Source organism: Cupriavidus sp. HE11, assembly GCF_056097175.1.
Genome location: NZ_CP184467.1, coordinates 57672 through 115071, shown reverse-complemented (window position 1 = coordinate 115071; position 57400 = coordinate 57672). Strand labels below are relative to the sequence as shown.

Annotated in this window: 54 protein-coding genes (1 of these 54 running past the window's edge); 34 read left to right on the top strand and 20 right to left on the bottom strand. The window is 64.5% G+C overall.

All coding sequences use genetic code 11. From position 1 onward, the window contains the following. Positions 1 to 610: 610 nt before the first annotated feature. The 14 genes from ACOABP_RS31700 to ACOABP_RS31635 all read left to right on the top strand — a co-directional run bounded on the left by ACOABP_RS31700 (position 611) and on the right by ACOABP_RS31635 (position 14358). Positions 611 to 1072, top strand: coding sequence for a DotD/TraH family lipoprotein (locus ACOABP_RS31700; protein WP_474231792.1), 462 nt, complete (start codon positions 611 to 613; stop codon positions 1070 to 1072). 6 nt (positions 1073 to 1078) lie between these two features. Beyond that, a complete protein-coding gene (locus ACOABP_RS31695) occupies positions 1079 to 1888 on the top strand; it encodes a type IV secretory system conjugative DNA transfer family protein (protein ID WP_474231791.1) in 810 nt (269 codons plus the stop codon). A 7-nt stretch (positions 1889 to 1895) separates the two neighbouring features. Beyond that, positions 1896 to 3068, top strand: coding sequence for a type IV pilus twitching motility protein PilT (locus ACOABP_RS31690; protein ID WP_474231790.1), 1173 nt, complete (start codon positions 1896 to 1898; stop codon positions 3066 to 3068). After that, positions 3058 to 3306 carry an IcmT/TraK family protein gene (gene icmT / locus ACOABP_RS31685; protein ID WP_474231789.1) on the top strand — a complete coding sequence of 83 codons (249 nt, stop codon included), beginning with the start codon at positions 3058 to 3060 and terminating at the stop codon, positions 3304 to 3306. The genes ACOABP_RS31690 and icmT overlap by 11 nt, the downstream gene beginning before the upstream one ends. Before the next feature lie 32 nt (positions 3307 to 3338). Next, positions 3339 to 4388, top strand: coding sequence for a plasmid segregation protein ParM domain-containing protein (gene parM, locus ACOABP_RS31680; protein WP_474231788.1), 1050 nt, complete (start codon positions 3339 to 3341; stop codon positions 4386 to 4388). Positions 4389 to 4393: 5 nt separating this feature from the next. Further along, on the top strand, positions 4394 to 4972 hold the full coding sequence (locus tag ACOABP_RS31675; RefSeq protein WP_474231787.1) for a hypothetical protein: 579 nt from the start codon (positions 4394 to 4396) through the stop codon (positions 4970 to 4972). A gap of 26 nt (positions 4973 to 4998) precedes the next feature. After that, a complete protein-coding gene (locus ACOABP_RS31670; protein WP_474231786.1) occupies positions 4999 to 5577 on the top strand; it encodes a toxin co-regulated pilus biosynthesis Q family protein in 579 nt (192 codons plus the stop codon). Next, positions 5577 to 7328 (top strand): hypothetical protein, encoded by a 1752-nt coding sequence (locus tag ACOABP_RS31665; RefSeq protein WP_474231785.1) that lies wholly within the window; start codon positions 5577 to 5579, stop codon positions 7326 to 7328. Before ACOABP_RS31670 ends, ACOABP_RS31665 begins: the two co-directional genes overlap by 1 nt. Before the next feature lie 21 nt (positions 7329 to 7349). After that, positions 7350 to 8717 carry a hypothetical protein gene (locus ACOABP_RS31660; protein ID WP_474231784.1) on the top strand — a complete coding sequence of 456 codons (1368 nt, stop codon included), beginning with the start codon at positions 7350 to 7352 and terminating at the stop codon, positions 8715 to 8717. Next, on the top strand, positions 8704 to 9300 hold the full coding sequence (locus tag ACOABP_RS31655; protein WP_474231783.1) for a hypothetical protein: 597 nt from the start codon (positions 8704 to 8706) through the stop codon (positions 9298 to 9300). The genes ACOABP_RS31660 and ACOABP_RS31655 overlap by 14 nt, the downstream gene beginning before the upstream one ends. 11 nt (positions 9301 to 9311) lie before the next feature. Beyond that, positions 9312 to 11168: a GspE/PulE family protein gene (locus ACOABP_RS31650; RefSeq protein ID WP_474231782.1), complete on the top strand. Its 1857-nt coding sequence runs from the start codon at positions 9312 to 9314 to the stop codon at positions 11166 to 11168. Next, on the top strand, positions 11156 to 12253 hold the full coding sequence (locus ACOABP_RS31645) for a hypothetical protein (protein WP_474231781.1): 1098 nt from the start codon (positions 11156 to 11158) through the stop codon (positions 12251 to 12253). Before ACOABP_RS31650 ends, ACOABP_RS31645 begins: the two co-directional genes overlap by 13 nt. A 48-nt stretch (positions 12254 to 12301) precedes the next feature. Beyond that, the gene (locus tag ACOABP_RS31640) at positions 12302 to 12883 is read left to right on the top strand and encodes a type 4 pilus major pilin (protein WP_474231780.1); all 582 of its coding nucleotides are present in this window, start codon (positions 12302 to 12304) and stop codon (positions 12881 to 12883) included. Between the two features lie 110 nt (positions 12884 to 12993). Further along, positions 12994 to 14358 carry a hypothetical protein gene (locus ACOABP_RS31635; RefSeq protein WP_474231779.1) on the top strand — a complete coding sequence of 455 codons (1365 nt, stop codon included), beginning with the start codon at positions 12994 to 12996 and terminating at the stop codon, positions 14356 to 14358. 258 nt (positions 14359 to 14616) lie between these two features. Here ACOABP_RS31635 and ACOABP_RS31630 read toward each other — a convergent pair whose 3' ends face one another. The 7 genes from ACOABP_RS31630 to ACOABP_RS31600 all read right to left on the bottom strand — a co-directional run bounded on the left by ACOABP_RS31630 (position 14617) and on the right by ACOABP_RS31600 (position 21085). After that, on the bottom strand, positions 14617 to 15714 hold the full coding sequence (locus ACOABP_RS31630) for a hypothetical protein (RefSeq protein WP_474231778.1): 1098 nt from the start codon (positions 15712 to 15714) through the stop codon (positions 14617 to 14619). Positions 15715 to 16016: 302 nt separating this feature from the next. Next, positions 16017 to 17528, bottom strand: coding sequence for a hypothetical protein (locus tag ACOABP_RS31625; RefSeq protein WP_474231777.1), 1512 nt, complete (start codon positions 17526 to 17528; stop codon positions 16017 to 16019). A 71-nt stretch (positions 17529 to 17599) separates the two neighbouring features. Further along, the gene (locus ACOABP_RS31620) at positions 17600 to 18106 is read right to left on the bottom strand and encodes a hypothetical protein (protein WP_474231776.1); all 507 of its coding nucleotides are present in this window, start codon (positions 18104 to 18106) and stop codon (positions 17600 to 17602) included. A gap of 13 nt (positions 18107 to 18119) precedes the next feature. Next, on the bottom strand, positions 18120 to 18986 hold the full coding sequence (locus tag ACOABP_RS31615) for a hypothetical protein (protein WP_474231775.1): 867 nt from the start codon (positions 18984 to 18986) through the stop codon (positions 18120 to 18122). Between the two features lie 25 nt (positions 18987 to 19011). Then, a complete protein-coding gene (locus ACOABP_RS31610) occupies positions 19012 to 19683 on the bottom strand; it encodes a hypothetical protein (protein WP_474231774.1) in 672 nt (223 codons plus the stop codon). Positions 19684 to 19697: 14 nt separating this feature from the next. Continuing rightward, positions 19698 to 20606 carry a hypothetical protein gene (locus ACOABP_RS31605; RefSeq protein WP_474231773.1) on the bottom strand — a complete coding sequence of 303 codons (909 nt, stop codon included), beginning with the start codon at positions 20604 to 20606 and terminating at the stop codon, positions 19698 to 19700. Beyond that, a complete protein-coding gene (locus ACOABP_RS31600) occupies positions 20603 to 21085 on the bottom strand; it encodes a hypothetical protein (protein WP_474231772.1) in 483 nt (160 codons plus the stop codon). Before ACOABP_RS31600 ends, ACOABP_RS31605 begins: the two co-directional genes overlap by 4 nt. A 178-nt stretch (positions 21086 to 21263) precedes the next feature. On the opposite strand from ACOABP_RS31600, the gene ACOABP_RS31595 reads away from it, so the two are divergent. Next, a complete protein-coding gene (locus ACOABP_RS31595) occupies positions 21264 to 23591 on the top strand; it encodes a DotA/TraY family protein (protein ID WP_474231771.1) in 2328 nt (775 codons plus the stop codon). 45 nt (positions 23592 to 23636) lie between these two features. Here the strand turns inward: ACOABP_RS31595 and ACOABP_RS31590 are convergent, their stop codons facing one another. The 11 genes from ACOABP_RS31590 to ACOABP_RS31540 form a co-directional block, all read right to left on the bottom strand. Further along, on the bottom strand, positions 23637 to 24074 hold the full coding sequence (locus ACOABP_RS31590) for a hypothetical protein (RefSeq protein WP_474231770.1): 438 nt from the start codon (positions 24072 to 24074) through the stop codon (positions 23637 to 23639). Between the two features lie 81 nt (positions 24075 to 24155). Then, positions 24156 to 24719, bottom strand: a complete 564-nt coding sequence (locus ACOABP_RS31585; protein WP_474231769.1) for a DUF6036 family nucleotidyltransferase — start codon at positions 24717 to 24719, stop codon at positions 24156 to 24158. Beyond that, positions 24664 to 25023 (bottom strand): hypothetical protein, encoded by a 360-nt coding sequence (locus ACOABP_RS31580; RefSeq protein ID WP_474231768.1) that lies wholly within the window; start codon positions 25021 to 25023, stop codon positions 24664 to 24666. The genes ACOABP_RS31585 and ACOABP_RS31580 overlap by 56 nt, the downstream gene beginning before the upstream one ends. A 67-nt stretch (positions 25024 to 25090) precedes the next feature. Beyond that, positions 25091 to 25390 carry a hypothetical protein gene (locus ACOABP_RS31575; RefSeq protein WP_474231767.1) on the bottom strand — a complete coding sequence of 100 codons (300 nt, stop codon included), beginning with the start codon at positions 25388 to 25390 and terminating at the stop codon, positions 25091 to 25093. A 46-nt stretch (positions 25391 to 25436) separates the two neighbouring features. After that, positions 25437 to 27140 (bottom strand): M30 family zinc metallopeptidase, encoded by a 1704-nt coding sequence (locus ACOABP_RS31570; protein ID WP_474231766.1) that lies wholly within the window; start codon positions 27138 to 27140, stop codon positions 25437 to 25439. 104 nt (positions 27141 to 27244) lie between these two features. Beyond that, positions 27245 to 28237, bottom strand: coding sequence for a hypothetical protein (locus ACOABP_RS31565; RefSeq protein WP_474231765.1), 993 nt, complete (start codon positions 28235 to 28237; stop codon positions 27245 to 27247). A 76-nt stretch (positions 28238 to 28313) separates the two neighbouring features. After that, a complete protein-coding gene (locus tag ACOABP_RS31560; RefSeq protein ID WP_474231764.1) occupies positions 28314 to 29843 on the bottom strand; it encodes a helicase HerA domain-containing protein in 1530 nt (509 codons plus the stop codon). A gap of 11 nt (positions 29844 to 29854) precedes the next feature. Beyond that, on the bottom strand, positions 29855 to 31816 hold the full coding sequence (locus ACOABP_RS31555) for an ankyrin repeat domain-containing protein (protein ID WP_474231763.1): 1962 nt from the start codon (positions 31814 to 31816) through the stop codon (positions 29855 to 29857). Positions 31817 to 31866: 50 nt separating this feature from the next. Then, positions 31867 to 32040 carry a hypothetical protein gene (locus ACOABP_RS31550; protein WP_474231762.1) on the bottom strand — a complete coding sequence of 58 codons (174 nt, stop codon included), beginning with the start codon at positions 32038 to 32040 and terminating at the stop codon, positions 31867 to 31869. A 2-nt stretch (positions 32041 to 32042) separates the two neighbouring features. Continuing rightward, positions 32043 to 32390 (bottom strand): hypothetical protein, encoded by a 348-nt coding sequence (locus ACOABP_RS31545; protein ID WP_474231761.1) that lies wholly within the window; start codon positions 32388 to 32390, stop codon positions 32043 to 32045. Positions 32391 to 32401: 11 nt separating this feature from the next. Next, positions 32402 to 33385: a hypothetical protein gene (locus ACOABP_RS31540; RefSeq protein ID WP_474231760.1), complete on the bottom strand. Its 984-nt coding sequence runs from the start codon at positions 33383 to 33385 to the stop codon at positions 32402 to 32404. Positions 33386 to 33476: 91 nt separating this feature from the next. Here ACOABP_RS31540 and ACOABP_RS31535 point away from each other — a divergent pair, with 91 nt between their 5' ends. The 19 genes from ACOABP_RS31535 to ACOABP_RS31445 all read left to right on the top strand — a co-directional run bounded on the left by ACOABP_RS31535 (position 33477) and on the right by ACOABP_RS31445 (position 55978). After that, a complete protein-coding gene (locus ACOABP_RS31535) occupies positions 33477 to 34001 on the top strand; it encodes a hypothetical protein (RefSeq protein WP_474231759.1) in 525 nt (174 codons plus the stop codon). A 60-nt stretch (positions 34002 to 34061) separates the two neighbouring features. Continuing rightward, a complete protein-coding gene (locus tag ACOABP_RS31530; protein ID WP_474231758.1) occupies positions 34062 to 34949 on the top strand; it encodes a hypothetical protein in 888 nt (295 codons plus the stop codon). A gap of 152 nt (positions 34950 to 35101) precedes the next feature. Beyond that, the gene (locus ACOABP_RS31525; protein ID WP_474231757.1) at positions 35102 to 35926 is read left to right on the top strand and encodes a hypothetical protein; all 825 of its coding nucleotides are present in this window, start codon (positions 35102 to 35104) and stop codon (positions 35924 to 35926) included. Position 35927: 1 nt separating this feature from the next. Further along, positions 35928 to 36428 carry a hypothetical protein gene (locus ACOABP_RS31520; RefSeq protein WP_474231756.1) on the top strand — a complete coding sequence of 167 codons (501 nt, stop codon included), beginning with the start codon at positions 35928 to 35930 and terminating at the stop codon, positions 36426 to 36428. Positions 36429 to 36497: 69 nt separating this feature from the next. Beyond that, positions 36498 to 37154 (top strand): YpsA SLOG family protein, encoded by a 657-nt coding sequence (locus ACOABP_RS31515; RefSeq protein WP_474231755.1) that lies wholly within the window; start codon positions 36498 to 36500, stop codon positions 37152 to 37154. 13 nt (positions 37155 to 37167) lie between these two features. Then, the gene (locus ACOABP_RS31510) at positions 37168 to 37605 is read left to right on the top strand and encodes a hypothetical protein (RefSeq protein WP_474231754.1); all 438 of its coding nucleotides are present in this window, start codon (positions 37168 to 37170) and stop codon (positions 37603 to 37605) included. Positions 37606 to 37719: 114 nt separating this feature from the next. Continuing rightward, the gene (locus ACOABP_RS31505) at positions 37720 to 37968 is read left to right on the top strand and encodes a hypothetical protein (RefSeq protein ID WP_474231753.1); all 249 of its coding nucleotides are present in this window, start codon (positions 37720 to 37722) and stop codon (positions 37966 to 37968) included. Next, entirely contained in the window at positions 37962 to 38777 is an 816-nt protein-coding gene (locus ACOABP_RS31500; protein ID WP_474231752.1) for a DUF6884 domain-containing protein, read from the top strand. Before ACOABP_RS31505 ends, ACOABP_RS31500 begins: the two co-directional genes overlap by 7 nt. 2 nt (positions 38778 to 38779) lie before the next feature. Next, positions 38780 to 39586 carry a hypothetical protein gene (locus tag ACOABP_RS31495; protein ID WP_474231751.1) on the top strand — a complete coding sequence of 269 codons (807 nt, stop codon included), beginning with the start codon at positions 38780 to 38782 and terminating at the stop codon, positions 39584 to 39586. Between the two features lie 20 nt (positions 39587 to 39606). Beyond that, entirely contained in the window at positions 39607 to 40725 is a 1119-nt protein-coding gene (locus tag ACOABP_RS31490) for a toxic anion resistance protein (protein WP_474231750.1), read from the top strand. Between the two features lie 5 nt (positions 40726 to 40730). Further along, positions 40731 to 41576 (top strand): hypothetical protein, encoded by an 846-nt coding sequence (locus ACOABP_RS31485; RefSeq protein ID WP_474231749.1) that lies wholly within the window; start codon positions 40731 to 40733, stop codon positions 41574 to 41576. A 35-nt stretch (positions 41577 to 41611) separates the two neighbouring features. Then, positions 41612 to 42679 carry a hypothetical protein gene (locus ACOABP_RS31480; RefSeq protein ID WP_474231748.1) on the top strand — a complete coding sequence of 356 codons (1068 nt, stop codon included), beginning with the start codon at positions 41612 to 41614 and terminating at the stop codon, positions 42677 to 42679. Between the two features lie 288 nt (positions 42680 to 42967). Beyond that, positions 42968 to 46066 (top strand): ADP-ribosyltransferase-containing protein, encoded by a 3099-nt coding sequence (locus ACOABP_RS31475; protein ID WP_474231747.1) that lies wholly within the window; start codon positions 42968 to 42970, stop codon positions 46064 to 46066. A 32-nt stretch (positions 46067 to 46098) separates the two neighbouring features. After that, positions 46099 to 46470, top strand: coding sequence for a hypothetical protein (locus tag ACOABP_RS31470; protein WP_474231746.1), 372 nt, complete (start codon positions 46099 to 46101; stop codon positions 46468 to 46470). Positions 46471 to 46479: 9 nt separating this feature from the next. Further along, positions 46480 to 46941 (top strand): hypothetical protein, encoded by a 462-nt coding sequence (locus ACOABP_RS31465; RefSeq protein WP_474231745.1) that lies wholly within the window; start codon positions 46480 to 46482, stop codon positions 46939 to 46941. Between the two features lie 10 nt (positions 46942 to 46951). Then, the gene (locus ACOABP_RS31460; protein WP_474231744.1) at positions 46952 to 48748 is read left to right on the top strand and encodes an ADP-ribosyltransferase-containing protein; all 1797 of its coding nucleotides are present in this window, start codon (positions 46952 to 46954) and stop codon (positions 48746 to 48748) included. A gap of 29 nt (positions 48749 to 48777) precedes the next feature. Then, a complete protein-coding gene (locus ACOABP_RS31455; RefSeq protein ID WP_474231743.1) occupies positions 48778 to 49848 on the top strand; it encodes an ADP-ribosyltransferase-containing protein in 1071 nt (356 codons plus the stop codon). Next, positions 49845 to 54401: an ADP-ribosyltransferase-containing protein gene (locus ACOABP_RS31450; protein WP_474231742.1), complete on the top strand. Its 4557-nt coding sequence runs from the start codon at positions 49845 to 49847 to the stop codon at positions 54399 to 54401. The genes ACOABP_RS31455 and ACOABP_RS31450 overlap by 4 nt, the downstream gene beginning before the upstream one ends. A gap of 80 nt (positions 54402 to 54481) precedes the next feature. Further along, entirely contained in the window at positions 54482 to 55978 is a 1497-nt protein-coding gene (locus ACOABP_RS31445) for a ParB N-terminal domain-containing protein (protein WP_474231741.1), read from the top strand. Positions 55979 to 56069: 91 nt separating this feature from the next. Here ACOABP_RS31445 and ACOABP_RS31440 read toward each other — a convergent pair whose 3' ends face one another. Further along, on the bottom strand, positions 56070 to 56414 hold the full coding sequence (locus ACOABP_RS31440; RefSeq protein WP_474231740.1) for an H-NS histone family protein: 345 nt from the start codon (positions 56412 to 56414) through the stop codon (positions 56070 to 56072). 240 nt (positions 56415 to 56654) lie between these two features. After that, positions 56655 to 57400 carry the 3' portion of a tyrosine-type recombinase/integrase gene (locus ACOABP_RS31435; RefSeq protein ID WP_474231739.1) on the bottom strand. Its footprint extends 466 nt past the window's final position, so 746 of the gene's 1212 nt are visible here — the last part of the coding sequence; its start codon lies off the right edge, out of view; its stop codon occupies positions 56655 to 56657.

Genomic DNA, 57400 nt, shown 5'->3' with positions numbered 1-57400 from the left:
CGTAATCCCGGAAAGGCCTTGTGGGACCGCGATGTTTTAAAGCCCTGTGCGGCGCACCGAGGGAATTTCGGTATTGGCGACCCCTAATTCCAATGAATTCAAATTCACGGCAATACGAAGGTATAGACAGGTGCTGGGGGAGGGCGCGATGCGGCGGTTAACTGTCGCGGTCACCGTATACGGCCCGCCGATCGGCACTGTCGTAAACGTCCAGCAGGGCCACCGTTAACGTACGTTTACGCAGAGAGACCCGTCCCGTATGAGCGGCGCCGGCGGAGATTCCGGATGTTGGGCCGGGTCGGTCGGCCCGCGCAGGAAAGATGCCGGGCACCGTCGAGGCGGTGGAGTCGATGCTCCAAAGACTGGTGGCAATGCCTGCCAAGACGTGGCGGCATGGCGAGCGGCCGGGACTGACGTGGGTGGCCCGGGGCCCGGTCGGAGGCCAAGCCCGGCGCGGGCGCGCCCCCGGGCGTAGCCCTATGTCCGCATTGTGTTTGGCGCAGACGCAACAGAAAAAAATAATTATTTTTGCATCCACAGAAGACGAGAAACCAAAAATCTGTGAGAATACGCCGCGTGAAAGACCTGACACATGCGTCGAAGGATTGCAATGCGCGAACTCGCAAGGAAGTCGGCCCTCTACATGGCCACGCTCGGACTGGTGGCCGGCTGCGCCCAGCCGGTCGCCCCGGAAGCCACTGACGAGCAGAAGACCGCTGTCGTCTATGACAAGCTGGTGGCGATGGCCAACGTCGCGGTCAACGCGCAGCGCGAGCTGGCCATGACGGCCGATGCCAAGCGTCAGACCGAGATGAGCCGCCGCCAGCGCCTGCTGACCGACGTGGTGAGCTATGACTCCTACGCCGACGTGGAAACGATCCTGCGCGACATCTCGAACAAGTACGGCTACAAGCTGGAAGTGTTTGGCAAGCGCCCGGCGGGTGGGGTGCCGGTCAACGTGTACGTACAGAACCGCCCGGTGCTCGATGTGCTGAAGTACATCGGCTACTCGACCCCCTTCTTCGACATCAAGCTCAATCCGGACGCGATCGAGCTGCACTACAAGGGGTAAGCGGCCATGCCGATGGACCTCACGACGCTCGAAGCGCTCCAGAACCTGAACCAGCCGGTCATCGAGCGCAAGGCTGGCGAGACCGGCGAAGGCGGCCGTGGCACGCGACTGGATGCGCTGCGCAACGCGGCGCTCAGCGTCGGCGCACGTGGCGCGCTGATCGCCCAAACCAAGCTCATCAACAAGGCGATCAAGCAGGCCGAGCGCACGCTTGATACCACCTACAACTTCCAGCCCCTCATGATCGAGGGCCGGATCATCCCGGCGGTACTGACCGAAACGCGGGACGTCTATACACAGGAAGGCGACAAGACCATCCTGTTGTCCGGCGTCAGCTACAAGATCGAAGCCAACCCGCGCTTTGCCTCGCGCGCGCCGACGTGGCGCGAATACCTCTATATGGAACCCGGCGAGCTTACGCCGGCGAGCCTGCAGCTGTTGCCCCGCGATGCCGGCGAGCAGGAGATCTGGCGTCGCGCCGTGGCCGAAGGCTGGCAGCAGGGCCTCAAGCAGGCCGACGACATCTTTGATGCCAACACCAAGCGGCTTGAACGGGACTACACCGGGATGATTCGGTACCACAAGCTGACAATGAACAACAAGATCTCGCTGCCGAGTCTTGCTCAATCGATGCTGCCGATCAATTCGAAGGGCGACACCATGACGGTGGACGAGCAGCTGCTGCGCATCACGCGGCTGCCGGCGTTCAATACCAATATGTCGCAGTGGGAAGCGCTGGGGCAGGAAGTGGGGCAGCTCCAACAACAGGGCGCGGCGCCCGAGCCGGCCCCGCGGAATCTGCCGGAGGTGCGCTGATATGTTCGTGACCAAGCAAGAGCCGATCCAGTATGTGTCGGACTGGCGCGAGCCCAACCAGTGGGGCGACAAGAGCGATCTCTCGTCAGCCTTGCTGGAAGCCGTGCAGCAGGGTGCGAGCGATATCTATTTCCACGCCGGCAATCCGTTGCTGTGCAAGATCGACGGCTATCTGCGGCATCTGACGACCCGCAGGCTGGTGCAGTCCGACGTCATGAATGTCCTGCAGTTCGCCTGCGGCAGCGGCACGCTGGCGAGCCAGCTGGAGCAGGGCAAGGAAGTCGCGACCAGCTACAGCGTCTTGCATCCCACCGAACGCGACCCTGCTGGGGAGCGCCTTCGGTACCGCTTCCGCGTGAACGCGGTGCGCGGGGAGCTTCGCAATACCCCCAACGCCCAGATCGTGCTGCGCTCGATCCGCAGCACCCCCTATAAGGCCCACGAGATCGGGTTAGAGCCGGAGCTGCTGGCGGCGATGACACCCGAGACCGGATGTGTATGGATCACGGGCGCTACCGGGTCGGGCAAGTCCTCCACGATCAGCGCCGTGATCGATGACATTCTCACCACGGACGATCCGATCGTCCACGGGAACATCCTGACGTTGGAGCGGCCGATCGAGTACGTGTTTGACAACGTGCAGAGCAAGCACAGCGTGATCCACCAAGTCGAGGTGGGTCGCGACATTCCCACGTTTGCCGACGGCATCAGCGCCTATATGCGGATGGACCCGTCGTACATCATGGTGGGCGAAACCCGCGAGGAAGCGACGGCGGCGGCCTGCCTGCAGGCGGCCAACACCGGTCACCCGACCGCCAGCACCCTGCACACCAACGAGTGCGCTTCGATCCCGACGCGACTGCTGTCGTTCTTCCCGCAGGAAGTCCGCAACACGATGATGTTCGAGATCATCGATACCGCCCGGGTGCTGGTGAACCAGCGTCTGGTGGGCCATGCGAGCGGCCGGGGCCGCGTTGCACTGCGCGAGTACCTGATCCTCAGCGAGGACATGCGCAACGACCTGATCCGCAAGAGCTCGCCGGAACGGCTGACGGCCGACCTGCGCGATCTGGTCCGCACTGCCGGACGCACCTTCATGCAATCGGCCGAGCTGGCGCACGCCGAGCAGCGCATCAGCACTCAGACTCTTGACGAATGCCGGAGGCAATATGGCCGCTGACCCGCACTGGCGCAATACCGCCAACGAAGTCCGCTTTCTCTGGCTCGACGCGCGCGCATTTTCCCCGTTTCCGTTGCTGATGGTCATCAAGAGTGTCACCATTTTGTACCTCGGATGCGGATTTATTGTTTTTTTTCTATTCGCCGAAAAGCATCTTGGGCTAAACTTCAGCAAATTCAAACGATTTATCAGAGTTCGGATCACCGGACCTGTGAAGACGGTCAGGCGCATGCGCTGAAACCGGATTTCAACACTCGATGGACGTAAAAAATGGCAAACAACAAACTCGCACTCGCAGCATCCCAACCTGACCTTCCGGTCGCCGACGTTGGCATCGACGATGGGCATTTCGGCATCAAGGCCATGACCGACGCCTTCGGCGAGCTTCGCAGCGTCTATGTGCCGTCGCGGATCGCCACCGGCACGATGGTGGACCTTGGTACCAACGCCGAGGACAACTGCTACCGCGACGCGGCGGGCAACAGCTATACGGTGTCGGCGCAACTCGCTTTCGCCGATACGCGACTAGGCACCTACGCGCTCAGTACCGAAAACCACGTGCTGATCCATCACGCCCTGATCCAGCTGGGTCTGGCCGGTCGCGACGTGCGGATTGCCACCGGCCTGCCGGTGAGCGACTTCTACCTCGACGACAAGACGAACGACGATTTCATTCAGCGCAAGATCCAAGCGCTGGCCAATGCCGATCTGCGCAATGCCAACGACAACGTGCCGCTGGCCCGCATCGTCGGTCACACCGTCTATTCCGAGGCGATCGCGGCCTTTTATGACTTCGCCATCGACGAGAGTGGCAACGAAGTAGGCGACATCATGGATCAGGCCGAGAACGGCCCGATTGCGGTGGTCGACATTGGCGGCGGCACCACCGATGTTGCGGTGATCCTCAACGCTGGCCGTAGCGTGGACACGAAGCGCTCGGGCAGCGCGCGCCTCGGCGGCCTGTCGCTGAACGCAGCGGTCGAGAACGGCATCAAGGCCGCCAAGGGCTGGAAGAGCCTGACGCCCAAGCAGGTCGATACCGCCATCGAAACCGGTTCCGTCCGGGCGTTGGGTACCGAGCATGACTTCAGTGAGCTCGTGCGCTACGAAAAGGAACAGCTGGCCAAGAAGATCATCGGCGAGCTGAACAAGCGCGTCGGAGATGGGGCCGATCTGGAGGCCGTCTACTTCGTCGGCGGCGGCACCAAACTGCTGCAGGAGCAGCTGAACGACCTCTACCCCCACGCTGTATTCGTGGCCAATCCGCAGTACGCCAACGGAAGTGGCCTGTGGAAAGCGGTGAAGTACCTGCAGGGCTGACGCTGATGAGCGAAGGACGACAAACGAAGCGCCTGAATGTCGTCCTTGATCGAGATCGCGAACGGGACCGCAAGGCCCTCGACGTCCTGAGCAAGATTCCGGACGGGACTCTGATGTATGTGGTCCGCACGGTGATGCTCAACGGACTCGCAGATCTGGATGAGGACGGCGTGAACGCATTGATTGCGCAGGCGACGCGCGATCAGGTGGGACGTGGACGCAAGCGCGGTCCGCGCACCGGCAGCAGAAAAAAGGTGGCGGTGCTACGCGACGACGCTCGGGAACCTCCCGAAGCTGCGCCGCCTGCGCCGCCGGTGACAACAACCCGGTCACCTGTCTTGGACGCACAAGACGGCGACCACCCGATCTCCCCTCCGCAGCAGGCGGTGGCAACGGCTGCGGTTCCTGAACCGGCTCTTGACCCACCGCCTGTGCCACCCGCTGCCGCTACGGCGGCAGCGGTGGCGCCGGAACGCCCGGGACCTGTGCCGAATCTGGCGCCGGAGATGCCGCCGCCGGTTGCCCCGGTCAGGCAGAGCCGTCTGGCGAATCTACGCGGGCAAGGGGTGAGCGGACCGCAATAAGCACTAGCGCAACGGAAAGAGGAATCATGCGAACAAGGATCTTTGCAGCGGCAGCCATGGCATTGGCCTGCGCGCCAATCGTGGCTCAGGCGGGCTTCGATATCGACCCCGCCATGGCGAAGGCCTTGGCGCCGAAGCCGGCCGAGCCGGCACCGCCGCCGGTAACAACGGTCGCGGCGATCGAGCCAAAGGCCGATCCGATTGCAAAGATTGCGGACACCGCAACTGCCTCGCCGGCTGCTGCCCAGACGGCGTCGGCGCCGCAACCGCCGGCCGCCGCAACACCGGCCAAGGTCACGGTAGGCGGGCCGATTGCGGATGCCCCGATTCCCATGCGCGAGTGGCAGATCCTGCCGAAGGATCTTACGATCTACGCCACGCTGCGCCGTTGGGCGAAGGAAGCAAACTGGCAAGTGTCGTGGGAGGTGTCCGTGGACTATCCCGCAACGCTCACCAGCACCTTCAAGGGATCCTTCGAGGACGCCACTGAGCAGGTCCTGAGCGCGTACAAGAACAGCGAGTTTCCGCTGCAGGGTTGCTTCTATCAGGACAATCAGGTGCTGCGCGTGACGCGGTACGTCGCCAACAGCCGGGACTGCCAGTAATGAAGAAGACGATCGTTACGCTGGCAGCGACGTCGCTGCTGGCCGGGTGCGCTGCGCCCATTCAGGATGTCAAGGACGCGCTCGCGCTGGCCGATGCCCGCGCACTGGCTGCGCAACAGGCGAGCAACGCCAATACGATCCGCGACACGTCGGTGGTGCACCGTGTCAAGGGCGCATGGCTGGGCGGCAAGCCCATCCCGGTGACGTCCGACGTCACGCTGCCGGACATTTTCAACCAGCCCTACGAATTCCGTGATCTGACGAACAACCGCAAGGTGAACCTTGCGGCCTTCGCACGCCTGTTCACGAACAGCACGGGTATTCCGGTGCGCATCGGTGACGTCTACGGCGTCAGCCGCAGCAATGGCGGTAGCGCCCCGCTGCCGCAGACGGGGGCACAGGGGATCCCCGGCGCCATCAACGTGCCACCGTCGCCGCTGGCGACTGGGGCGCCGATTCCGATTGCGGGCGGGTCTGCATTCAGCGCGCCGAATGCCCTGCAGCTCACCAATCCGAGTGATCCGACGCTGTCCGGCATCGATCTGATCTATACCAAGGCGACGCCCAAGCAGGTTCTCAACGACGCGATGTCGCAGTGGAACCTGAACTGGCAATGGCAGGATGGTGCGGTCGTCATCTCGAAGTACATCACGCGTAAGTTCGCCGTCAAGCTGCCAACCAAGGACGTCAACTCCGAGAGCACGATGGGTAAGACCAGCGACTCGAAGGCGGCGACCAGCAATACCGCCGGTGGCGGTGGCGGCGCCGGTGGCGGCGGCATCCAGACCGGCTTTACGTCCTCGACCAAGATTACGTCGACGGCGGATCTGAAGGGCTTCGAAGCGCTGGTGGACGAGCTCAAGAACCACCTGCGCGACACCACGGTGACGCCGAACAAGGTGGACGGCACGATTACCGTCACGGGCAGCCGTGACAATATCGCGACGGCTCAGCGCATCATCGATCGCAGCAACGAGATCCTGAGCCGTTCGGCGAAGTTCAACATCGCGGTCTATCAGGTGAAGACCAATCGCGGTGACGAGTACGGCGTGAACTACAACGTGCTCTTCCAGACGCTGTCCGAACGCTTCGGTTTTGCCCTGACCTCGCCCGCGAATCTGGTTTCGTCGTCGGCAGCTGGGGTGACCTTCAACATCCTGAAGCCCACCAATGGTACCCCCGGGCAGTTCTCGGGCTCGCAGGCGATTTTCAACGCGCTGCACGCTTACGGTGACGTCGTGACCATGCGCAATCTGGACGTGCTGGCACGCAACCGTCGTCCGACGCCGGTGAACCTCACCAACCAGACGTCCTATCTGGCGCAGACGACGCCTGCAACTGCTTCGTCGGGTGGCACCGGCGGTGTGCCGGGCCTGACGCCGGGCGTGGTGACGACGGGCTTCGCCGCCAACGTCGAGGCCAACATCTACGACAGCAACCAGATCAACCTGAACCTGAACATGGGCATCGTGGATCTGGTCACCATCGACCAGTTCGGCACGGGTCAGGGCGCCTCGGCGCAAATGATCCAGCTGCCTGTGACCAGTGGTTTCGAATTCCAGCAGGACGTGGATCTGCGCCCGGGTGAAGTGCTGGTGTTGACCGGCTACGAGACCAAGGTCGACCAGTACATGGCCAACAAGCTGGCACGCGAAACGCCGATCTGGTTGGGTGGGTCGTTCAACGGCAAGGGCACCAAGGACAAGATCGTCATTGTCGTCACGCCCGAGAGCGTCACCAATAGCCAGTAAGGGTCCGAGTCGATGAATGCGATGAGCCCCATCATTAAGGTTGGCGACCGGTTTCTGGCGTTCGGTTTGAACTGGATTCGGTTCGACGGCGGCGAAGCCAAAAAGCCCATCGAAAAGGCCACGAAAGCCGCACGCGCGCGGGCCAATGAGGACGACTATCCCTACATGGTGCTCCTGCGCATGGAGGCCGGCGTGCGCGCCGGTTTCCTGCGGGATCTGGATGTGGAGGAAGGCAAGCCGAAGAAGGGACGCCTGCTGTCGGCCGCCGCCCTCTTCGGGTCGATGGAGGGCATCGAGGCTAACGCCATCTTCATCCACCCATACAAGCCATTGGGTGCCGAGCAGCGCGTCGCTTCCGTAATTGTGCTGTACGAAGGCGAGATCTTCGAAGACCGGCCCGTTGTGCGGTTGGGGGAGATCCACAAGCACATCGAGAAGGTGATCGGGATCATCTCGGATCAGGCGGGCACCGGCGAGCCGATTCCCTTCGCCCGCTACACGACGGATCCGGAACAGTTCCCCGACGCGACGCCGCTCGCACTGGACGACCTGCTGTCGGGCGACAAAGAAGCCAACGAGGCGGCGGCCATCCACGATGCGAAGTCGACGCTGGGCATTCGTTTGTTGATGATTGCGGTGCTGCTCGCCATGGGCGGCAGCATGGGCTGGCACAAGTATCAGGACTACCAGCGCCGGCTCGAACTGGAGCGTCAGCCGGCGCAGCAGCAAGGGCCCAGCCCGGCCGAGTTGTACCAGCGATCGCTCGATGCGCAACTGCAGCAGATCGGCGTCACGCCGGCGACCTTTGTCAAGGTGGCGCTCGCGCCGATGGGGCAACGCGAGACGATCGACGACAACGGCTATCAGATGACCGCCTCGACATGCACCGACGCCGGAGTCTGTACCGAGAACTGGAACCGCCTCGCGGGGGTGGGCACCTATGACCGCTTTGTCGCGGCAAACGAAGGGGCCCAGTTCGAACACGGGCAGAGTGGTGCGGAGAAGCTGACGTTCCGCATCACGATCCCTCGGGCCGGCACGACGCGCGCGGCGTTGCCCCGCGCGGCGGATTTCGGTGTGGGCATGACGTCGCTGCATCAGCGGTATGGCGCGATCGGCATGACAGTCACCACCGAGGCCCTGAGTATTTTCGGGCTGCCTGCAGGCGTGCAGGAAACGGCCTTGCCCGCTGGTATCCGGGTGGCTTCGATGGGGGTGACCGTGTCGGGACCGATCGGCTACGCACGCGAGCTACTGAGCGGCGGTGCTGCGCCGGAGCTGCAGCTGCCAACGAATTTCTATGTCAACGAGGTCAGCTTCGAGAAGCTGAACGGCCCGCCGGAGCAAGCGACCTTCAAACTCAAGGGGACCTACTATGTCCAACAGTAAGCGCCGCGTGCCCGCCGCACGTTGGATGGCGTGTGTGGCGCTGGCTGGCATCGTGCCGATGACCGCCCATGCGCTGACCGTCGACGACATTTCTGCGACGAACCTGCGCGTGAAGGATCTGGAGGCCAAGACTTCCGAGGCCAAGGCACGCAACGAATTGGAGAAGGCCGGTGGCGCGGCAGGCGCAACAGGCGGCGTCCCTGCGAAGACCCTCACGCCGGAGCGCTCGCTCGATGACGGGATTGCGTTGCTGTCCGTGGTCGGCCCCTCGGCCGACCCGACGTACGTTGTGCAATACCGTGGGGTGCCCATGCCTCTCAAGATGGGGCGCGAGGCCATGGACGGCTGGATGCTGGATAGCGTGAAGGGCAATCGACTCGTGCTCGTGAAGCGCAACGGTAAGCACGTTGCCGAAACACGCACCGTCACGATGTCGGACGTGACCTATGCCAGCCAACGTGAGCAGCAGCGCGTTGATGCCGCGCGCATGCAGGCAGGCGCGGCCAATGGACCGGGCGGCATGATGTCGCCGTTCGGCATGGGGCCGCAGGCCAACAACGTCGATAAGGCGCCCACTCCCTAACCACGCGCGTCATGCTCGGATTCCTCGGCAAGAAAAAGGCTGAGCCGGCTGCCAAGCCGGCCCCTGCCCGTCGCGTAGCCAAGCCTGCTGCGCAGGCGCCTGCACGCCCGGCGGCTTCGGGCGCCAACAACGTCGTTCCACTCCCCACGCGCACGCCAGCGCCGGCGGCGGCTGGCGCGCCGCCCGTTGCCGGCGGCGTTCGAGTCATCTCCCAAGCGGTCGACCTCCCGTCGCACGTGGGAGTCATCAGCGGCACCGACAAAAACAGCTTCGTCAAGGTGACGGATGCGCAGGAGAAGATGTTCTGCGTCATCCGTATCAACCAGCGAGAAGCGTGTGTGGTCGCGGCACCGGCCTTCAGAGCGCTGTCGCAAGAGGTGCGGCTGGAAGTCATCAGCATGGTGCGCTCTGCGCTGCAAACGCGCGAGATCGAGTTCAATCGTACGCTGCACGCCACCGAGCAGGTCTTGGCGGGCCTGCTGGCGGACCGCAGCCGCACGCGGGCAGGCAACGAATCCGAGGCAGACGCAGCCAAGGCGACGGAGGCGGGTCGACTGTTTCAGTCGTGGGTGTCCTATGGCGTCATGGAACGCGCCACGGACATTCATATCGAGGTCCGCGAGAACGAGAACGTTGTGTACCAGCGTTTCCGGATCGAGGGCGAACTGGAGCTGATGCGCGATGCTGTGGCGTGTTTCCCGACGCAGGCGCGTAGTGCGCTCTCGGTGGCGTACAACAAGCTGACCCTCGAAGGGACGGGCTCTCACTCGAATTTCATGGGCAACGAGTACCAGTACTCGATGATCCCATTCGAGCATGGCGGGAAGAAATACAAACTGCGGGTGCAGACCCTGCCGACGGATGGCATGGACTTCATCATGCGGATTCTCGACGTCGAGAACAAGACCTACTTCCCGTTGGCCGGCGAGGGTGGGCAGGGATTCGAAAGGTCGCAGGAAGAGACCATGCTGCGGGTAATGGGTGTCGAGGACGGCGGGATCATCGTGTTCTCGGGCATCACCGGCTCCGGCAAAACGACAGCCGCCAAGGCCATGCTCGACTTCCAGCCGGGCAAGGAAAAGAAAAAGCGCATCGGTATCGAGGATCCGAAGGAGTACGACATCGACAACTACTCTGGGTTGTCGATCCAGCGCGACGTGGGCGACCCGGAGGCCAGCAAGCGGTCGTACATGGAAGCCTACGTGTCGCTGATGCGCTCGGATCTTGACCTTGGCTACGTTGGGGAAATCCGGGACAACGTGTCGGCCAACGCCGCGCTGGTCATCGCGGAATCCGGGCACTTGGCCATGGGCTCGAACCACGCCCGTAACCTCATGGGCATCCTGCCGCGTCTGACCTCCCAGTCGATTGGCGCGGACCTGTTCGCCTTCACGGAACCCGGCGTATTTCGCTTGATGGTGAATCAGGCGCTGCTGGGCACATTGTGCAAGCACTGTCGGATTCCACTGAACGAGGCACCGCATGATGTGCGCGCGGAGCTCGACGAGGTTGGTGACCGCTTCGAGGTCGACACCAGCGGCGTCTACGTGCGCCGCGCGGGTGGCTGCAAGCACTGCCGTGGCCGTGGCATCAAGGGCATGACCGTCATTGCCGAAGTCTACGAGCCGACAGACGACTTTCTGACCCTGATGCGCGAGCGCAAAACGCGTGAAGCCAAGCAGGTATGGCTGCAGGGATGGGACGGGAAGTTTGACACCGACAACATGCTAGGGAAGACGAAGTTTGAGCACGCGCTCCTGAAGATGCTACGTGGCGATCTGGATGTCGACGCGGTGCGCAGTCGTGCGACGAACGGCATCTTCATGAATCACCTCACGATGGAGCGCAAGGAAACATGGAAGCATTGAACCGCTGGGCCAATAGCCTCCAGTTGTGGTTTGCGTGCTTGGACTTCAACGGTACGCGCGAAGACTTCTACAAGGAACTGGCGCTCGCCATCGAGGATGACGAAGGCATCGTGACGTTCCTTTCGGAGGAAATTCAGGAGGCTCGCAAGTACAAGGAGTCGGGGCCTGTGCTGCTGTTCCGTCGCATGCTGCGCCGGATGGACGAGCAGCAGGGGCGCTTTTCGCACATGCTCGACACCATCGTGCCAAAGGGCGATCTCTTCGCGCTGACGGCCATTGACGAAGTGGACAAGAAGAAGAAGGTCGACGGCCTGCGCTTTCTTGCCGAATCGGTAGTACGTGTGCGACAGATGGCTGGTCTCATCTTTGGCGCGCTGCAGACGCTTATCACGATGCTGCCCGTGTTTCTGGCGTTCGCCATCATCAATGCGGTGGTGGTGATTCCGGAATATGAGCAGATGCTACCGCTGCAGTACTGGCCGACGGTCGGCAAATCGCTGTATTGGGTGTCGTATGTGGTGCGCAACTACTGGTACGTGCTGATCGTGGCCAGCCTCGGCAGTGTGTGGGGCTTTCTGCATTCCCTCGACCACTGGTCAGGCGTGCGTCGGGCGAAGTTCGACAAGCACTTCCCGTACAGCCTGTATCGAGATTTCCACGGCTCGATCTTTCTGGTGCGGCTCGCGCAGCTGCTGCAGACCGACTTCTCGCTGACCGAGGCGCTGCAGATGCTACGGGCCAAAGCATCGCCATGGATGAAGTGGCATATCACGCGGATCCTCCGGAACATGGATGACTTCGGGCAGGACTACGGGCAGATCATCAACACCGGCATCTTCTCGCGTCGCATGCAGAAGCGCGTGAGCGCCTATGCCCGTCGTCGTGGCTTTGGGGATGCACTGGTAGTGCTGGGTGGCGATGGCATGGAGGCGCTGATGGATGACATGCGCAAGATGAGCGCGCGCCTGAACAAGTTGTCCCTGATCTTCTGCTTCGTCGGCCTGTGCTACTTCCACTTCGGCATGCAATACACGTCGAACAATCTCATTAGCCAGATCAAGCAGGACTCCGTCCCGCAACGATAAATATCGCTTTCTCGCTGTCGTTTTTACTCATAAAAATTGGAGTTATTCATGCATTATTCGGACAAAATGAATGCATCCGTTCGCACGCTGCGTGGCAAGCGTGCGATGCGCAAGCACCAAGCAGGCTTCGGCATGATCGAGGTAGGTCTCGCGCTGCTGATTATTGCGGTGGCGGTGATCTACGCGGTGAGCCAGTACAACTCATCGCGGGCTGACAGCAAGGCGCAGAACGAGGTCGCAGACTTCACGCGCCTGCTGGCGAAGGCGCAGGATGCTTACTCCAGCCTGCCGGACTACACCGGCGTGACGACTGCGGTGCTCATCAACAACAACGTGTTTGCGTCGCGCTGGGTGAATGCCGCGCGTACGGCGGCCGTGAACAACTACAACGGCAACGTGACCGCCGCGCCCGCGACGCTGGTCAACACCAATGACTCTGTCGCGTTCACCAGCGTGAGCTACGACCGCGACGCCTGCGCCAACATCCCGTCGAAGATGGCCAATGCCACGCGCCGCATGGATGTGAACGGCACAACGGTGAAGCCCGACGGTGGCAACGTCAATCCGACGCTGGTGGGTTCGTCGTGCCTCGATACGGGCAACACCATCACGTATTACGTTGGGAAATAAATATTAAAAAACCGCGTCGCTGCACCAATATTTGGAATATGACGGCTAAAGTCTGATTATTCTTTGACCTTGGTAGTGGCGATGTCAGAATTGCGGTAAATCGGTGCGCAATGGGTGCGCACCGCTCCGCATTTTCTTTCTGGAATGCCGCTATGAACCGCCTGCGACAACCACGCATCACTCGACGCAAAAGCCGGGGCTTCGCGATGATCGACACCTCGCTCGCCATCCTGCTTGGATCCACCATCGCAGTGGCGGGCGCGGCGGCTGCAATCGATAAACGTGGCGACGAGAGTGCCCGTGCACAGGGCCTCGCCATCGTGACGCTACAGGGCGCGGTCAACCAATATTTGACCGATCACTACAGCCAGTTGGTGAACGCGGGCGGTGGGGTCGTGCCCGGGGTTGTGAAACCGCTGGAGCCCACGGTGACGGAACTGCGTGCGCTCGGGGCGCTGAAGGATCCGTTGCAATCGACGGCCTTCAATGGCGGCAACTACAAGGTGAAGATCTCGACGTTCCCGGCCGGGTGCGTCGCGCCGAACTGCAATCTTGACGGTCTGGTGTGGATCGACAGCCCGATCGTGGACTGGTGGAACAACATTGACTACCCCCGATTGGGTGTGGCAGTGCGCACGATCGGCTCGGATGGCGCGATGTCGAACTCGGCAGCCGCAAACACGCTACTCGGGATGCAGGGCAAGTGGTCGACCACGAATCCGGTGGGTGCACAGCCCGGTATTCTCGCTGCGCGCACCGGCTACAACTCGGCGTCGTACTCGCAGTTCTATCGGCGCGACGGCTCGCTGCCGATGACGAACGACGTGGCCGTCGGCGGCTACAACATCCAGAATGCCAACGGGGTGAATGCGCAGAAGGTAAACCTGCCGGGCGGAAATTCGCTGCAGATCGGTAGCGCGCTGTTCTACGGCGATACCGGTGCGGCCGCTGTCCGCTCGCCTAGCGGGGATGTCTGGGCGCAGGACGTGAACGGGAACTCGGGCCAGTTCAATGGTCGGCACGCGAACCTCAGCGGCAACGCGAATGTGGCCGGCAGCATGACGGCCACGAACACCAGCGCCAACTACGCGTGGGCGAACGGGTCAGAAGTGAACTACTCGAACGTGTACCACGATCAGACCGTCTACGGTAACCAGTCCATTAACGGCTCGCTGATCGCCCGTGGCATGGTGTACCTGCCAGCCATGGCGTGGGCAGGCTATGGCTGCGGCGGCAACGGCATTACGACGGATCCGAATGGCGAAATGCTGGCCTGCAAGGGCGGCGTGTGGCAGCAGGCGGGTGGCTCGCCATCGGGTACGCTGTGCGGCAGCTCGCAGATGGGCCGCAGCGACTGGGTAGGTGGCCACCTGTGTCAGGGCTATGATCCGTGGTACAGCTGCCCGTCGGGCTACACGTCCATCGCCATTGCATCGATCAAGGGCGAACAGGTCAACAGCTGCATGAAAAACTGAGACCGGATCCACGATCCTCCAGACGAATGGCGCAACGCAGGTTGCGCCATTTTTCTTTGGGCGTCGCTCGCGGGCGGGATCAGCCCGACGCCGTGAGCGGGCAGCCGGCAGGCGTGGCCGCAGCCGGATAGGGGGACAGGACGTGCCGCAGCGTTGCAGGGCATTTGAATGTCATCAAATGCCCTGCAATGTCCGGTGGGCGAAAAAAAACCCGCTCAGAGAGCGGGTGGAAGGATCAGAGAGGGTCAGTCTCTTGGTTCAGGCAGGCGGGTTGTTGCGCTTGTTGGTTGCGATCTTCGCCTTGATGGTCGTGATCTTGCTGCTGTACGCGTTGCAAGCCGTGGTATCGAGGTAATCCGACTGGCCGGTGGGCAGCGGATAGCGTTGGTAGTAGCCAGCCTTGTCACCCGAGGTGCAGGCGTCCGCCGCGTTCTTGGCCTGCGTGATCGCTTGCACGTCGGTGTTCGGGTTACCCACGCCCATATCCGCGACGCTGTAGGCCGACGTTTCGTCAAACGCGCCCAGCACCCACTTGCCGACGTTCACGGCCGAGCCATCAGCGCGTGTCTGCGACGGGAAGCCGGTTTCGAACGTTTGGGCGAGCACGCGGTTGGCGACGCGCGACGGCAGGTCGTGGTCGATCGCGTAGTACTCGATCGCCAGCAGGCCGTCAGCGTAGGCGTTCAGCGTGTCCTGTGCCGAGCCCGGAACGATCGACAGGTAATCGACACCGGCGTGGCCGTTGGCCAGACCGCCGATGCGGTTGTTGCCCGTGACCACAGCCATGGCAGCCGACGACGCCGTCGTATAGGCGTCCTTGAGCGTCTTGCCTTGCTTGCCCGCCAGTTGCGTGAAGTAGGACGAGGCCGCATTGCTGACCGGCGTAATCACGAACTGCGACAGGCTTGCCGTCACATACGGGGCAACCAGCTCCAGCGTGCCGTTGGTCTGCGTCGAGGCGTCAGCCTCGGACTTGAACGTGCCGCCGGTCGCTACGAATCGGACCATGCCCAGCGTGGTCTGGCTCAGCGTCATCGTCCAGTTGCCGTTGGCGTCGGTCGTTGCCGTGCCCAGCGACGCGCCGTTCGAGCCGTCCGGGTTCACCAGATAGGCCGTGACAGTCGCGCCAGCGGTGGCGTTGTTGTAGACGGCGCCCGAGATCGAGACAGTCGGTGCGCCGGCGTCCTTGCCCGTGTACGGATCGGTCGGATTCTGTACCTGCGGCGTGCTCGGCGTCGCCGGCGTGTTGTTCGAGGAGCTATCACCACCGCCGCCGCCGCAAGCGGCCAGCAGGGTAGCAATGGAGGCGGCCAGCACCAGCTTGGCCAGATTTGCGGTAGCAGCGTTCTTCTTCATGATTCTTCCCGGTTATTGGCGGTACGCGGTTGACATCGGTTAATCGCTGCAAAACTTGAGTCCTGCAGCGGGTCGGCTGACCGTTTCGTTCAACCATGGAAGCCAGTATAAGTATCATTACGATACTTTGCAATAGCAAAACCAATATTTTTTTTCTTCGCAGCGGCGAGCGTATTTCTACGTCGCCCGGGACGATGCCACAAAATGCAGCAAAGAGGAATCACACGGATGGGGGGATAGTCGATGACACGCCACAAAATGGCGTTGGCGATACGCGGGGCCGCCGGGGCGGCCCTGTACGCTTACAAAGAGGGGCCGGTGGAGGAGGGACTAGGCGCGGGCTTCTTGCCGAAGGCCGCATCCATCTGCGCGGCACGAGCGAGTTCGGCCAACCGGGCATTCAGTTCATCCAGCGGCACGTGCATCCGGTTGTAGATCAGCGGGTCGCCAAGGCTCGCGGCCCATGCGTGCCATGCCTGCTCGGCGGCAAGGCCATCGGCGGTCATGTCGGGCAGCTCGTCGAAGGAGCGGGGCTTCAGGTCGTGCGGGAAGTCCGTCGACAGATCGTCCAGCTTGCGCAGGGCTTCCTCGGTGGCTTCGGCGTGGAAAGCCCCCTTCTTGTCGTCGTACGCGCCCAACCGTACGCCGCCCAGCGATTGCAACATGGACCTCTCAGATTTCGGGGCCGAAATCATGCCGTAATACCGGCCCGCGAAGACCAAGTTCATGCGCTCCTCCGACGGTTGCTTCATCGGCGAGCCATCGGGCATTGTGACGTCATGGAACGTCAGCGGGAAGCGCAGGAACAGCGTGCCATGTACGCTGCGCGATAGCACTGTGGATTTTCTGATGACGAAATCCGATCCGTCGTCAAACTGGAAGTGGATGGCGCCGCGCAGGCCATCGCTCGACGCATCGATACTCAAGACCTTTGCTGCCTTGAAATTGCCTTTGGCGTCCACGATGGCCGCCACTTTGTGGAGGTTGCGGGACAGGAACGTGGCGCGCACGTTGTTGGCGTGCTGCGTGGCGAGCCTGCCAAGAATCGCGTCCGCATCGTCGCGAACCGTGATGGCCTTGGGCTGGGACCGACTGATGTTGTCGTTCACAAGCGCGCCTACGAGGTCGCGCACGTCCGGATCCTTTGCGTAGTAGCTGTACGGGCCCTTTGGCTTCTCGGTCTCTTCGACGTAATCCATATACCGCTGCAGCACCCGGCGCGCATACTTGATGTACTCCTCGCGCAGCTCCTGATACTTCAGGTCCGTGATGCCCTTGAGTAGATCGAGCACCATCGCGACGGTCTGGTTGCTTGCGCGCGGGGCTTCAAACACGTCCTTGCGCTCTTCAGGCGGTTTGGGTACGGCATTCTTCTTTACCGCTTTGGTCTTCAGCAGTTCCAGCGATTCGGTGAGCGGCAGCAGTTCGCGATAGAAGCCCTTGGATTTCTCCAGCGCCGGGTGATCGGAAGTCAGCGCGTCGAGCTTCTTCAGGCGGCCGGGAATGATGTGCAGGTAGGGGATGCCCCAGTACACCACCTTTTCAATTTCTTCCGGCGCGGGGTTCGGATAATCCGGACCCGTGTAGAAGAAATCTTTGAGCAGCTTGCCGTGGGCTTCCTCCACGACCCGATTCAGCCAATCCTTGGCTTCCTTCAATGTCGGGTTCGGTATCGCGTCGAGTCGCAGGCCGTCTGCGAGTTGCTGGAGGATGACGGGAAAATGCTTGAGCCGCTTGGGCTCCAGCACGGAGACCATCATTGGGAATCGCTCGACGTTGAGCGCGTCTGCAAGCGGATGTTCATTGTCAGCCATGATGGATCCGGATTAGGCAACGGTGAGGGGCGAGCGCAGGGGACGTGCGTCCCGTCTGGCGGTCGTCACGATCAGATATCGAAGGATGGCGCGTGGCGGGCGGCGGGGCGAGTCAGGATGCTGGCGCGCGCCGCGTGCGCGCTGAAGGCATCTTCAGCCTCCTGCAGGCTTACGCCATGCGCGCTGGCCCACGTCCGCAGCGTGCCCGTGTCCCCGTGGGCTGCGCGATCGGCAAGGCCGGCGCCATGCACGGTGATGAGCCGACCGCCCAGCGAGTACGCGTAGCAGCCCGGGGCCGACTCGAACGTGACGCCAATGCGCTTGACGATATCGAAGAGCCAGTTGTGCTGCGGCTCGGTGAGGTAGCCCGATGTGTTCAGGTTGTGCTCCACGTTGCGCACAAAACGCCGCTCCTTGTCCGATAGCCCGGCAACAACAGGGTCTTCCAACAACAGCATCCGGACGGCGGCGCGCCGGCGGCGCTCCGTTGCCATCTGCACCGCTTCTGCGGCTTCCCGCTCACGCCGGGCGTTCTCGATATGGACGGGGTCCGACAGCTTGGCGAAGTCGATCAGCATGCTCGGGCGCCCCTTACATGCCCAGCACGGGCGGCTTGTAGTCGTTGACCTCCGCGATGCGGATGCCGACTTCCTTGCAGGCCGTCAGGGCGAGCAGGTCGCCTTGCTTGGCCATCAGGCAGACGTGCTTGTAGGCTTCGGTGTCGCTCACCAGCCGGCCACCGCGCACCGCGCTGATGGTCAGGCCGCCCGTCCCATCATCAGCGGGGGTAATCGCCCAGCCCTGACGGCTGGCCACGGTCGCCTTTTCTTGCGTCCATGTCGCGTCGCGCTCGCCCACCGAGCGCAGGGCCATGTCGCCTTCGCAGAGCGCCTGCAGCTTGTCGTCACACTCGCTGCCGCGCGGGAACGGCTTCTTTTCGCAGGTATCGCGAAAGACCTTGCGCACGGCGTCGGTGGTGCGCGTGAGCGCAGCGATCAGTGCGATCTGGTTATCGGCGCTCGGCAGGCCGAAGCGATCCAGATAGCTGCGGAACTGGCCAATGGCCTCGACCTGATCGCGCTGGCCGCGCGCGGCGAACTCCTTACCCGCCTGTTCGGCAAACTGCAGGAACGCATCGAGCGCAGTCGGGGCCGGCGCTGCCGGCAGCCGGGCCTGCAGAAGGGCTTCGAGCTCGGGATCGTCGGCGAGCGCGCGAAAGTCCTCCTTGGCCACGTAGATCGGCAGCGGCAGCGTCGCCTCGGCCTTCTCGCCGGCCGCGTTGACAAACCACACCTCGGCGCCGGGCGAGCGCCAGAGCGTCCCGGCGTGGCCGTCGGCCAGTACGGCGTAGGGATAGTCCCGGTTGGCGTGCTGACGCAGCAGGACGCGCCGTTGCCGCAGCGCGGCGGCCATGTCGATCTGCTGCTCGTTCAGTTCCACCGGCTCGATGGGGGTCATGGTTCGCTCTCGGAAAGATGCCGCGTTACGGGGTGGGGGTGTCGTCGGGGCGGCTGGTCGCGTACTGGGCGCGCAGCCGCTGGCGCCGTTCGTCGAGCAGCGCGTCGTGGACCTGCTTGTGCAGCTGTTCCACGGTGGCGCGCTGACCCAGCGGCAGGCCGCTAAGGGCCGCCTTCTCGATGCTGCGGGTGATCGCCAGTGCGTCGTCCGGGCTCAGCCGCTCCTTGTCGAGGGCTTCGGTCACGAGCTTGTGGACCGAGCGGATATGCTCCACATAGGCCGGTTTCTGGCCGTCGTCGACGGAAGCCATGTAGGCCATGGCGGCGGCGCGGTTGCGTGCGCCGATCATGCCTTCTTCCGCCCCGAAAACGCCAATGAAGCGAATGCGCGCGGCAGGTTCGATCACCTGACCGAGAAAAGCACGGAACGCGGCGTCGCTGCCGAGCGTCTTGCCCATTTCGATCACCCCGACGTTCACGGTCTGACGAATAAATTCCGTGTCGCGGGCGAGGACCTGATCGGCGACCATCGCCGGCTCGAAACGCTGCGTGCGCTTGGCGGTGATCGTGGTCACAGTTGCCTCAAACGCCACTTCCGGGTGGAGTCCCTGCAGCATGGTCTGGGCGATATCGCGCGCTGGCATGGAGGCGAGCTGGGCGTTGCGGCCGGGCGTTACTTCTTTGTAGGAATAGTACATATCGCTGTCCAAATTTAGTCCGGACTCGAATGATAGTGCGTTGCGTCTGCGGCCAGTCGGCGATGCAGGTTTTCCCGCGCCAGCCGCTCAATGCGCTGGCTGGAGCGCGGGCTGAACAGCCGCTGCACTTCCTGCAGGCGACTGCCCGGCGTCACGAGGCGTTGCAGGACATCGTGTGGCGCATGGCGGTTGCCGGCGAGCGCCGTCAGTTCAGCAGCGCCGAACGTTACATCGTTCGTGCTGGCCACACGCCGCAGCAGATCCGGATCGCGGATCCCCTCGATGGCGGCGACACGCACGGCACCGTCATACGAGGCGTTGTAGATGCCTTCGGCCAGCTTCGCATAGTCGTTGTCACGTTGATGCTCCGTGGCACGGGCCGCCGCGTTCTGTGCGATGCGCAGCTGCACCTGCGAATCCTCGGTGCTCTCCCACATCGTCTGCATGACGGCCGCCGTCAGTGCGGGATTGGAGGCCAGCACCCGTTGCAGGCGGCGGTCGCCACGCAACTGGTTGTCGGTGGCGAGCGTGCGCTGGACCTGCTCGGGAATGTGCTTGTTGGCGGCCATCGCCAGCAGCACCTGCCGGTGATGGATGAACATCGCCTGCAGGTAATGCAGTTCATGAGCGTTCGTCGATGTCTCGGCGATGTGCATGGTTGCCCGCAGCGACTCTTCCACAGCCGGCTTGGACCCGAACTTCACATCCATGGCCAGACTATTGACATGCGTCTCGATGCCTTCGAGCGTGTCGAGGCTCAGAATCTTCGTGACCTGCTCGCCGGGGACGACCACGGCCGCGCCATCGGGCGAATCCAGATTCGCACCGAGGGCGATCAGGCGCAGGTCGTCGAAGGAAATCATGCGACCAATGCCCGCCGGCAGGGCGGGCATTGCGCTATGTGCCGCGAGCGATGGCCTCATTGGAGCTCCTGCGTCTTGTCGATCACGGTCAGCTCGTCCGGCAGGATGCCCATCTGCTGCAGGGCCACTTCCCGGGATTCCGACCGGATGACGAAATAGTAGAGACCGTCCTGCGACTGGTAGGCGAATGCGCCGCTGGAGGCGGGCTGGCCGAAAGCTTCGTCGGCCAGCTGCGAGAGCAGATCCCGCGTATTGGCATCCAGCGGGGACGCGGCACGCGGATCGGCGGGGGCATCGTCCAGTTGCACAGGCAGGCCACGCGGCTTGGCCACCAGCAGGTCGAAGCCATTCAGGATGTCCTGCACAAGCAGGGGCGTGTTGCCCGCCGCGATCGACCAGCGATCCACGGCCTTTAGCATCTCGACGATCTTTTGCTGGAGGACATCCGTATAGAAGGCGCCCACGGTCGGGGTACCGAGAAGCGCGAGCGCGCGCTCGGTGGCGCCTTCCGCAAACTTCAGTCGTTCTGCTTGTTGCATTTGTGTGGCCCCTGAATCGTAGAAATCCAATGAAAGAATGCTATGTTTGGTATGATTCTACGCACACCGAAAGAAACAGCAAAATTGGCGCCTATACGGCGCCAATTCAGTTTTTCGGATGCGTACGGATAGAAAATAAACATTTAAATGGCGCGCAAAAACACCATCGGAGCGCAAAATGGCTAACCCTTTTACGCCTCAGCAGGGCGACGCTGCGATCGACATGCTCCGGCTTGTCTTTGGCAGCGTGATGGACAACATCGTGCCCGGCATTACGAAGACGGCGGAAACACCTGCCAGCGAGATGTTGGCGCAGGCTTTCCGGTACTTCAATTCCGGGGTCCTGATGTTCGGCAGCCTCATTCTGGCGTACGTCACAGTCATGGGCATTGCCAACACGGCCAACGATGGTCAGGCGCTCGGCAAGCGTTGGTCGACGTTCTATACGCCGTTGCGGACGTTCACCGCCGCTGCAGCCCTGATCCCGGGGTCGAGTGGCTATGCAGCGATCCAGATCTTCATGCTCACCATTGTCTGCTGGTCGATCGGCTTCGCATCGAACATGTGGACCTCGATCAACGAATACGTGATGGGCGCCAACGTGGCACGGGAAGCCGTCAAGAGCATTGTCAAGGATCCGAACTTCGATTCGTTGGCGGTCAATGCTCTGCGGATGACGCTGTGCGCCAAGGGCGTGAATGCAGCGATGGCTGCCGTGTCGCCCGATTCGCAGATAAACCTCACCTATGTGAGGACCGATGCCCCAACACAGGGGTTGCTGGATGGCGGCAAGCTCGACAAGACGACGTTCGCCTTCGCGGATCCCAAGTGGCCGAACAGCGAGAATGTGTGCGGCAAGATCGTGATGCAGAACACGTACTTGGCGCCGTCCAAGAGCGGGTCAAAGCTCGCCAACGATGTGGCACCTTCGATCAAGACGGCCATCTATCAGGTACGCGCACGGTATGTGGAATCGTTCTTCAACGGCAGCCTCGCACAGCAGGCTGCAACGGTAGCGACGACGGCCGGCCAAGACGGCGGCACCATCGACTCGGTCCAGATCGCCCGCTTTATCGAGCAGATGCGCGATCAGCAGATGAACGACATCGTGCAGGCGGTGCAGAACTCCATCTCCGCCGAGAACGCCGAGAGCGTGAAGCTGTTGACCGAGAAGGGCTGGGTCTACGCAGGTTCGCTCTACCGTGAGATCGGCCGCATCAAGGATGCAGTGCGCAACACCACCGTGTCCACTTCCGAATTTGTCTCAGGCTCAACCAATCCGCTGGAAACGGTATTAAGTGGGGAAACGTTGACTGCTGCCAACGCGGTCTATACGCGGTACAGCACCGTGGGGAACGAGCTCGCAAAACGGATCTTCCAGACCGCGTCGACGACACCGGACACCACACCGACGATCCCGAAGTTGCAGACCAATTTCACGATGGACGATTTCACCGACGGCGGCGGGAGTGTCGACGGATGGATCAAGGGCATCTTCAATAGCGCCGCGAACTGGTTCCTGTCGGGCGCTATCTATTATCTCGAAGACGCTGACGCCGATCCCGTCATGAAGGTGAAAAACGTTGGTGACTGGCTGGCGGGTACCGCAGAGGTCCTTGCAGTCTTCAAATCCCTCACAGCTGCGAAGCTTGATGCGCTCTACACGGGGTTGCAGGCGTCATCAGTACCCGGCACGGCGATTGGGGCGGCCGCAGCGAAGGGCGTGCTGCGCGGGCTGACGGAACTGTGGCAGTTGCTCAGCCCATCGCTCATGGCCATGATGTATCTGGGCTACTACCTCGGCATCTGGATTCCGATGGTACCGTTCTTTATTTTTGCCACGGGCGTGGTGGGATGGCTGGTGTTCGTGGTCGAGATGATGGCGGCGGGGATGCTGTGGGCGGCGGCACACACGACACCTGCGAGAGAGGACAGCTTCATAGGCAGCCAGACGCAAGGCTATATGCTGCTGATGTCGGGATTTTTCCGACCCGCCCTGATGGTGATTGGTCTTGTGGCCAGCAATGCGCTGCTGTATCCGACTACGTCGTACTTGAACGAAGCATTCCTGCTGCAGTTCCGATCGATGCAAGCCGATTCGCTAACAGGAATATTCAGTGTGGCCGGCTTCTTCCTGATTTACGGCATCATGATCTCGGCGGCGTACATGCTGCTGTTCAGTCTGCCGCAGGCGCTGCCCGACAACATCCTGCGCTGGATCGGCGCCGGCGTCGGCGATCTGGGCGAGAAGGGCATGTCGCAGAAGCTCGAAGGCTCGGCCAGTGCGCAGGCCCGTCAGGCGGCTGTGTGGGGATCCGCGAAGGGTCAAGGTATCGATCGTGCGCGACAGGCGGATAAGGACAGCCGCGAACGCTCGGAAGCAGCGGGCCGCGCCGAGGAGCAGACACAGAAGCGCCACGGCGAGCTGGTCAATGCGCTCGGGGGCGGACGACAGGAAACTGTCGGGGAAACGGGTCAGTCCTCGGTGGTCGGGGACGCAGGATAAAAAAAGCCGGCGCAATGCCGGCTTTCTTCAATTCTGCAAACGTGCTCACGGAGCCGGCTGGTACCAATCCAACTTCCTTACCTCCCCGGGGATCTGCCGCAGATCCCGCACGACTGCCTTTCGAGAGATTGCATCATCCAGTTGAGCGTCGAAGCGTCGGGACAGCAGCTGCCTTGCGAATTGCTTCGTATCCTCAACGGAATGTCCTGTTGCTTCTGCCAGATGCGCAGCAAGAACGTCCACCGTCTCGCGAGCTGCCCGGGACATGGCGGCGATCTCATTGCGCTCGTACATAGCATTGTTGAGATCCCGCTGTATCTGTCCCAGCTTATCCGAGCGCGCTTTGAGAGCAAAAGCGGCCGCAGCAACGGCGTTACCGCTTTCATCCGGCAACGGGTGATCCGGCCCGCGACGGTGCGCATTGCCTGCGTTCAGGATTGCCAGATCTTCCTGAAGACCCAGCGCATCGCGTGCGTTCATCATGATGAAGCTCCTTGGATTTCTGCCACTGTAGCGCAGGTGATCTACCCGCGCCATATCGGTTACGTTGAGATACGGATTGCTTTATGGTTCCGGCGCGTCATCCGCCGAAAGACGGGGCGCTTGTTGGAAATCCGCATCAATCATGAAGCCGATTGCCCGGATCTGCCCCGACGGGAGCGGCATGGTTTCCAGTAGCTGCTTGAGCGTCCGGTGATCGAGGCACTGGTATGCGATCAGGGCCCGGTTGAAGAGACGGTCCTTCTCCCGATTGGCAGCGTACTTGGAAAGTGCCAGATCGTGCACACTAATGCACAGGCCGCAGGCGCCGTCGGTGTTCTCGTTCATGACCGGCACGAGGCGGTCCTCCCAGCCGGCCGGCAGGATGGCCGTGCCGGGCGAAACACCCTGCGCGTGGTAGCCGTTAGTCGAGTGGAAATCCGACAGTTCGCCGATGCTGCCGTCGATCAGATCCGCCTTGTCGGGGAAGTTACGAGGATACACATCCGCTTCGGCCGACTGGAAGGCAATCGCCGGCAGCTGCTCGGCCATGGCGTGAACGGCCTGACTGCCGACGACGATGATTTCCTTGTCACCCGAGATGCGGCTCGCCGCCCGGATGATATGTTCGAGCTGAGTACGATTCATAGATGGCCAGTCGTTCCTGTTCGGTCAGGATGCCCGCAAACGGGCTGGATTGACGCAGACGCGTCGCGGTCTCGCTGTCCTCCCGCAGGAAGACTAAAAGGGCGTCGAACGGGCCGTTCAGCCTCGACTCCCATTCGTCGAGCCACGTGCCCTGCACGGTTTCGCGCCAGCGGATGAGATTGCAGTGGGCAACCTCCAGTAGCGCCGGATTGGCGGCGAGCTTGTCGGCGATCAGCCGATGTAGCGCGAGGCTGCGCAGATCGAGCCGGCGGTGATCGTTGTGCGGAGGGTTGGGGGCAGCCATGTTGGCTTTCGCGGTCGGATGGACTGGCGCACCCAGTATAGCCCGGAAGCCATGTCCGGGCGGGCGATCAGCGAACCGCATTGGGATCGACCTTGATGGCAGGCATCCACGTATCAGCGCCCGGCGCGCGCAGCACGGTACCGGTCACGTGCACTGGCCGCCCGGTCTGTTTCTGGGCCTCCGCGACGGGATAGCCACTAAGCTCCCAGACAACCTGATCGCTCGTCTGCAGCACGACGGTCGGGAAGGGCTCATTGCCCTTGATATGGAGCTCGCCAGTCAACGCGATAACGCTGCCTACGCTCGGTACCGCCGCGCAGCTGGCCATGCTCACAGCGGCCACGGTGGCTGCCAAGATTTGCTTCACGGTGTTCTCCACGGAAAGCGGGGCGGCCAAAGCCGCCCCAATAGCATTACTGGATCACGATCGACAGCGTGCTGCCTGCCGGCACCTTCACTGTCTCAGTGTAGGTCCCCTTGACCGCCTTGCGTACCACCGGAAGGCTGGCATACGGCTGCAGCGTGGCCGGCACGGCCTGCGTGAGGGTGCGATAGGGCGCAGAGGCCTGCGGATCGATCACCGGCAGCGTGAAGCCGCTATCGGTGCGCGCCGGGAAGCCGAAGCCCGACGGGCTCGCAGCCGCCGGCATCAGCGAACTGGCGGTCGCCGTGAAGCGGCGAAGCTGATCGGTGAACGACGAGTTCGGTGCCACGCTCTTGATGGCGGCGTCCAGTGCCGCGACGGAATCTGTCGTGGTCTTGGCCGTCAGCAGGTTCTTGTAGAACGTCAGGCCCAGCTGGCGATCGAGGAAGCCACCCAGCGAGCCCGATACCGAATAGCTGTCGCACGACGCGCCGAAGGGCGTCCAGTTCAACAGGCTGCAGTTGTACGAACCACCGGCGTACTGCACGAAATTCGGGAAGCGGACATCCCGCACGTTGTTGTAGGTCGGATCGATGGTGTGGCTCGCAAAGTCCTCCATCATCATGGCCGTTGCCTCTTCCAGCCACGTGTCGAACTGGTAGCCAGAGGTACTGGCCACGCCACGGCGATAGAAGTTCTGCATGTGCATGCCTTCGTGGGCCATCGTCATCAACATGGCCTTCATGCCATCGGCGCCGCCCTTGTACAGCGTTTCCGAATCCAGATACAGCGACACCGACTCGTTGCTATACGGGTTGTTCACGTCCTTGACGAGTGCATTGCGGCCGTAGAAATATCCGACCGTGCCAAATGGCGTGCCGTTGTTGTCGAAGTTCAGCACAACGATGTCGATCGGCTGGCCGGTGGGCGCAAGCAGGTTGCTGAAGGTGTGGGGACCCCACATCGGGCCACCCACGCTCTTGAGCATGTCGTAGATCTTGCCCGCAGGCACGAAGCCCGCTTCGAGCGCGTCGAGGATGGTCGAGCTGACCTTGGTCGGGTCGTTCTCGGTGTTCTCCACCCAGAAGTTGATGGTCGTACCATCGGACGCGGTCACTTGGCGCAGCAGCGTCGCCACGCGCGCCGAATTGTCCGAGTGGTACCACGTCTTGGTGTCGTTGACGACGGAGGCGCTGAGGCCAGCCACGATCGAGCGGGTCGGTGCCACGCCCTTCTTGGCGAGGGCCGTCCAGCCGTCGCGGTTGAAGTCGGCAATGCGCGTCTTCGTGCGCTCGTCGTCGGCGCTCCATTGCAGCTGACTCGCGGCCACCGAAGGGAAGTAGGAGGCGGTGAGGGAAAGGCTGGGCATGGCCTGCGGGACTGCAGTCTGGTTCGTAAACACCAGTGTCACGTCCTGTCCGTTCACGCCAGAGATGCTGACCGGCACGTCGGTGGCAGCCCCCGATGCATTGATGGCCTGCCAGACGCCCACGCCCGACCCGGCATAGGTGGTCGCGTCGACGGTGCCGCAGTTGGTGCAGGCCGGCGTGGTCAGGCTGGCCGTCGTGACCGGGCCCGTCGTCGTCCCCGGGGTGCCGGTGGTACCGGTAGTGCCGGTCGTGGTGGTGGTGGCTGCCGTGGCTTGAGTGTTGCCGGCATCGTCACCACCGCCGCCGCACGCGGCGACCACTGCGGCTGCGAGCAGTGCCAAAGCAAAGGACCCCGAACGTGCGAACGTGCGCGAATTGCGCATTGTAATTCTCCTTGTGGTTGTTACCGTGCGACCTCGGCACGGCCTGTTGCCGATATCGGCAATTCTTGAAAGAGCCAGCACCCCCTATCCCGGGGGCGTGGCCGTCAGGGGGCGAGTACGTAGGACGCGCTGTCGGCCGGCTGCGGCCGTGGGTCCGGTGCACGCTTCCCGAAGCGGTCCGCGCAGAACGCCGCGAAACCGATGTGATCGAAAGCCGCGCCCGGCTCGGACTGCGGCCCGGTGTAGTCGAAGATCGCCCGGGCGATCGTGGCCGTGGCCGCTGCCGGGCCGATACCGGTCATCCGATCGGCGAGGCTCACCAGCGCCGAAAAAGCCGGGGTGGCGGCGTAGTCGACGAAGTCCTGCACGCCCCACGCCGGCTCGGAGCCATACACGGGCAGGTAGGCCGCATTGCCCCGTGTGGCGGCCTGCTCGAAGGCCTGCGGAAACTTGGTGCCACGCGGCGCCGCGTTCGCCATGGTCATGGTGACCATGTCCTCGACACTGATGCGTCGCCAGTCCTTGGGCTCGGCCGCTGCGGTGACGGCGACAAGGGCCTTCTGAATGGCGGCGGGACTGCGTTCGTCCTCCACCAGCAGTTCGCAGGCGAGCAGCCGTGCCCGGTCCTCAAAGCCCCGGTGATAGGCAGCAATGAGGTGCAGCTGGTCGTCGATCTGCTCGAACACACCGTAGCCCTGCGGGCGCAGCGCGCAGCGCGGGTAGAGCGGTGTCACGCACAGCCCCGTGGCGGGCTCCGGCGAAACCCAAAGAGGAAGAGCAAGGAAGACACGTGCCATGCGGCCTTCGGCATGGGTATAACGCCATGCGGCGGCCTGCACGGCCTCCCATTCGAACAGGTCGACCGCACGCACGTCCCAGCCTTCGACGTGGAGGTTGAAGCTCTCCACCGATGCGCGGTCGCCACGCTGGCGTGCGCGCACGAGTTCATCGCCGTGGGCGAAGACCGCGAGCGTCTGGGGATCATGGAAGGCGGCATGGCTGTAGGCATTGCTGAGCGCCGTACGCTTGTGATGCAGCGTGGCCGGGTCCCAGTGCCATTCCTTGGCGACGCGGCCGATTTCCTGCAGTGGCTTCATGTGGTGTCGAAGTTGGAGGTATTGCGTTGGTGTGGCCGGCTTGAGCCGGCTCTTGAGAGGCGGACGGTCCGCCGTGTCAGTCCACGGCTTCCATGCGTCGGGCTTCGCTTTGTTGGGTCAGCAGGACGGATGCCCATTCACTGCCCTTGGCCGAGCCGGTTTCCTTGCGCTGGATGAGGGCGGTCTTTTTGGGTTGGATAGCGCGCAGCTGCTCGGGCGTGATGTTCATCTTGCGCGATGCCATGGGCCAGAACGTGTCGTCAATCCGCAGCATGACCTTGGTGGCCATGGCGGCGTTGAAGTCATCCGGGAAGTGGGTCGGGCTCTGGCTGGCGCAGATCATGCCGGAGCCGAACTTGCGTACCTCGCGCGCCAGTGTCAGCAGGATGTTGTCGTCCTCGTCATCGACAAACGCGTGCGCTTCATCGAGAACAAAAAACTCAACAAGTTCCTTGGTCTCCCCGCGCTCCAGTGCCTTGAGAAAGAAATCGCGTAGGAGGAAGTGCACGAACAGCTTGCGCTCTTCGAGATCGAGCGGGCGCAGGTTGTAGCGCCATACACGGGCATTCGGATCGAAGTCAGGTCGCTTGGCCTTGAAGATGCCAATGCCGACAAGATTTTCCAGCCGGTCGATGACGCCTTTGAGGACGTCGGTGGAATCGTATTTGCCGATGTCTTCGAGCTCATCGCCCGACTTGATTTTCATCACGGCGTCCTTGTAGACATCGATCGCGCGCTGCTTGAGCTTTTCGAGGTCGGCTTCCGCTTCCTCGTCGCTAAACTCGGCCTTGCCCGCCTTGATGGCCTGCAGCGTCTTGCGACGCAGGTTCGCCGCAGCGCCGTTCACTTTCTCCAGCAGCGAGATCGCTTCCTTGTCAGCGCCGATGAACGATTCCAGATACTTGCGGCGGGCGAAGCGCAGGGCGTCTTCGAGCGACGGGCAGGTGCGGCCGGTGAATTTCGGGGGCCAACGCGTGATGCCCCCCTTGTACAGCTCGACCGGGAGCCACCAGCTGCCCATGGCGCGATCCCAAGTGGGCCACCGCTGGGTCTTCCGGTCAAAAAAAGCCTTGGCCTCTTCCTTCTCCTCGAAGGGCAGCTCGATGTAGAAGCGGTTGCCGTCGCCGCCGAGCAAACGCGAAGCGGACTCGTCGATAATCCACGTCGACGGATCGTGCTGGTAGATGCCGTGCAGGGCATAGACATCGTTGAGAATGTTGCGCAGACAGGCGCGCTGCTTGTCGCCGAGCTTGTAGCCGACCTTGTCGAGCGTCTTCAGCAGGCCGTTGATGGCCTTGCGCGGGCCGCCATAGTCCGGATCCGATCCGATGCGCAGAGGGTTGAGCCCATACTCCGACTGCTCGGAAAACTTGATCTCGCTCGCGCCCTCGATATTGATGTCCCCGTGGATGTCGAAGACGTGGATGCGCGGCGCGTTTGCGCCAGCCGTATCGAGGACCTGCTGGATGGCTGCCCGGATCTGGTGCGTCTTGCCGGCGCCGGTGCCGCCCGTGATCTGGATATGCGGGTTCAGCAGCGTTGCAAAGTCTGAGCAGACAGGCTGCTTGTACTGGGCGTGATGCCCCCATTGAATGCGTGGATGCATGGATCTCGTTCTTATTGGTCCGAAACAGATGGCGCCGTGAGCGTGTGGCTCGTGGCCGCGTGTGGCTCGACGGTGGGCGCGGGTTGCGCGAGGCCCACGAGGGCCGTCACCGTCTTCTTGCCTTCGCTGATCGTGTAGGCCACCGTCTGGCGGCCATTGAGCAGTGTTGGCTTGCCCGATGCCATGTCGACCACGACATCGAAGCGGTAGGGCTGGTGCGCGAGCACGGCGCGAAGATCGCCCTTGCCTTCAGCGGCGTAGCGCTCGCATTCCTCGACAAACCAGTCCAGTGCTTCCTGCTTGGGCATCAGGCCTTTGACCGGGTATTCCGCGTCGCGTTGCCAGATCCGCTGGTCGGTGTCCACTTCGTCTGTGCGGAACCGCCGCACGTCATCGAGCAGGGCCGTCTGATCGGCTTCGAGGAGTGACAGTGGCGTGCTGCCATCGTGCGCGATTGCTTCCAGATCGGCCCCGGCGTCTTCCAGCGCCACCACGGTGTTGGTGTAGCCCAGCCCTGCGGCATAGTGTGCGGGGGTGTAACCCTGCCTGTCGGTGCGCGTGGGATCTGCGCCGCTTTCCAGCAGCGTCTGCACGACCTCCGTGCGACCGACGCGGGCGGCAGCCATCAGGGGAGTCAGACGATGGACATGGTGCAGGCGGTCGACCTCGATCGGCTGTGCGGCGAGCTTGCGAATCGCACTGGCCGGACGACCTTCTTCGATGGCGTCATAGAGCTTGTTCTCGGCGGCGCTCACGCGCAGCAGCGTGGTCTGGCGAACGCCGTTGTAGACGCTGTGTTCCTTGACGGTACCGGCAATGTGCAGGCGCTCGCCCGGCATGCCGATGTCGGCGCCGGTACAGAACCACACCATGACGTTGCCATCGTCGTCGCGCATGCGGTAGAGCATCTTGTCCCCGTACTGGTTGCCGGGGATATGTTTGCGGCCAAGAATGGTGATGGCGCGCTCGATCTTGCCCTCTGGCTCGCCGACAAACTGGCTTTCGCGGGTATCGTTGGCGATCAGACGCTGCATCTCGGCGTTGTCGAACGCGGCCACGGCCGAGGCCAGCATGCCGACAAAGCGCATCGAAACCGTCTCGCCGCCGCCGAGCGTCGCGATGTTGTGCAGGTAGGTGGACTGCGTGCGCTGCGCATCGACCTCGGGTGAAGTCAGCCAGTTGCGAACCTGCTGGGCTTTTTCGCGGTCGCCGGCTTGCACCTGTGCCAGTGCGGAGCGGCCACGGCGCGGCATGAAGTGCTCGCGCACGGCATCGGCAGTGGAGAGCACCAGCGTCAGGTAGGCCGTTTCCTTCGAGATGTAGCCACCCACCCGGACCTCCGCGCAGGCCGCTTCGAGGACGTGATCGACGCGCACGCGGTCGGCAGCGGCATCGCCGCCGAAGTACTCCTCGTAGTCGGTCAGGTCGTCATGGATTTCGTAGAGTGCCTGCAGCCACGCGGTGTTGGCAAACGGATCGTCGCCATTGAAGAAATCCGTGAGGCAGGAGCGACCCACCTGCTTGAAGGTGCCGGTTTCGACGTCGCGCAGCACGAACGTGGTATGCCGCTCGCGGGCCATCTTGCAGTGGTCGCAGTCGGGGCTACAGGTGCGATATTCGGCGGGGATCTCGTCCATGCCCAGCACGAGCGGCGTGGCGCCCGCCGAAAAATCGAGCTTCGCCATGAAGGCGTAGCCGCGCAGGACAGGCTTTTCGCCGGCGATCGTCACGGAGGCGACCTGCGTCTGAACCCGGTCGGCCTGCGAGCGGCCGTCCGAGAGCGCGATGCGGGTGGCGTTGCCCAGCTTGGCTTCGCCGATCTGCAGCGTGACCGCTTTCATGCCGAGCTTGGTGGCCCGCTTGTTGATCCGCTCGATCACGGCACGCACACGCGGCAGGTTGTCGACCGGAATGCTGTAGGTGCGGGTGAAGGTCTCGGCGGTCTCGGCGGTCTCGGCGGTCTCGGCGGTCATGGCAGGCGGGTCCGGGGTCAGCAGCGGTTCAGGAGCAGGGCACTTGCGAGTCAGCAGGGCAGGGGGGCACAGACGCGCACGGGCGTCGGCAGCGTCAGCGTGGCCGGAAACACGGGGCCGAGGCTCGTGGCGAGCACGCGGGCGATGGCACGTTGGCTGCAGAAGGGGTTCGGCGCATCGGTGCCGCGCGCCGCGCTGGTGGGCGCAGGGGTGTAGACAGTCATGGTCAGGCGTTAGGGGTGTCGGGCGGAGAGAGCCACATGTCGTTCTCGGCCGTCGCGTAGGCCTTGGCGACCGGGGGCGCGGCGCCAAGGAAGTAGTCGCGATCGGGTTCTGCATTGCGCACCATCTCCAGATGCTGCAGGCCCAGCTCGACCTTGACCGCGCGCAGCTCCGGATCGGTCTGGCGATCGAAGAACAGGGCGTTGCGCGCCTCATTGGTGAGCTTGTTGCCGATGGTCTGGGCAACGCCCGCCATCTGGTTGAGGGCCGGGATGGTGAGATAGCTGTCGTCGTTGGCGAACTCGTCGGGCTGGCGTACGCGCAGGATCTTGCCGAACAGGTGGAGGCTCATGGCGTCGGTTTTCAGTACTGGCTCTCGGCGCCAAGCGGCACGCCGGCCGCCGCAGCGGACAGGTCGAGACTCGGGATCCGGGGGAACGCCTCGAACACCATGTCGATGGTCCGCTTGGCAAGGCGCCGGAAGCTGTCGTGGATGTGTTGGGTGGGCAGGCCTGTCAGGCGGTACTCGTGCAGCCGGCGGGCGCGCTCGACGCGAGTCAGCCCGCGCATTTCTTCGACATCCTTGCGCGCGTGATAGCGATAGTTCTGGATGTAGAGCGCGCCCATCTGGGGGACCAGTGCCTGCGCCACGGCCGCGCGCCCTTGTTCGTCGGGCATGTCGGCATTCAGACGCTCAATGCCGTAGGCGCTGATGTCGAGCACGGCTTGCACGGCGGCCTGCACCAGTGTTTCGGGATCCGGCGCGAAGTAGTCGTACATGTTGACCACCACGCTGTGCAGTTCGGGAATGACCGAGATCAGGGCCACGCGCTGGGCGGTGAGCTGGTCGAGGGCGTGTGCGCCGGCCTCGGGCAGGTGCAGTTCGGCCTTTTCCAGCGCGCCCCGGATCATGTCCGTAATGAGGGGGACGGAGAGCTCGCACTTGCCGGTGGCATGGCTCAGCCGCCAGTTCAGGGCGACGATTTCAGCGGACTGGGCGCACAGGCTCTGGATCAGGTGGGCGTCCGTGCCGCGATGCTTGTCCAGCTCCGCGAGCTGGATCATGGCGTTGGCCATGTCCTGCGCCTTTTGCATCAGGTCGCGGCTGGCCGCCACGATTTCCTCGTCACTGCTGTCACTGCCCGGGTGGACGACCACGGCGTTCATCAGGGCGGAGGTGATCTTGAGCACCGCGCACACGCGTCGCGCGAAGGAAGCGGTGCCCGGCGCCGTCAGGAGCTGGCTGTCGAGGCCCGCCGCCAGATGGCGCGCCGGGAGGCTGGCCGCCGTTTCGGCAGCTGCACCGTCCAACATGTGCAGGGAAAGGGGCTCGTCGATGACCGACATGAAGACTCCGGGTTCATTGTTGTCGCAAATTCTACACAAGAATCCGCTTTTATAGAGTCACCAGACATAGATTTCAGATTATCCTACGCACATGAACACGAAAAAAACATTAAATCCGCATGCGAATGACCTCGTGGCAGTCATCGACTTCCTCAAGTGGTTGAACTCATGTGACGAAAGCGGCATTCAACAAATGGAGCAGCCGTTTCCCGGCGTGCGCCTGCTGCCGACGCTGTCGGACCTGTTCGCACTCGCCAAGGACGAGGCCGGCTGGATGCTGACCCTGCACGCGGAGGAAGCGCCGTGGCTGGCGCACCTGCCGCTGCACAGCGCTTATCTGGGCTTTGGCGACGGGCTCACCCTGCTGACCGATACGGTCGAACTGCTGGACGAGACGATTCCGCAGGTCGCCGTCGAGATCTTCGTGCCGTCGCTCGATCTGGTGGATCTGCTGGGCAGCCAGCGGCTGCTGGGCTTCGGCCATGGACGGGGGGAGGGCGATGCCGTGACGGTGACACGCGTGAACCGTGTGGTGCCGCTTTACACCAAGGCACGCTACGACGAGTTACGCCGTACGGCGGTGAGCCCGAGCGCCACCCGCATGTTCGCGCGCTAGATCGCGCTGGGAATTCCTGCAATGCGATCTGTCATGGATCTGGTAAGGGGAGGTCAACCGATGGACTGGCCACACGCAACGCGCCGTCATACCGATGCCAACACGCGGGATCCCGGCGACCACGGCGTCACGGGTTGGCGACTGGGACGGGCCGAGGGGCGACCTATCGCGCTGCCGCAGCGGTTCTGCCTGCGCACCTTGGGCGCGGTGCGTTCGGGTCGTACGCTGGCACTGGCGGCGCTGGCCGAGCAGACCCTCGCGCAAGGCGGTGGCGTGCTCTGGATCGATGGTCAGGTGCACCCGCAGATCGGCGCGGCATTGCGCCAGCAGGCCGCGCGCCACAGCCTGCCGTACAGCACGACGGGCGAGTCCACCGACGACGAGCACGTGGTCACTCAACTCTTCGCCCGGGGTGGCGTCGGCCACTGCGTGCCCCACCGCAGCCACGCCGAGCTGCGGGTCTGGCGCGCCCGCACCGCCCGCGTGTTGCGCGCGATCGCCGCGCAAGACCTCGGGGCCAGTCTCGGTCCCATCCTGCTCGTGTTCAACGAAATCGCCGGGCGCTACGCCGGCGAAGCGATGGGACTGGCCGGCTTGCCGCAACGGCTGCGGACCGCTGGCCACAACCTCGCCTTCAGCGATCCCGAGGTGATACACGAAGCCACGGACGTGGCGGCCTACGCCCGGCAGTTCCTGTTTCACCGTGTGGAAGCCGAGACGTCGTGCCAGTACGCCCGACACGTCATCGGCCCGTGGCCGGCCGCCCCTTCCTTCTTGGGGCTGGCATGGGGCAGCCACACCTATCGGTCACTGGAGGAGGATCTGCGCCTGCTCGAATGGGGGCAGGGCATCTGGTATGCCCATGGCGAGAGCTGCCTGATCCGCGCCGAGCGACCCACCGGCTTTGCGCGGGCCACTGGCCCGCTGATCGGTACCGGCCGCCATTGAACCAACCCATTCACCCACTGACCCACCCCGATGCGCCCCGCCCCCGGGGCGCATGATCGGCCCCGATTGACGAAGATGGGCACGATGACGCCTGCACTTGCTTGCACCGCCATCACCATTGCCGACAGAACGGGCCACCCAACACCTTGACGATGACCACTCTGCACCCGCTTGAGCCCAATACGCACGCCCTCTCTGTTGCGTCCAATACACCCACTGAGACGCCTGCTGAGCGCACTGAGAAGCCGACGGAACCGTCCGATACTTCCACTGAACCGGCGCGAGCGGGCAGTCGGGCGCGCCGCGCCTTCGAGTTGCTGCTGGTTGTCGTGAACGTGGCGGCGATCTTGGCCACCGTGCTGCTGCGGGGACGCTTGTCGTTCGACGTCGCGCTCGCCTGCACGGCCGGCTGGATGCTCCTCAATGCGGCGAGCCTGCTGTACAGCTGGTGGCGCCCGATCGCGACGGTCAAGCCGTCGTCGCGGCCCCTGCGTTGGGCCACGCTCGCGGTGGCCCTTGTCATGCTGTGCGAAGGCAGTGCGGTCGCCGGAGTTGTCGTCGCACGCTGGCGCGCCCAAGACGCTATTGCCGCGTACGAAAGCCAGCGCCGACAGGACATGGCGGCCACCATGGCGTGCGAACGCCAGCCCGACCATTGCTGGCAGGAGGCTGCGCGGCACGCCGGTAGTGCCTTCGGGCTGTCTCTCATGGTGACGATGGGTCCCAAGGACGCCTTCGATACCGCCGCCCGGCGGGAGATCCTGCAGCGCGCCATCGGCATGGCCCGCGCAGAATCAACCGGGGAGGCGCTGCAGGGCCTGCGCACCGTGGACCGCGCCTGTGCCCGATCCCTGTTGTGCAGTGTCTCGCTGGGACGCGTGGATGCGCAGGATGCGTTGAGGGTGCAGCAAACCTTGAACATGGTCGACCTGATGGCGCAGCGCCTGCGCGATCGGGAAGCGCGCGGCGAGCCCTGATATGGACGCCACACTCACCGGCCGCACGCTGCACGCGGCGCTCGTGCAGCTGGCCGAGCGCTGGCTGCGCCGGCGGGGCTTCGGCGTGACCGCCACCGAGTTGCATGCTGCAGGCTGTCGCGAGCAGATGGATGCGATCGGGTACCGCACCAACGCCTCGGCCATTGTCGAATGCAAGACCTCGCGGGCGGATTTCCGTGCAGACTTTCGCAAGCCGGAACGGCAATCCGGCGGGTTGGGGACCTACCGATTCTACTTGTGCCCGGAAGGACTGATCGTGCCCGAGGAGTTGCCCACGCGCTGGGGGTTGCTCTGGGCGCGCGCCGGGCGCGTCGTCGAGGTCAAGGTGCCGACCGGCAACAACTGGCCCGCCTTCCATCCCGCTTACCCGCATGGCGACTGGACCGCGTTCATGCACGAGCCGGACTATGCGGCCGAGCGGATCATGCTGTTTTCGATCGCCCGACGGCTGGCCGCCGGCCAGCGTACGCGCCGTGGGTAAATTGCGGCTTCCGGCCTTGGCGTCGCCCCGCATGCCGAGTATCATACTGATACCAGTCAACCTGACGCCATGATGCCAACGCATGCCGGTCCGCCGGCTGACCCTTCGCCAGTCGCCAATGAGTCCCCGGTCGCCCAGCGCGACCGTGACAGCGCACGCCTCACGCTCGTCGCCCATGCGTCGGCGAGCTATCCGCCGCGCACGCGCCACAACGCCGACACGGCGGATCTCACACTGGCGTTTGCCGTGGATTTCCAGACCGCCGGTGAAAAGCTGACCCGCAAGCTGGCCGCGCCGCGCTACGAAGCCGTGCCGCTGGTGCTGGACACGGATCCGGTCCTGACCGCGCGCGTCGTGTACCGCTACGTGGCGCTGCAGCGCCGCGCCCACGTGCTGAACATCGCGGGCAACAGCCTGCAGACGCTGGCGCAGCACGGGATCACGCAGGCGGCGCTCAACCGCTGGCTGTATGGCGTCTTGGCCCCGGTTCACCTGCATCACCCGTTCGAGCGCTTCCTGTCGGGCGGGCAGACCGGTGTGGATACCGCAGGGCTCGTCGTGGCGCTCGCGCTGGGCATCCCGGCCACCGGCACGTTGCCCAAGCACTATCTGCGCCGCTCGGCTGAGGGCGTCAACTTCCAGAGCAGCGAGGCAGCCCTGCGGGCCGATCTGCTCGCGCAGGTCCAGACCCTGCGCGCAAGCCTCGGGCTTGCCCATCATCCGTAATTTTTATTCCACTATGACCGTCAAGACTGCGCCCACCAACCGATCGCCAGCCCGGGCCGCGAAAGCGCCCACGGCCGGCGATATCTCGCCGGCCGGCGAGGCCGGCATGGCCGCTGCGCCAGCCAAGCCCGCCAAGCCCGCCAAGCCCGCCAAGCCCGTCAAGGGTGCAGACAAAGAGGCAGCGCCGGCCGCCGGCACCAGCGCCCTGAGTGTCGAGCAGCTGGTCGCGCTCAAGGATGCGCTGGGCTTCGCGGACTATCAGGCCATGGCCGATGCCTTGGGGCTCTCGGAAGTCAGCGTCAAGCGCATGATGACCAACAAGCAGAGTGTGACCAAGCAGGTCGCGTTTGTGCTGCTCGCCCTGCGTTATTTCGCCGACCACCCGCGTGCCGGCAAGCAGTTCGACGACTACCTGATGACGTTTAACGAGGGCCTGCCGAAGGTCTCGTGAGGCGATCCACTGGCGTGCTTTCCGGTCCCCACTCAATGAGTGCAAATAGTTGTTGCGCTACGTATCATTACGATACTAGAATGTCCCTAACGACATTCCGCGAGACCGCTTCCGATGCGCGACAATTCCACCGAATATGCCTTCAACGGGCTGGCCGGCTGCGTGACGCAGCGCATGGCCGGTGCCGTGCTGGTGAGCCTTTACGCCGCGAAGCCGGCCGGGCTCGATGCAAGCGCCGGCAAATGGGCGACCGTGTGCGAGACGCATGGTGCCATCTGCAATCATCGGCGGCGCTTGACCGCAGAACGCCACCTGTCGGATCCGTCCGGATGGTGCGAAGACTGCCGGGGGGCGACATGCTGAGCCGCGTGGATCCGCTGGCCCCGTTCAGTCGCTGGTACGACCGGGCTGTTGCCGGGGCGTGGGAGAGCGAGTCGGCGCGCGAAGCGGTGATGTCGGCCCTGCGTTTTCGACGTCTGGCGGCCCTGCATGCGCAGCGCGAACGGGCGAGCGATCGCCCGGAACATGCGGCGTACTACCGCGAGGAGATTGCGCGGCTGCGCGGCCTGTCGCGCAGCGAGCTGCACCGTGCCCGGGCACTGCGCGCCCAGCCGGTGCGCAAGCCCTACCTGCTGATCGCCTGCAGCGACACCAAGCGTCACGATGCGACGCCCCTGCGTGCGCTCGATCGCTATGATGGCCCGGCCTATCGGGTGCTGCGCAACAGCCTGCCGGCCTTGGGCAACCGACTCCCCATGCGCATCCTGTCGGCGCAATTCGGCCTGATCTCCCCCAACATCCAGATCCCGGATTACAACCGCTGCATGGACGATGCCCGCGCTGAGGCGTTTCTCGCCGACGACCGGCTGGGGCAGGACGTCGCAGCAGAGATGGCGCGGGTGCGACCGACCGACATTCTGGTGATGGGCGGCGCGCGCTATCGCCGCGTGTTGAGCAAGGCGCTGCTTGACGCCGGGCTGCCGGCGCACGTGCGCGTGCTGGCCGTGCAGGGCGGCATTGGCGAGCAACTGGGCCAGCTGCGGCGCTGGCTTCACAATGAACCGGTAACCGACACCAGCGACCTGCGTTCGGCGTGGCATGCCCACCTTTCGGGTGGTCAAGCGACGGCGTCCGCTGCCGATAGGCTGATGTCCCTTCCTTTTTCCGCATGACCGTGAACGATTCCCCCCAATCCCCCCCGTCGACCGCCGTCGTGCCGGCGCGCCTGCACGTACTCAAGACCGAGGTGCTGCCGGCACTCTTCGTGGATACCGCGCGCATCGGCAGCTACGGTGGCGAGGATGGCGGCGCAGCGGTGTTGTCCGTCCTGTCGGCCAAGCTGGAGAATTCGCCGGTTGCCGTGCTGCACCAGCACATCAGCGCGGTGATCGATGGGCTCAATGGTGCGCATCCGCAGCGCATCCTGCGCAAGTCGACGTGGTTCTCGAAGCTGATGGGCCGCGAGATCGAGGCGAATGTCCAGTATCAGGTCTCGCGCATGGATCTCGAAGAACGGGTGCGCAACGCCCAGCAGACGGCTGAGGACGTGCGCACGCTGATTGGCGAGATCGAGGCGGCGATCGCCGCCAGCGCGGCCCAGATCGCGGAGCTGCGCACCTGTGTGCAGGCCGGCCGGGAATTCCTCGCCGAGCATCCGCAGGCGGGCGTACCCACCGAAGCGCTGGCGTTCGACAACCCGCGCGAGCGATTCACCCGGCGTGTGACCAATCTGGCCATGCTGCTGCAGTCCAGCGAAGCCGAGGTGGTGCAGCTGGGCATCGCACGGGGCAATGCGATCGGCATGCTCGATCGCTTCTCGGAAACCTGCACGGTATTGCTGCCGGTGTGGCGCAGCAATGTCGTCGGGCTCCTGAACAATGCCGAGCTCGACAGCGACAAGATTGCGGCCGCCACCAAGGCCCACGACGACCTCATCAATAGCCTCGACCGCAGCGTGAAGGCGCCGGCGGCCCTGAACTGAATCGGAATCGGAATCGGACCATGCAGACCTCCATCATGACGACCCAGACGACCCTGCCGGCGGTGCTCCAAGACAAGGCGCTGGCCGAGCTGGGCCTGAAGCCGGAAGACCTCGGCGAGATCCAGACCCTCGCGCAGCAGATCGATGCCAGCAACCCCCTGAGCGTGGCCGAGTTCGGCCAGTCCATCGACAGCCATGCGTCGGGCTACGCCGACATCCTGCTCGGACAGGTGAACAACCGCGATCTTGACGAGGCCGGTGCGAAGCTCTCGTCGGTGGTCAATATTGCCCGCGACGTGAACATGGGCGCGCTCTCGGACCGGCGCTCGCGCCTGCCTATCGTGGGCCCCGCAATCGACTGGATGCGCCGGCGCGCGGTGAGCGTGCAGGACCGCTTCCAGTCGGCGAAGACGCAGATCGAGACGTTGGTGAGCGAGGTCGAGACCACGCGTAACGGGCTCGTCTCGCGCAACGGGACGTTGCAGACGATGTTCGAATCGGTGCAGACCGAGCACCGGCTGCTGGGCCTGCATGTCGCGGCCGGCAAGGTCCGGCTCGACGAGATCCGTGCGCAGGCGGACGCGCAGCGCGCAGCGGCGCAGAGCGCAGCGGCGCAGAGCCCTGCTGACGTGCAGCAGGTCGCCGACCTCGACAGCATCGTCGCCAATCTGGACCGGCGCGTGACCAACCTGCAGGTGCTGCAGCACGCGGCGTTGCAGAGCCTGCCCTTCATCCGGGTCCTGCAGCAGAACAACCAGACCCTCGTCGAAAAATTCGATACGATCCGCACCATCACGATTCCCGCATGGAAGCGCGATTTCGTGCTGGGGCTCAGTCTGAACGAGCAGGAGAACGCGGTCGAGCTCGCCCAGAACATCGACGATGCGACCAACGAATTCATGCGCCGCAACGCGAGGCTGCTGCACCAGAATGCCGTCGCGACGGCCCAGTCCAACCAGCGTAACGTGATCGACATCGACACGCTCAAGGCCGTGCAGCAGGAACTGATCAACACGGTGCAGGATGTGATCCGTATCCAGCAGGACGGGGCCAAGTCCAACCAGAAGGTCGAGACCGAACTGCTGGCGATGCGCGGGGATCTGCAAGCCAAGCTCACGCGCGCGAACGGTAAGGCCTGACGATCATGGTCTCTACGCAAGACGAATCCGGGCTGATGGGCAGCCGCGTGCGCGCGGCCATGGCAGCGCCCTTGGGTAGGGCCGCAAGCGGCGGCGCGCACGCCGCGCCGGCGGCACCCGTCGCGGCGGTCCGGGTCACGATCCAGATGCCGGCGACACTGCAGCCGGCCTTCGCGGGGCTGCAGGCACGCGCGGCGCGCTGGATGACGCGCGGCATGGTGGTGATGGCCGTGAGTGCACTGGCCTACGTCGGCAGCTGGTTCATCGGTCGGGGTACCTTCACGGACGGTCCGCCCGGGCGCTTGGACGGCGGCGATATTCCGGCGGTGATTGCCGAGGGCGTTGCCGATGAACCGGGGAAATTGAACAAGCTGCGCAAGTACATGCAGGCTGGCGATCTGTTGGAGGCCAAGTGGCGCACGGAAGATGACAAGCCCATGGAGAGCCCGGAAGCGAAGTATGTGCTGGCCCAGTCCGCGTATTTTGCGTTGACCAACGACAGCCCGATGACATCCAAGGAGTATGAGGCGCTGAAGAAGACGCTGCGCGGCCTGATGAAGGATGTGGTGCAGGACGTCAGCGTCCATCCTGACCATTACGATGCCCGTGTGCTCTACGTGCTGGAGAAGTATGCATTGGAGCGCGTCACATCGGACCGGGCGCGCAGCGTGGATCGCGAGGTCGAGGCAGACCGCGCCAAGGCCCGGCAGCAGGGGATGATCGGCAAGCTGGTGAGCATGCCGGTCGTGATCCTCGGCTTGGTGACCTTTCTGTTCGGGCTGGCGATGCAACGACGTGTCGAGCGCATCGACAGTGCACTGGGGCGGACCAATCTGGGGCGGACCAATTGAAACCACGCATCACACCACGGGTCATGTTCCGAAGCTTGACGGACACCGCCTTTCCCAACGGCCTCACAGGCACCGCACTGGGCACCACATCGGCTACCACACCCGGCACCCCGCGCGCGGTGAGTGTGGGCTCGGTGACGCTGCCGGCCAATATGGCCGGACCGTTCGCGCAGCTGCGCACGCGTGGCGCACGCTGCCTGATCGCCGGCGCGGTGACCGCTCTCGCGGGCGGCGCGCTCGTGGCCGCCGGCTGCTATGGCATCGCGGGCGCGGGGCACGTGCTGCCCAGCGCCTTGACAGCGGTCGATATCCCCGCTGGCGTGCACGCGCTGCGTTATGGGGGCGGGGACCTGAGTGCGACCGTGGCGCTGGGGATGGATACGCTGGTCTCGCTCGGTAGTACCGTCCTGCGCTATGGGATGGGCGTGACAGCCGCTGCCGCGCTGATCCGGGGGATGTACACGCTGGTGTTTGGTCGTGTCGCTGACGCCGATCACGCACAGGGCCATGGTGCCCGGAACGATTCGGCTCTGGCTTCCTTGTTGACGGGCCTCGCCCTGACGATGGGGGCGTGGGGCGCGCCCCTCATGATCGAGGCGATGACCGGCAATGCCGGGCTGGGCTCCGGGGGCAACGTCGTGTCTGCGATCCGGTCCGGTTCGTTCGAGCCAGCCATGGTGGAAGCCGGCAGTGAGCAGCCGCACGCCATTGCGTACCTGATGGCGCAGCGTGACCAGTGGCAGCTGCAGCGCCCGCGCAATGACACCACCAAGGCGCGTGACGCGGCCTATCTGGCGAGCCTGCGCGAGCGGCTGGCGAGCCTGCCGGCCGAGTCTGCCGCCATCCCTGCCGACCCGGCGATCCGCTACGTGATGGAGCGCTCGGCCTTTGGCGCGGCGCAGAGCGTGGCGGCCAAGACCTATGTGGCCGAGACCGCCGCCGCGCACACCCGTGCGCAGCAGCGGGGGCGCATCGCACTGGCCGTGGGCGCGCTGATGCTGACCGTCGGGATCGGCCTCGGCGGGGTGGGCGGCGCGATCACCGCGCGGGTGCGCCGCGTGCAGGCGTGGCTGCCTGCCGGGACGCCGGGCAGCGCCCGCTGACCATCCCGACGCTGCCAGCCCAAGGCCCGGCCCTGACCGGGCCTTTTTTGTTGGGTGCTGTGATGAGGTTGCCGGTGCCTACCGTGCGGGCGGGCGTGGTGACGCCCCGCGCCCATAAATGCAATTAATCGTCAGCCTGTCATGGATCACAAGAAATAAATGTTTTTCCAGTGTGTCCATGCACCGAAACCTCTGTTTTTAGGCTGCAATGTCCCATGATTGTGGGAAGTCCCGATAAAATCGCACCATCCTGATTCCCCCGGGGCGTCTGTCGACGTCCTTTCCGGCATGGCCGCTGCCGCTCTCCCTGCTGATCTCCCCGCTGACGTCGCCGCCGACGTTCCCACTGACGTCGCCGCTGCCGCGTCCGGCGCGCACGATCCCGCGCCTGTCACCGGGCCCGGCACCGCTGCCTTTGAGGCGTGGTTCAGCGGCTCGAAGATCATTGCCGATGGCGCACCGCTGGTGTGTCTGCACGGGACCACGGCCGATTTCAGTACCTTCGTGGCCCACGCCCCGGTGACGGTGTACCGGCTCGATGGCGAGGAGATTGCGCGGGTGGACAGCGTCGATGTCGACGGCGACTGGTCACGTCGCCCGGCAGGCTTTCACTACGGGGCGCTCACCGACGCCGTGCAGCTGGGCGCCGAGGCGGCACTGGCGATGCGCGCGCGCGAAGCCGACGCCATGGCGGCGTACCGGCGGCAGGCCAATCCGATGGGATCGGCCGGTGATCCCGCCCGCGACCCGGGCGACGACACCGAGCGTCGCCTCACGGACCTGCGCCGGCTGCTGGGCCGCACGCTCACCCAATCGTCCGAGCTGCGAGCGTCCGGCGACGGGCACTACTTCACGCCCGATCCCGGCTACAGTTTTATCCGCGATATCGGCCAGCGCGAAGGGGGGCGGGTGCTGCCGGTCTACCTCGCCATTCGCAACCCGGTGTACCTGAACGCCGCGCAGATCGAGCATGCGGGCAGCACGCACTGGGTCGCGCACTACCGGGCGCTCGGCTACGACGGCGCGATCTTCAGCGATCACGCCGACCTGCGCCGGCGGGGCTGGAACGGCGCCACGCAGATCGTGGCGTTCGATGCGCACCAGATCAAGAGCGTGTTCAATGTCGGGACCTACGACGCGGCCAACCCGGACATACGGTTTCGGCGCGATGAGGCGCTGACGCTGCCCCAGACGGTGCCCCAGACAGTGGCGGATGCCCCGACCAACACCCGGCCTGCACCGGTCGCCCCAACGCCGTTCACCTTGCCGCCGGCGATCGGTACCGGGGCGCTCGCGCGCCACGGCATCGCGGTGCCGGCGGCCCAGCGTGCGGCGGCCTTTGACGCTTGGTTCAGGGCCAGTACGATCCGGCGCGCCGATGGCACGCCCCGCCCGATGTTCCACGGCACCACGGCGGATTTCACCGCGTTCGCGGGCAACCGCGCCACCGAGAAGGATGCGGGCTGGTATGGACAGGGTATCTACTTCACCGCCGACCCGCAGACGGCCAGCGCCTATGCGCAGTACGAGGACCTGCAGGGACAGGTGATGTCCGGCCCGCCGCGCGTGATGCCGGTCTACCTTGCCATCCAGCGGCCCTATCTGTGGCCGGCGCAGCGCGCCGCCGCCACCACGCCCGAGGAAGCGCGGGCGATTCGCGCCGAGCTGGAAGCGGCCGGTTTTGATGGCGTCGTGGTGGCCAATGCCTACGCCGACCCGGAGGTGGCGCCCCACTACGAGGTGGTGGCCTTCCACCCGGCGCAGATCAAGGCGGTGCACAACGTCGGGACCTTCGATCCGGCCAGCGACGACATCCGCTTCGCCCGCACGGCGCAGGCGCTCCCCCCCGCGCCCGCTCCCGCCCTCGCTACCGCACCGGCGCTCCCCCCAGCCGCCGCACCGGCACTCCCCCCAGCCGCCGCCCCGGCGGTGACCGACAATGCGTGGTTTCGCGACTGGTTCGGCGCGAGCCGGGTGGTGCGGGACGGGCTGCCGCAGGTGGTCTACCACGGCCGGGCGGCGGACTTTGGCCGCTTCGACATGACGCGGGCGGGCGAGTTCGGCGACCGCTTTGCCGACGCGGCCTTCTTCACGTCGAGCGCGCGCGTGGCCAGTGGCTACGCAGTGCGCCTCAAGAACAATCCCGCATTCATGGACCTGATTGCCGAGGAGGACGTCTCGCGCCAGCGCTGGGCCAAGAGCGCACTGGACGATGGGGTCGGCTCGCCGCGCTACATCGAGGTGAAAGCCGCGCATGATGCGGTAGCCGCGCGCCGGCAGGCGTTCGCGCACGCGATGCATACGTTCGCGGAGCCGAGCGCCGGGGCCAATGTCGTCGCGGCCTATCTTTCGCTGCAGGATCCGCTGGAAGTGGACGCCCGTGGCCAGCTCTACTACAAGGATCAGGTGACCGCGCGGGCGATCGCGCAGGGCTTGGCCGAGGGGCGCGACGGCGTGATCGTGCGCAACGTGCGGGACTTCGCCTCGACCGAGACGGCCGAAGCGGCGGACGTGTTCGTGGTGTTCGATCCCGTGAACATCAAGAGCGTGTACAACCATGGCACGTTCTCGCGGGCCGACGACGACATCCGTTTTGCGCGCCACGCGCAGCGCACGCTGCCCGCGCTGACCGTTCCCACCGTGCCGGCCGGCACCGCTGCCGCGACCGCAGGGCAGGGGGCGCAGAGTGCCATACGCCAGTATCGGAAAGAGGGCGCGTTACGAGGTGACGCGTTTGATGCGTGGGCGCGTGACAGCAAGATCGTCGATGACGCGGGCGTGCCGCTGGTACTTTTCCACGGCACGAAATCGGATTTTTCCGCGTACGACACCCAGACGTTCGGCGCGAGCGATGACGGCCTCTTGGGCCCGGGCTTCTATTTCACCTACAACCCGGAAGAGGCCAGCAGCTACGCGCTCAATGACCAATACGGGCAGGGCGATACGCCCAACGTCCAGCCGGTCTACGTGTCCCTCAAAAACCCCTTCGTGATCTGCCATGGGCAGCTGCCGGACGGCCGCACGATCCGGGACCTGCACAAGGGCATCGGTGTGACCGCCGCCGGCGGGCGCGCCGTGCGCGCGCTCGCAGAGGCGGGCGACCATGACGGCGTGGTGTGGACCCATCGCGACGGCAAGATCCTGCATGTGGTCGCATGGCGCCCCGAGCAGATCAAGTCGGCCATCGGCAATGTCGGGACCTACGACCCGGACAACGTCGACATCCGTTTTGCTCGCGACGTGACAAAGCGATTGCCGCCGGAAATGCCTCCCTTGGCTTTCAACCATAACGTGGCGGGAAACCATATCGCGGCCGATCTTGCGGATAAGCAACACGTGGCCGTTCTGCCGCGTAGGCGCGCCGATCGCGACAGCTGCGAGCCATGAATCGCTTTAAAACCTGAAGGAAGAGGAGCCCCATGGCCTGCTACCAGCACAAGGTGAAACCCCCGACCCGTGCCGAATACGACCTGTGGGTCCGCATGGGATACCTGCGCTCGTGGGAAGAATTCTGCGAGGCCAAAAGCCGCTCGGTCGGGCAGACGATGATGGTGTGTGGACAGCTCGGCGAGCACTGCGCCGACTGTGCCGCCGTCAGTGGCTTCCTGTGCGACTACCCGGTGGGCGAGGGCAAGACCTGCGACCGCCCCATGTGCGAGGACCACGCGCACGAGATTGGTCACGAACTGCATTACTGCGAGGCCCACTACCAGATGTGGCAGGCCTTTCGCGACAGCGGCGGCGTGGATGCCGCGCTGCGCAACGTCATTGCGATTCCGCAAGAAAAATAGGAGCTGACCATGGCAAAGAAACGGGAAGTGATCGCCCTGAATGAAGTCTGGCACGTCTGGGTCGGCGAAGCGCCCGCCGTGCGCGTCGCCAACGAAAGCGAAGCGCGGGCGCTGATGCTGCGCGAGGGGCGCGACTTTGCCGAGGCGAACAGCTTCGATCGCCCGGACACGGCTTGCCCCGTGGTCGAAGTGCTCTGGAACGAGGCGCTGCCCGAGGGCGAGACCTGCCACCAGACGGTGCACTCGCCGGTGATTACGGTGCTGCGCCGGGGCCAGCTGCGCCGGGTGGTGAACCACCTTTCGCCCTCCAAATTCGAGGGCAAGGCTCGCGGCTGGTATGCCTTGGAGCCGCACCTGCCGGCGTGGTGGCCGCGACAGTATCTCGCCGGCGTTGCAGACCCCGATACGCTGGTCGCGCGTGGCGCGTCCTCATGGCTCGCGCAGATCGACGCGCGCTGGCCGGCGCACTGAGAAGACCAACATGGACAAGGATGCGATCACCGTGCCGGGGCGCTCGCCGCTCGCACGCGGTGTACTGCAGCGCCATGGCGTTGTGGAAGCCGAGGCTGCCGTGCGCCAGCACCGGAAAGACGGCGCATTACGAGACGCTGGCCGCGCGGATCCTGCCGATGCCGGAGCGCTCGGGGATCCCGAGGCCGATCAGCACGCCGATCTGCACGCCGATCCGGATGCGGACCACGCCGCGCAGCTGGAGAAAACCGGGTTCTGGGGCCGCGCCGGCGCCGGCGCGATCATCATGGCGCGCGACACCGGTCGCCTGCTGATGCCGGAGCGCTCGGACGAGGTGCTGGAACCCGGCACCTATGGCACATGGGGCGGGGCCATCGATCCGGGCGAAGACCCCGCGCGCGCGGTGCGGCGCGAGGTCATGGAAGAGGCCGGCTACGACGGCCATGTCGAGCTCGTGCCGCTGCTGGTCTTCGAGGCACCGGGCTTCCGCTACCACAACTATCTGGCCATCGTCGACCACGAATTCACCCCCGAGCTCAACTGGGAAACCGCGTCGGCCGACTGGCGCGCGGCCACCGACTGGCCCGCGCCGCTGCACCCCGGGGTGGAGGCGCTGCGGGCCGACCCGGCATCGATGGCGACGCTGGCCAAGGAGCTGGGCCGGATCCAGTACGCCCGCTGGGAAGCCAGCGCCGCCAACACGGCGGCGCCCACTGCGCATCGCGACAGCGCGGCATTTGCCGCTTGGATGCAAGGATCCTGCGCCATCGATGCGAGCGGTGCACCGATGGTGTTTTTCCACGGTACCCGCGAATCGTTCAGTCGCTTCGAGGCCGGCCGTGGACGTTCGGAGTCCCCCGACCCGGGGTTTTTCTTTACCACCGATCCGGCGGTGGCCGCCCAGTACGCCGGCTGTCACGAGCGTTTTCCCGCGCCCGACATCGGCAGCGTGATGGCCGTGCATCTGCGGCTGGTCAACCCACTGGTGCATGACTTCGCAGGCGGCAAACATGGCCGCAAGGAAGTGATCGCCCGGGCAATTGCCGGCGGCCATGACGGCGTCGTGATGCGCAATCACTTCGATGTGGGCGGAGTCGGCGACCAGTGGGTCGTGTTTGCGCCTGAGCAGATCAAGAGCATCTGGAACACAGGGACCTTTGACATGAACCATCCTGATATCCGTTTCGCGCGGGATACCGCCGCGACACTACCCGCCGCACCGGTCGTGCCGGTCGCGCCGGCCACACCGTCGGCGACGTCCCATGACGGCATCGGCTCGACGCTCTTTCGACGCTGGTTCGACCGTAGCGCCATCGTGACCCCGGAGGGACAGCCACAGCTAATGTACGTCGCCACGGCGCCGGACGGCGGCACGATCGAGCCAAGCCTCACAGGCGGGCTGGGGGAGGGTATCTACCTGAGCAGCGACCCGGACGAGGCCGCGCTCTGGGCCCCGCGCCAGATTGGCGAAACCTGTCACGTGCGCCCCGTCTTCGCGGCGATCCAGAATCCCTACCTATGGCAGCCCGAGGACGATCATCGCTGGCCGACCGAGGTGAATGCCGAGGCGCGTCGTGCGGGCCATGACGGCATTCTCAAGCCCTATGCCAACGGCTGCGAAGCCTGTGCGTTTGCGCCCGAGCAGGTCCGCCGCGCCGACGCGGCCGGGCCTGTGTATGACGGCCCCCATGTTGCTCCCCATGACTATGCGCGCGACGCCGGTCGTGTCATGGTGGTGGCCCCTGCAACCCCGTCCCAGCCGTCCGGTCCCGTGAAGGCCGTGCGGGACGACAGTCTCGAACCCTGATGTCGCACCCTGATTTCCCCGAGCGCCCGATGCCCTTTGCACGCTGGATGTCCCAATCCCGGTTGCTTGATGCCGCTGGCGCACCACTGCCGGTCTATCCGCGTGCAGTGGCACCATCGGCGCCGCCCACGTACCCGGCCGCGTCTGCGGCGCCACACCCGGCCGCGCCGTTGCACTTCAGCGTGGACAAAGACGGCGCCGCTGGCGTGGCGGCGAGCGCCGAGCCCATGTATCTGGCCATGCGAAATCCGTACATCGTCTGGCAGTCGCTGCATGCACACGGTCTGGCGCGACCGGACTACCTCGACGGGCTGCGACACAAGGGGCATGACAGTATCCTCGTGCTGGACGATGCGGCCGATGCGATCGACCCGGACATGCGGGCGTTACGCGAGACCGCCGTCGACCTGATCGTGTTCGAACCGGAACAGGTCCGCACGGTGCGCGAGGTGGAGGCCGAAGCACGGGCCGCCCATGCCGCCACCGTCGCGGACTGGAACCGTCCGGCCGCCATGACGCTTCCCGCGTTTGCCGCGTTTTTCTCGGGCTCTCGCGTCATGCATGCCGACGGGTCGCCGCTGGTCACGTACCACGGCACAGCGGGGACGTTCGACCAGTTCGACGCCGCGCATGCCGGGAAGACCTTCCGGATCGACAAGGAAGGGTTCTTCTTTGCCGAGAATCCCACGGAAGGGATGGACGCCGACGTCGCGGCCAAGGCCGCCGCTGCCACATGGGGAGACGAAGGCTGGGGCCATAACCTCCGCCCTGTGTTTTTGGCGATCAAGAATCCGCTGGTGGTCGGGCCGACGGATGTCCAGTGGCCGTACGAAGGGATAAGACGCATGGGCGGCACGCGACTCTTTGACAGCAAGGAGCGCGCCGCGCTGTTCGAACAGGCGCGCCGAGGCGGCCACGACGGGCTGTACTTCCCGTTCGACGAACACGGCGTGCTGCAGGGTCTGTGGGTGGCCCTGCGGCCTGAACAGATCCTGAGCGTGTTCGATCCGATCGCCCTCGGCCAGCACATCGCCTATACGCCAGCCTCGCGGCAACCGCGACCGGCGGCCAAAGCAAGCCCGGCGGAGTTCGCCCCGTGACCGGCACGATGGGACCTGTCACCTTGCTGCGCGAGCCGGATGGCCGTCCGCTGCGCGTCTTTCACGGCTCACCCGCTGGGCACTTTGCACGCTTCGAGCGGGCCTACGAAGGCCGCAACACCGGTGCCGCCAGTGCGGAACACGCGCTGGGCGGGTTCTACTTCTCCGACAACCCCGACATCGCCGACACGTACGCGCGCACCCACGAAGTCGAGCTCGCCAACGTAGCCGAGCAGGCGTTTGGTGTCACACCGCGCGACGGGCTGCCGCTGTCGACGATCTACGCGTCGTATCTGCGCATGGCGCACCCTTTGCACATCGATGGCTACCCCAAGCCCGCCGATATCGCGCGGGCGCGCGCCGGCGACCACGATGGCGTGATTGCCCGTGTGGGCCCCAATCGCGAGTTTGTTGTCTTCCATCCCGAACAGATCATGAGCATCTTCGATCCCGACGTGGCGGCCGCGCACGTGCAACGTGTGCCGGGCCTTGAAACCTTTGCGCCGGTCGACACCGAGAGCGCGCCATTTCGCGCGTGGTACCGGGACAGTATTTTCGTGGACGAATCGGGCAGGCCGCAGGTACTTTTTCACGGGGCTCAATCGGATTTCAGCGTTTTCTCAGAGGACCACATCGGGACGGGCGTGGACGAGCTCAGCCGCATCGGAGACTTTGGCGACGGCTTCTACCTGACTAATGACGCGGCACTGGCCTCCGTCTTTGCGCAGCGCGAAGGCGAGACCGACGGCACCGGGGCGGTGGTCATGCCCCTCTACGTCTCCATGCAGAACCCCATCCGTTCGGAAGACCTGTTCACGATCGAGGGCGTGCAGGCGATGCTGGTGGACCCCTATCCCGGTGACAGCGTGCGGGATCTGGTCGAGGCGGCCGGCTATGACGGCATCCTCGTCGATGGGGGGCGCGAGATCGTGGTGTTCCGGGCCAATCAGATCAAGAGCGCACTCAGCAATCGCGGGGATTTCAGTCTTGCGGATCCCGACATCCGCTTTGCGCGCACCCGTGTGCGACCATTGCCGGCGACCGGCCGGGAAGCGGGCGCCGCATCGGACGCCGGCACCGTGCACCAGCTCTACGACGGGTCGCGTGCGCGCTTCACGCACATCGCGCCGTCAGCCCGGGGCTTCTACGGAGCCGGCATCTACCTGACCGATGAGGAAGCGACGGCGCGCGAGTATGCCGAGGACGCCAGCGGCACCGGCGCGCCGGTGGTCTATGCCGCCGAGGTGCGCATGCAGCATCCCTTCGTGTTCGAGGCGCCGGAGGCGATGGAGGAGCCCACCAGCGACACCTTGGCCAAGCATCTGCTGGAAGGTGATGCGCTGGCCAGCGCGCTGCGCACGCTGCAACTGCGCGGCGAGATCGGCAGCGTCCTGCAGGACGAACTGGTGCGGCGCGGCTACGACGGGCTGATTGTGCGCGTGCCCGACACGCCGACCGAGTACATCGCCTTCACCTCGACACAGGTCTCGGTGCGGCCGCTCGCGCCGCATCCCACCGCGACGTATGCGGCCGGGACGGCAGGCTTCGACGACTGGATCAAGGGCAGCGCCGCCACGGATGCCGAGGGCCGGCCCCGGATCCTGTACCACGGCACGTCGGAATCGTTCGCACGCTTTGACCCGTTGCGCAGTGGTACCCAGTCCAACACCGGGGCGCCGCAGGGGACGTTCTTTTTTTCGGAAAGCCCGGAGATTGCGAGCAGCTACACGGTCGAGTGGCAGGGGGATCATTCGGTGGCGTACCGTGAGGGCGGTAACGTTGTCCCGGCACACCTGCAGCTGCGCAAGCCCCTGAAACTATCGGCCAAGGGCAATGGCTGGAGTGACATCCCCTACAAGGGTCGCACCATCGATATCAACGAGCTGGCGGCGCTGGCCAAGGCCTCCGGCCGTTACGACGGCGTGATCGTGCGGCGCGTGCGCGACAGGGGTCGCGGCGACGTGGCCGAGCCGTTGTCCACGACCTACATTGCGTTCGATGCCGCACAGATCCGCAACGCCATCACGGGCGAGCTGATGGGTGCCGAGCAACTGGCGCTGCGCTTCCGACGCGATGCCAGTACGACGCTCGACGCGGAGGTACCCGCACTGGATCTGGCGATCCCCGACGACGTCTTCAGCACCCTGCGCGAGGTGCGCATCGGGCGCACCACCGTCAGCTACGGGATGCGCCGCGACGGCGACGCGCTGACCCTCAAGGTGTACGCGCTGCGCACGCCGCGCAGCCAGCGCGGCAACGGACACGCGCGCCGCGCGATGCAGGAGGTGCTGCAGCAGGCGGACGCCGCCGGCATCCCGGTCACGCTGGATGCCTCGCCGCTGGACAACAGGACGCGTCTGGACCGCCTCTGCGGCTTCTACCAGTCGCTGGGCTTTGCGCCGACTGGCGGTACAGTGAATGGGCTGGGCCATCCGGTGATGGCCCGGGCTGCGCAGGACTCGCATCTCGATGCCGAAGCGCATTGGCGGGGCCGCGCGCTTGAGACGTGGCTGGGTTCGAGTGAAATCGTGGACGAGCACGGCGCGCCCCTGCCGGTTTTTCACGGTTCGGCGGCGGACATCACAGCCTTTGACCCGCGCCGGTTGGGCGAAGTGACAGAGACCAGTGATGCCAAGTTGGGCTTCTGGTTTTCCGGGAATCCTGCACGCGCCAACATGGCCGCCGCCGATGCGCAGGCCGTCACCGCCGACGACAGCGGCGCCAACGTCCTGCCTGTTTGGCTGAGGATGGAGCGCCCGTTCCACGAATATGGTGCGCTTTACGCGACGCTGAGCGATCCGGAGGCAACGGCCCGCACGCTGCGCCGGGCCCGTCGCGCCGGCCACGATGGGGTGATCTTCTACAACGGCGAGGGCGGGACCAACTTCGTCGTGTTCGAGGCCAACCAGATCAAGTCGGCAATTGGCAATATCGGGACCTACTCCCGATCCACCGATGACCTGCGGTACCGGCGTGACGCAGGGACGAGCGTACGCAAGACCTTGCAGGTGGCACTGCCGCGCACGGCGCTGGCCGCGCTGCAGCCGATCACCGAAGCACAGGCCGTGGCCATGGTCGCCGGCAAGACCGGCAAGCCGCATGGCGTGGATCCCGCGCTGCACTTTGATCCGCGCTTCGCCGAGGCCAAGCGCACCCTGTACGGGTGGGTGCCGACCAGCGCCTTTGTGGCGAACGACGCGGGCGAGCGATACGACGGTACGGTCGACCTCGCGCGCGCCTACGCCTATGCTTCGCAGCCGGCGTCGAATGTCCCACCGGTGATCGCCGTGATCGGGCGACGCAGTGGCATGCTGCACATCATCGACGGAGGCCATCGCCTGAGCGCGGCCCGCCTGCGCGGCGACGCACAGGTGCCGGTAATCGTGCGCGTGCCGGCCGATGCGGAGCTGGTCTACGAAGCACCGCCGGCCGAGCCGGTAGCGGCCCTTGCAGACGAAGGTGCGCCTCCGACCGCCGTCACGCCCACTGCGGAGGCCATTCGGCAGGCACTGGCAGCAGATGATTTTGCGCATCATGTCGACGTGTACCCAACGTTCCACGATGTGCCCCCCTATGTGCAATCGAAGGCACGGCGGGACGCCAATTCTGGCGTGCGCGGTTACTGGGACCCGAGGCGCAACCGTGTGGGGCTGATCGCCGACTATCACGACAGCATCGAGGCGGCGGTGAAAACGGCGCGCCACGAGTTGGTCGGTCACTTTGGTATCGAGCGGATGCTGGGCGCGGTGCGCTTTCAGGAAGTGGTCGCCATGGTCGCTGAGGCCGAGCGCAACGGCAACGCGCTCATCGTCCGCTACGCGGAAATAGTGGACGCGGAGCAGCCGGGCCTCGCCACGCATCGGCGCGCCAGCGAGATCATTGCGCACATGGCCGAGGACAACATCTATGACCACGGGGTCATGCGTTGCGTGTGGGACGGCATGCGTGTGTTCCTGAGCCGCATCGGCTTCATCAAGTCCGATGTCAGCGACGCGAAGCTGTGCCGCCTGCTGCGCGACAGCCAGCGGTACGTGCGGACTCTGCGTTCCACGCCCGAGGCGGTACCGCCGGCGGGAGCGAGCCCGGTACCGGGAACAGTGCCCCCGCATGCCACGCAAACGGTCGCTTCGGCATGGGTGCCCAGTCAGACTTTCTATGGTGCGATAGGGGCCGACGAATCGAATGCGGATCTCCTGCGCTCACTCGGTGTGGAACTGGGGCCCTATGACCATGTCACGGGGCGTTTCCCTGCCCGGTTCACACCGGAGGCCAAGGCCGCGCTGGACACGTTGACGGCCGACTTTGACGTGCGGGCGATCGCGGTGCACCGAGGGGCGGAAGTGGGCTTCTTCAGCCCGCGTCACCGGAATGCAGAGTGGCTGACGCAGCGCCGGGCTGTGCTCGACTGGCAGCTCGCAGGGGAGCGCCCGGCGCCGCAACGCACGCGGCTTCAGGCCGAGCGCCACGCCGTGGATGGCGCACTGGCTGAGCTGGCCACGGCCAAGGCGGCTCGCGTGGTCCGCCCGGCAACGGATGACTTCGCCCCGGCATAAGCGGATGGCCGGCCGCGCCGGCCTCCTGTACCCTACACTGTGGATGCGCCGAGCGTGGGGCGCCCCTCTCAAGACACCGAATGATGAAAGACAACGAGTCCGATTCCCTTGACCGCGACGCACTGATGGCAAGGGTGGCCGCCAAGTACGCGACGGCTGCCGTCGCGGTCGATGGGCGCACCGTGGGGGACACGATCGCCAACACCGGATCGGTCAGCGCGTCGCTGGACGATTATGAAGTGCTGCCCGGCGTGCGCGAGATCCCCATGGCGGCGTTCGACCAGCTCGACGGCCCGGTGACGTTTGCGAGCGTCAGCGAGGAGACGCGCACGCGGGCGCTGGCCGAAGCCATCCGCCAGAGCGGGCACATCGATCCGCTGATCGTGATCGAGGATGGCGAGGGGCCGTATGTGCTGGAGGGCGGTCACCGTTTTGATGCCTTGCGCCTGCTGGACGCACGCGCGTTTCCAGCGATGGTGGTGCTGGATATGGCGAGCCTGTTGGAGCGGGGCGTGCATGCGTTGCCGTCCGGTGCGGAGGACTTCGCGCGGTTTTTCCGCGCGAGTCAGTTGGTCGATCTGCAGGGAAAGCCACTGAAGGTGTTCCACGGCAGCAACCGGGTATTCGACGCGCTGGCGCCCAGCGGTTCCGGCAATATGGGCTCGGGCTTCTACGTGACCACGAGCGCGCAGGCCTCTGGCGTCTTCGGCTACCGGGCATCGCTGCGCGACGAAAGCAGCGGCCCGGTCAGCCTGCCGTTCTATGTGAGGGCGGAAAAGCTGCTCAACGTGGATGTCCTGAAGCCCAGCGATATCGCGAACCTGCGTCGTGCGATTCCTCGCACCCCGGAGGGTCTGGTCAACTATGGCGCGGTGGTGTTGTCCTCGGACGTCCAGTTCTGGCAGGCAGACCTCGACAAGCTGCACGCGGATCTCGATCGCGGGCATTTCTCGCCGGTGCGTTTGTCGGGAATGTTCATGGGGACGGGCCGTGAGGTCGACGTACTGCGCCAGCTGTACGCGGCGGCTGGGTATGACGCCATCGGGCGGACGAGCGACGCGCTCAAGAATGAGGAAAACTTCTTCGAGGTGGTGGTGTATGACGCAAGCCAGCTGACGTATGCCATCCCGGTGCCGGCTGACGGCGTGAACCGCATGCCGAGCGTGCCGACGCCGGTCACGTATTACGGGACCATCGAGGCGAAGGAAAGCGATCGGACGTTGCTGGCATCCTTGGGGGTCGAGCTCTGGCACTATGAGCACGATCGCGGCCGCTTCTATGCCTGCTACGAGCCGGATGTCCACGCTGTACTGCAGGAGCACAGCAGCGACTTCGTGGTGCGCACGACGGCCGTCCCGCGCGTGGCGGAGCTGACCGTCTTTCGGGCCGATCAGTCCGTGCCGGAATGGCTGCCACAGCGGCAGGCATTCTTGGACTGGCAGGTGGTGCGGCGTGGTCGCGGCTATACCGGGACCTACGACGTCGAGCGGGCGGCCATTGCGCATGCCCTGCGTGCGCCGGAACCGGGTACGGGCACTGCCGTGTCGGTCCGGGACGACCACCCGGCGTTGGGATAGCAGCTGGGCTACGCCGCATGTCTCGGAAACAAAAAATGCCGTCGCGAGACGGCATTTTGTATTGGGCGGGAGGACGCCCGCGCCGTCGTGCTCAGGCGGTGGTAACCTCGGCACCTTCGCCGATCAGGAAACGTTGCGGGCGCGTGCCCAGCCACTTCGGTGCGCGGCCACGGCCGGACCACGTTTCGCCCGTCTTGGGATTGCGATATTTCGGCGCCAGCGGCGCTTTCTCCGCCTTGGCAGCCTTCGGCGCCTTGTTGCCCGACCCAGCCGGACGACCACGGCGACGCGGGGTGAGATCTTCCACCGTCAGGTCATAGTCGGCCATCAGTTGCTGGATCTGAGCGATTACGCCGGCGACTTCTTCCGCGCGCATTTCTACCAACTTGGCTTCCAGTGCTGCTTTTTCCGCGAGAAGCTGTTTGTACGTTGCCATCTTGTGATCCCCGTTTGATTGTGGTTGGTTGGTGGGTTTTTGGGTTGGTTAAAGCCGGTGCGATATCGATAAAAACAAAAGACAGCACTGGTTTCTTGATGCCTTGCCGCGTCGCCGCTGGTGTCCGGTACGGCGTTATAGGAGAGAACGATAAGACACTTTCAAGATTTTAGCCAGTGTCAGTATAGCGCTCGCAGTCATTTAAATCTGAAAGAAAAAGGCATATCTTCGCCTTTAAATCTACAGTTGGAGTCCGTTGACGGCGCGATACATCGCGTCCTCCTCGGTATGGCTATAGATGGCAGTCGTCGCAATAGAGGCGTGCCGCAATTGGCTTTGAATCAGCGGCAATGGATGGCCCTGTTGTGTCATGAGCGTTGTGAAGGTATGGCGGAACCAGTGCGGAGTCGCCTCGCGCAGTTTTCGCGCGTCTTCCGGGTGCTCGTCATGCAGAATTGTCGCGGCCAATTCCAAAGCATTCATGACGATCCCGTAAATGGAATCTTTGCTGATCGGCTGGCTCAGTGACGCCTTTAAGCCGTGCAGGCCGATTTTGATGACAAGCGGGGTATGTGGGTCGGATCGTCGTGGATCGAGCTTTACGAGCCGCATATAACGTTCCAGAGCGGCCATGGCAGCGCGATTGACTGCGATCGTGGCGGTTTTGTCGCCTTTGCCCGTGACGGTCAGAAACCAGCAATCCGTTGCGCCGGCGATATCCCGGTGCGAGAGATCGCCGAGGCGAGCTTTGGCCATTTCCTCTCGCCGCAAACCTGTGTTGGCCATGAAGCGCACGACGAACAACATCCGCTCCACTTCGATGTGCTTATCTCCTTCGCCCATCAACCGCTCGCACTCGCTTTGCAACGCCGCCATGAGGCGTTCAAACGTGTGCAGCGGAAGGAATTTCTGCGTCAGTCCCGGCTGAGGGCCGACCTTGCGGCGAAAGCGCGCCGCTTTAAATGGATTGCCATCCAGATAGCGGA

Excerpts from the sequence above, each read along its gene's own strand:
- ACOABP_RS31585 (WP_474231769.1), bottom strand. The coding sequence starts at position 24,719 with ATGAATCGTACTCAGCTCGAACATATCATCCGGGCGGCGAGCCGCATC.
- icmT (WP_474231789.1), top strand. The coding sequence starts at position 3,058 with ATGGCCGCTGACCCGCACTGGCGCAATACCGCCAACGAAGTCCGCTTT.
- ACOABP_RS31555 (WP_474231763.1), bottom strand. The coding sequence starts at position 31,816 with ATGACCGCCGAGACCGCCGAGACCGCCGAGACCGCCGAGACCTTCACC.
- ACOABP_RS31465 (WP_474231745.1), top strand. The coding sequence starts at position 46,480 with ATGGCAAAGAAACGGGAAGTGATCGCCCTGAATGAAGTCTGGCACGTC.
- ACOABP_RS31640 (WP_474231780.1), top strand. The coding sequence starts at position 12,302 with ATGCATTATTCGGACAAAATGAATGCATCCGTTCGCACGCTGCGTGGC.
- ACOABP_RS31595 (WP_474231771.1), top strand. The coding sequence starts at position 21,264 with ATGGCTAACCCTTTTACGCCTCAGCAGGGCGACGCTGCGATCGACATG.
- ACOABP_RS31490 (WP_474231750.1), top strand. The coding sequence starts at position 39,607 with ATGCAGACCTCCATCATGACGACCCAGACGACCCTGCCGGCGGTGCTC.
- ACOABP_RS31445 (WP_474231741.1), top strand. The coding sequence starts at position 54,482 with ATGATGAAAGACAACGAGTCCGATTCCCTTGACCGCGACGCACTGATG.
- ACOABP_RS31460 (WP_474231744.1), top strand. The coding sequence starts at position 46,952 with ATGGACAAGGATGCGATCACCGTGCCGGGGCGCTCGCCGCTCGCACGC.
- ACOABP_RS31505 (WP_474231753.1), top strand. The coding sequence starts at position 37,720 with ATGCGCGACAATTCCACCGAATATGCCTTCAACGGGCTGGCCGGCTGC.
- ACOABP_RS31635 (WP_474231779.1), top strand. The coding sequence starts at position 12,994 with ATGGGTGCGCACCGCTCCGCATTTTCTTTCTGGAATGCCGCTATGAAC.
- ACOABP_RS31550 (WP_474231762.1), bottom strand. The coding sequence starts at position 32,040 with ATGACTGTCTACACCCCTGCGCCCACCAGCGCGGCGCGCGGCACCGAT.
- ACOABP_RS31540 (WP_474231760.1), bottom strand. The coding sequence starts at position 33,385 with ATGTCGGTCATCGACGAGCCCCTTTCCCTGCACATGTTGGACGGTGCA.
- ACOABP_RS31700 (WP_474231792.1), top strand. The coding sequence starts at position 611 with ATGCGCGAACTCGCAAGGAAGTCGGCCCTCTACATGGCCACGCTCGGA.
- ACOABP_RS31645 (WP_474231781.1), top strand. The coding sequence starts at position 11,156 with ATGGAAGCATTGAACCGCTGGGCCAATAGCCTCCAGTTGTGGTTTGCG.
- ACOABP_RS31630 (WP_474231778.1), bottom strand. The coding sequence starts at position 15,714 with ATGAAGAAGAACGCTGCTACCGCAAATCTGGCCAAGCTGGTGCTGGCC.
- ACOABP_RS31520 (WP_474231756.1), top strand. The coding sequence starts at position 35,928 with ATGGACGCCACACTCACCGGCCGCACGCTGCACGCGGCGCTCGTGCAG.
- ACOABP_RS31655 (WP_474231783.1), top strand. The coding sequence starts at position 8,704 with ATGTCCAACAGTAAGCGCCGCGTGCCCGCCGCACGTTGGATGGCGTGT.
- ACOABP_RS31440 (WP_474231740.1), bottom strand. The coding sequence starts at position 56,414 with ATGGCAACGTACAAACAGCTTCTCGCGGAAAAAGCAGCACTGGAAGCC.
- ACOABP_RS31565 (WP_474231765.1), bottom strand. The coding sequence starts at position 28,237 with ATGAAGCCACTGCAGGAAATCGGCCGCGTCGCCAAGGAATGGCACTGG.
- ACOABP_RS31485 (WP_474231749.1), top strand. The coding sequence starts at position 40,731 with ATGGTCTCTACGCAAGACGAATCCGGGCTGATGGGCAGCCGCGTGCGC.
- ACOABP_RS31475 (WP_474231747.1), top strand. The coding sequence starts at position 42,968 with ATGGCCGCTGCCGCTCTCCCTGCTGATCTCCCCGCTGACGTCGCCGCC.
- ACOABP_RS31530 (WP_474231758.1), top strand. The coding sequence starts at position 34,062 with ATGGACTGGCCACACGCAACGCGCCGTCATACCGATGCCAACACGCGG.
- ACOABP_RS31670 (WP_474231786.1), top strand. The coding sequence starts at position 4,999 with ATGCGAACAAGGATCTTTGCAGCGGCAGCCATGGCATTGGCCTGCGCG.
- ACOABP_RS31545 (WP_474231761.1), bottom strand. The coding sequence starts at position 32,390 with ATGAGCCTCCACCTGTTCGGCAAGATCCTGCGCGTACGCCAGCCCGAC.
- ACOABP_RS31535 (WP_474231759.1), top strand. The coding sequence starts at position 33,477 with ATGAACACGAAAAAAACATTAAATCCGCATGCGAATGACCTCGTGGCA.
- ACOABP_RS31665 (WP_474231785.1), top strand. The coding sequence starts at position 5,577 with ATGAAGAAGACGATCGTTACGCTGGCAGCGACGTCGCTGCTGGCCGGG.
- ACOABP_RS31510 (WP_474231754.1), top strand. The coding sequence starts at position 37,168 with ATGACCGTCAAGACTGCGCCCACCAACCGATCGCCAGCCCGGGCCGCG.
- ACOABP_RS31580 (WP_474231768.1), bottom strand. The coding sequence starts at position 25,023 with ATGGCTGCCCCCAACCCTCCGCACAACGATCACCGCCGGCTCGATCTG.
- ACOABP_RS31470 (WP_474231746.1), top strand. The coding sequence starts at position 46,099 with ATGGCCTGCTACCAGCACAAGGTGAAACCCCCGACCCGTGCCGAATAC.
- ACOABP_RS31570 (WP_474231766.1), bottom strand. The coding sequence starts at position 27,140 with ATGCGCAATTCGCGCACGTTCGCACGTTCGGGGTCCTTTGCTTTGGCA.
- parM (WP_474231788.1), top strand. The coding sequence starts at position 3,339 with ATGGCAAACAACAAACTCGCACTCGCAGCATCCCAACCTGACCTTCCG.
- ACOABP_RS31560 (WP_474231764.1), bottom strand. The coding sequence starts at position 29,843 with ATGCATCCACGCATTCAATGGGGGCATCACGCCCAGTACAAGCAGCCT.
- ACOABP_RS31525 (WP_474231757.1), top strand. The coding sequence starts at position 35,102 with ATGACCACTCTGCACCCGCTTGAGCCCAATACGCACGCCCTCTCTGTT.
- ACOABP_RS31650 (WP_474231782.1), top strand. The coding sequence starts at position 9,312 with ATGCTCGGATTCCTCGGCAAGAAAAAGGCTGAGCCGGCTGCCAAGCCG.
- ACOABP_RS31675 (WP_474231787.1), top strand. The coding sequence starts at position 4,394 with ATGAGCGAAGGACGACAAACGAAGCGCCTGAATGTCGTCCTTGATCGA.
- ACOABP_RS31600 (WP_474231772.1), bottom strand. The coding sequence starts at position 21,085 with ATGCAACAAGCAGAACGACTGAAGTTTGCGGAAGGCGCCACCGAGCGC.
- ACOABP_RS31615 (WP_474231775.1), bottom strand. The coding sequence starts at position 18,986 with ATGACCCCCATCGAGCCGGTGGAACTGAACGAGCAGCAGATCGACATG.
- ACOABP_RS31515 (WP_474231755.1), top strand. The coding sequence starts at position 36,498 with ATGATGCCAACGCATGCCGGTCCGCCGGCTGACCCTTCGCCAGTCGCC.
- ACOABP_RS31625 (WP_474231777.1), bottom strand. The coding sequence starts at position 17,528 with ATGGCTGACAATGAACATCCGCTTGCAGACGCGCTCAACGTCGAGCGA.
- ACOABP_RS31620 (WP_474231776.1), bottom strand. The coding sequence starts at position 18,106 with ATGCTGATCGACTTCGCCAAGCTGTCGGACCCCGTCCATATCGAGAAC.
- ACOABP_RS31660 (WP_474231784.1), top strand. The coding sequence starts at position 7,350 with ATGAGCCCCATCATTAAGGTTGGCGACCGGTTTCTGGCGTTCGGTTTG.
- ACOABP_RS31500 (WP_474231752.1), top strand. The coding sequence starts at position 37,962 with ATGCTGAGCCGCGTGGATCCGCTGGCCCCGTTCAGTCGCTGGTACGAC.
- ACOABP_RS31695 (WP_474231791.1), top strand. The coding sequence starts at position 1,079 with ATGCCGATGGACCTCACGACGCTCGAAGCGCTCCAGAACCTGAACCAG.
- ACOABP_RS31455 (WP_474231743.1), top strand. The coding sequence starts at position 48,778 with ATGCCCTTTGCACGCTGGATGTCCCAATCCCGGTTGCTTGATGCCGCT.
- ACOABP_RS31605 (WP_474231773.1), bottom strand. The coding sequence starts at position 20,606 with ATGAGGCCATCGCTCGCGGCACATAGCGCAATGCCCGCCCTGCCGGCG.
- ACOABP_RS31590 (WP_474231770.1), bottom strand. The coding sequence starts at position 24,074 with ATGATGAACGCACGCGATGCGCTGGGTCTTCAGGAAGATCTGGCAATC.
- ACOABP_RS31610 (WP_474231774.1), bottom strand. The coding sequence starts at position 19,683 with ATGTACTATTCCTACAAAGAAGTAACGCCCGGCCGCAACGCCCAGCTC.